Annotated in this window: 49 protein-coding genes and 1 pseudogene (1 of these 50 only partly in view); 23 read left to right on the top strand and 27 right to left on the bottom strand. The window is 66.2% G+C overall.

Annotated elements, in window-relative coordinates; genetic code table 11:
* Both EMQ25_RS15820 and lsrA read right to left on the bottom strand, forming a co-directional pair.
* Positions 1-124: the 5' portion of an ABC transporter permease subunit gene (locus EMQ25_RS15820; protein ID WP_127189579.1), read on the bottom strand. Its footprint begins 941 nt before the window's first position; the window shows 124 of its 1065 coding nt (coding positions 1-124); its start codon is at positions 122-124; its stop codon lies beyond the left edge, outside the window.
* Positions 117-1628: an autoinducer 2 ABC transporter ATP-binding protein LsrA gene (gene lsrA / locus EMQ25_RS15825; protein WP_127189580.1), complete on the bottom strand. Its 1512-nt coding sequence runs from the start codon at positions 1626-1628 to the stop codon at positions 117-119. The genes EMQ25_RS15820 and lsrA overlap by 8 nt, the downstream gene beginning before the upstream one ends.
* Before the next feature lie 199 nt (positions 1629-1827).
* Between lsrA and EMQ25_RS15830 the strand changes: the two genes are divergently transcribed.
* The 3 genes from EMQ25_RS15830 to EMQ25_RS15840 all read left to right on the top strand — a co-directional run bounded on the left by EMQ25_RS15830 (position 1828) and on the right by EMQ25_RS15840 (position 4725).
* Positions 1828-2778: a sugar-binding transcriptional regulator gene (locus EMQ25_RS15830; RefSeq protein ID WP_127189581.1), complete on the top strand. Its 951-nt coding sequence runs from the start codon at positions 1828-1830 to the stop codon at positions 2776-2778.
* Positions 2775-4337 carry an autoinducer-2 kinase gene (gene lsrK, locus EMQ25_RS15835; protein WP_127189582.1) on the top strand — a complete coding sequence of 521 codons (1563 nt, stop codon included), beginning with the start codon at positions 2775-2777 and terminating at the stop codon, positions 4335-4337. Before EMQ25_RS15830 ends, lsrK begins: the two co-directional genes overlap by 4 nt.
* An 85-nt stretch (positions 4338-4422) precedes the next feature.
* Complete coding sequence (locus EMQ25_RS15840) at positions 4423-4725, top strand: antibiotic biosynthesis monooxygenase (RefSeq protein ID WP_127189583.1); 303 nt, start codon at positions 4423-4425, stop codon at positions 4723-4725.
* An 18-nt stretch (positions 4726-4743) separates the two neighbouring features.
* Here EMQ25_RS15840 and dld read toward each other — a convergent pair whose 3' ends face one another.
* From dld to EMQ25_RS15870, 6 genes are all read right to left on the bottom strand, one after another.
* Entirely contained in the window at positions 4744-6429 is a 1686-nt protein-coding gene (dld, locus tag EMQ25_RS15845; RefSeq protein WP_127189584.1) for a D-lactate dehydrogenase, read from the bottom strand.
* A 63-nt stretch (positions 6430-6492) separates the two neighbouring features.
* Positions 6493-8001 carry a tripartite tricarboxylate transporter permease gene (locus EMQ25_RS15850; protein ID WP_127189585.1) on the bottom strand — a complete coding sequence of 503 codons (1509 nt, stop codon included), beginning with the start codon at positions 7999-8001 and terminating at the stop codon, positions 6493-6495.
* Positions 8001-8486, bottom strand: coding sequence for a tripartite tricarboxylate transporter TctB family protein (locus EMQ25_RS15855; RefSeq protein ID WP_127189586.1), 486 nt, complete (start codon positions 8484-8486; stop codon positions 8001-8003). The genes EMQ25_RS15850 and EMQ25_RS15855 overlap by 1 nt, the downstream gene beginning before the upstream one ends.
* A gap of 61 nt (positions 8487-8547) precedes the next feature.
* Positions 8548-9522, bottom strand: coding sequence for a tripartite tricarboxylate transporter substrate binding protein (locus EMQ25_RS15860; RefSeq protein ID WP_158626110.1), 975 nt, complete (start codon positions 9520-9522; stop codon positions 8548-8550).
* Between the two features lie 131 nt (positions 9523-9653).
* Positions 9654-10433, bottom strand: a complete 780-nt coding sequence (locus EMQ25_RS15865) for an enoyl-CoA hydratase (protein ID WP_127189588.1) — start codon at positions 10431-10433, stop codon at positions 9654-9656.
* Entirely contained in the window at positions 10430-11677 is a 1248-nt protein-coding gene (locus EMQ25_RS15870) for a CaiB/BaiF CoA transferase family protein (protein WP_425290247.1), read from the bottom strand. The genes EMQ25_RS15865 and EMQ25_RS15870 overlap by 4 nt, the downstream gene beginning before the upstream one ends.
* Positions 11678-11825: 148 nt before the next feature.
* Here EMQ25_RS15870 and EMQ25_RS15875 point away from each other — a divergent pair, with 148 nt between their 5' ends.
* Positions 11826-12530 (top strand): GntR family transcriptional regulator, encoded by a 705-nt coding sequence (locus tag EMQ25_RS15875; protein ID WP_127189589.1) that lies wholly within the window; start codon positions 11826-11828, stop codon positions 12528-12530.
* Here EMQ25_RS15875 and EMQ25_RS15880 read toward each other — a convergent pair whose 3' ends face one another.
* The 5 genes from EMQ25_RS15880 to EMQ25_RS15900 form a co-directional block, all read right to left on the bottom strand.
* Complete coding sequence (locus tag EMQ25_RS15880) at positions 12531-13343, bottom strand: aldo/keto reductase (RefSeq protein ID WP_244606618.1); 813 nt, start codon at positions 13341-13343, stop codon at positions 12531-12533.
* Between the two features lie 22 nt (positions 13344-13365).
* Positions 13366-14643: a TRAP transporter large permease gene (locus tag EMQ25_RS15885; protein WP_127189590.1), complete on the bottom strand. Its 1278-nt coding sequence runs from the start codon at positions 14641-14643 to the stop codon at positions 13366-13368.
* A 2-nt stretch (positions 14644-14645) separates the two neighbouring features.
* A complete protein-coding gene (locus EMQ25_RS15890) occupies positions 14646-15173 on the bottom strand; it encodes a TRAP transporter small permease (RefSeq protein ID WP_127189591.1) in 528 nt (175 codons plus the stop codon).
* A 54-nt stretch (positions 15174-15227) separates the two neighbouring features.
* Positions 15228-16259: a DctP family TRAP transporter solute-binding subunit gene (locus EMQ25_RS15895; RefSeq protein WP_158626111.1), complete on the bottom strand. Its 1032-nt coding sequence runs from the start codon at positions 16257-16259 to the stop codon at positions 15228-15230.
* Between the two features lie 88 nt (positions 16260-16347).
* Positions 16348-17502 carry a mandelate racemase/muconate lactonizing enzyme family protein gene (locus EMQ25_RS15900; RefSeq protein WP_127189593.1) on the bottom strand — a complete coding sequence of 385 codons (1155 nt, stop codon included), beginning with the start codon at positions 17500-17502 and terminating at the stop codon, positions 16348-16350.
* A 129-nt stretch (positions 17503-17631) separates the two neighbouring features.
* Between EMQ25_RS15900 and EMQ25_RS18120 the strand changes: the two genes are divergently transcribed.
* From EMQ25_RS18120 to EMQ25_RS15930, 6 genes are all read left to right on the top strand, one after another.
* Positions 17632-18309, top strand: a complete 678-nt coding sequence (locus tag EMQ25_RS18120) for a GntR family transcriptional regulator (protein ID WP_158626112.1) — start codon at positions 17632-17634, stop codon at positions 18307-18309.
* 258 nt (positions 18310-18567) lie between these two features.
* The gene (locus EMQ25_RS15910; RefSeq protein ID WP_127189595.1) at positions 18568-19680 is read left to right on the top strand and encodes an ABC transporter ATP-binding protein; all 1113 of its coding nucleotides are present in this window, start codon (positions 18568-18570) and stop codon (positions 19678-19680) included.
* Complete coding sequence (locus tag EMQ25_RS15915; protein ID WP_244606619.1) at positions 19673-20566, top strand: carbohydrate ABC transporter permease; 894 nt, start codon at positions 19673-19675, stop codon at positions 20564-20566. The genes EMQ25_RS15910 and EMQ25_RS15915 overlap by 8 nt, the downstream gene beginning before the upstream one ends.
* A gap of 1 nt (position 20567) precedes the next feature.
* Positions 20568-21407: a carbohydrate ABC transporter permease gene (locus EMQ25_RS15920; protein ID WP_127189596.1), complete on the top strand. Its 840-nt coding sequence runs from the start codon at positions 20568-20570 to the stop codon at positions 21405-21407.
* A 62-nt stretch (positions 21408-21469) separates the two neighbouring features.
* Positions 21470-22786, top strand: a complete 1317-nt coding sequence (locus EMQ25_RS15925; protein ID WP_127189597.1) for an ABC transporter substrate-binding protein — start codon at positions 21470-21472, stop codon at positions 22784-22786.
* Between the two features lie 163 nt (positions 22787-22949).
* The gene (locus tag EMQ25_RS15930; RefSeq protein ID WP_127189598.1) at positions 22950-24980 is read left to right on the top strand and encodes a glutaminase family protein; all 2031 of its coding nucleotides are present in this window, start codon (positions 22950-22952) and stop codon (positions 24978-24980) included.
* An 86-nt stretch (positions 24981-25066) separates the two neighbouring features.
* Here the strand turns inward: EMQ25_RS15930 and EMQ25_RS15935 are convergent, their stop codons facing one another.
* Positions 25067-26914 (bottom strand): glycoside hydrolase family 2 protein, encoded by a 1848-nt coding sequence (locus EMQ25_RS15935; protein WP_127189599.1) that lies wholly within the window; start codon positions 26912-26914, stop codon positions 25067-25069.
* A 158-nt stretch (positions 26915-27072) separates the two neighbouring features.
* Between EMQ25_RS15935 and EMQ25_RS15940 the strand changes: the two genes are divergently transcribed.
* Entirely contained in the window at positions 27073-28077 is a 1005-nt protein-coding gene (locus EMQ25_RS15940) for a LacI family DNA-binding transcriptional regulator (protein ID WP_127189600.1), read from the top strand.
* Positions 28078-28092: 15 nt separating this feature from the next.
* Here EMQ25_RS15940 and EMQ25_RS15945 read toward each other — a convergent pair whose 3' ends face one another.
* Positions 28093-28848 (bottom strand): IclR family transcriptional regulator domain-containing protein, encoded by a 756-nt coding sequence (locus tag EMQ25_RS15945; RefSeq protein WP_127189601.1) that lies wholly within the window; start codon positions 28846-28848, stop codon positions 28093-28095.
* A gap of 108 nt (positions 28849-28956) precedes the next feature.
* On the opposite strand from EMQ25_RS15945, the gene EMQ25_RS15950 reads away from it, so the two are divergent.
* The 3 genes from EMQ25_RS15950 to pcaF are packed head-to-tail and all read left to right on the top strand — an operon-like array spanning position 28957 to position 31553.
* Complete coding sequence (locus tag EMQ25_RS15950) at positions 28957-29676, top strand: 3-oxoacid CoA-transferase subunit A (RefSeq protein WP_127189602.1); 720 nt, start codon at positions 28957-28959, stop codon at positions 29674-29676.
* The gene (locus EMQ25_RS15955; RefSeq protein ID WP_127189603.1) at positions 29673-30347 is read left to right on the top strand and encodes a 3-oxoacid CoA-transferase subunit B; all 675 of its coding nucleotides are present in this window, start codon (positions 29673-29675) and stop codon (positions 30345-30347) included. The genes EMQ25_RS15950 and EMQ25_RS15955 overlap by 4 nt, the downstream gene beginning before the upstream one ends.
* Positions 30348-31553: a 3-oxoadipyl-CoA thiolase gene (gene pcaF / locus EMQ25_RS15960; protein ID WP_127189604.1), complete on the top strand. Its 1206-nt coding sequence runs from the start codon at positions 30348-30350 to the stop codon at positions 31551-31553.
* 64 nt (positions 31554-31617) lie between these two features.
* Here the strand turns inward: pcaF and EMQ25_RS15965 are convergent, their stop codons facing one another.
* The 7 genes from EMQ25_RS15965 to EMQ25_RS15995 all read right to left on the bottom strand — a co-directional run bounded on the left by EMQ25_RS15965 (position 31618) and on the right by EMQ25_RS15995 (position 40884).
* Positions 31618-33411, bottom strand: a complete 1794-nt coding sequence (locus EMQ25_RS15965) for a CocE/NonD family hydrolase (RefSeq protein ID WP_127189605.1) — start codon at positions 33409-33411, stop codon at positions 31618-31620.
* A gap of 17 nt (positions 33412-33428) precedes the next feature.
* Positions 33429-34247: an FAD binding domain-containing protein gene (locus EMQ25_RS15970; protein ID WP_127189606.1), complete on the bottom strand. Its 819-nt coding sequence runs from the start codon at positions 34245-34247 to the stop codon at positions 33429-33431.
* A complete protein-coding gene (locus tag EMQ25_RS15975; RefSeq protein ID WP_127189607.1) occupies positions 34240-34746 on the bottom strand; it encodes a (2Fe-2S)-binding protein in 507 nt (168 codons plus the stop codon). Before EMQ25_RS15975 ends, EMQ25_RS15970 begins: the two co-directional genes overlap by 8 nt.
* Before the next feature lie 27 nt (positions 34747-34773).
* The gene (locus EMQ25_RS15980) at positions 34774-36282 is read right to left on the bottom strand and encodes a malonate--CoA ligase (protein ID WP_244606622.1); all 1509 of its coding nucleotides are present in this window, start codon (positions 36280-36282) and stop codon (positions 34774-34776) included.
* A gap of 41 nt (positions 36283-36323) precedes the next feature.
* Positions 36324-37655 (bottom strand): malonyl-CoA decarboxylase, encoded by a 1332-nt coding sequence (locus EMQ25_RS15985; protein WP_127189608.1) that lies wholly within the window; start codon positions 37653-37655, stop codon positions 36324-36326.
* A gap of 104 nt (positions 37656-37759) precedes the next feature.
* A complete protein-coding gene (locus EMQ25_RS15990) occupies positions 37760-38536 on the bottom strand; it encodes a cyclase family protein (RefSeq protein ID WP_127189609.1) in 777 nt (258 codons plus the stop codon).
* 20 nt (positions 38537-38556) lie between these two features.
* Positions 38557-40884, bottom strand: a complete 2328-nt coding sequence (locus EMQ25_RS15995) for a xanthine dehydrogenase family protein molybdopterin-binding subunit (RefSeq protein WP_127189610.1) — start codon at positions 40882-40884, stop codon at positions 38557-38559.
* A 143-nt stretch (positions 40885-41027) separates the two neighbouring features.
* Here EMQ25_RS15995 and EMQ25_RS16000 point away from each other — a divergent pair, with 143 nt between their 5' ends.
* Positions 41028-41498, top strand: coding sequence for an SRPBCC family protein (locus tag EMQ25_RS16000; protein WP_127189611.1), 471 nt, complete (start codon positions 41028-41030; stop codon positions 41496-41498).
* Positions 41499-41566: 68 nt separating this feature from the next.
* Here the strand turns inward: EMQ25_RS16000 and EMQ25_RS16005 are convergent, their stop codons facing one another.
* From EMQ25_RS16005 to EMQ25_RS16025, 5 genes are all read right to left on the bottom strand, one after another.
* Positions 41567-42331: an ABC transporter ATP-binding protein gene (locus EMQ25_RS16005; RefSeq protein ID WP_127189612.1), complete on the bottom strand. Its 765-nt coding sequence runs from the start codon at positions 42329-42331 to the stop codon at positions 41567-41569.
* 8 nt (positions 42332-42339) lie between these two features.
* Positions 42340-43119 (bottom strand): ABC transporter permease, encoded by a 780-nt coding sequence (locus tag EMQ25_RS16010; RefSeq protein WP_127189613.1) that lies wholly within the window; start codon positions 43117-43119, stop codon positions 42340-42342.
* Positions 43116-43967 carry an ABC transporter permease gene (locus EMQ25_RS16015; protein WP_127189614.1) on the bottom strand — a complete coding sequence of 284 codons (852 nt, stop codon included), beginning with the start codon at positions 43965-43967 and terminating at the stop codon, positions 43116-43118. The genes EMQ25_RS16010 and EMQ25_RS16015 overlap by 4 nt, the downstream gene beginning before the upstream one ends.
* A gap of 75 nt (positions 43968-44042) precedes the next feature.
* The gene (locus EMQ25_RS16020) at positions 44043-45026 is read right to left on the bottom strand and encodes an ABC transporter substrate-binding protein (protein WP_244606620.1); all 984 of its coding nucleotides are present in this window, start codon (positions 45024-45026) and stop codon (positions 44043-44045) included.
* A gap of 146 nt (positions 45027-45172) precedes the next feature.
* Positions 45173-45847, bottom strand: coding sequence for a GntR family transcriptional regulator (locus EMQ25_RS16025; protein ID WP_127189615.1), 675 nt, complete (start codon positions 45845-45847; stop codon positions 45173-45175).
* 110 nt (positions 45848-45957) lie between these two features.
* Here EMQ25_RS16025 and EMQ25_RS16030 point away from each other — a divergent pair, with 110 nt between their 5' ends.
* The 8 genes and pseudogenes from EMQ25_RS16030 to EMQ25_RS16065 all read left to right on the top strand — a co-directional run.
* Positions 45958-47028 (top strand): maleylacetate reductase, encoded by a 1071-nt coding sequence (locus tag EMQ25_RS16030; protein ID WP_127189616.1) that lies wholly within the window; start codon positions 45958-45960, stop codon positions 47026-47028.
* Positions 47029-47115: 87 nt separating this feature from the next.
* Complete coding sequence (locus EMQ25_RS16035) at positions 47116-47907, top strand: dioxygenase family protein (RefSeq protein ID WP_127189632.1); 792 nt, start codon at positions 47116-47118, stop codon at positions 47905-47907.
* Between the two features lie 206 nt (positions 47908-48113).
* A complete protein-coding gene (locus EMQ25_RS16040) occupies positions 48114-49274 on the top strand; it encodes a CaiB/BaiF CoA transferase family protein (RefSeq protein WP_244606623.1) in 1161 nt (386 codons plus the stop codon).
* Positions 49271-50395 carry a type 2 periplasmic-binding domain-containing protein gene (locus tag EMQ25_RS16045; protein WP_127189618.1) on the top strand — a complete coding sequence of 375 codons (1125 nt, stop codon included), beginning with the start codon at positions 49271-49273 and terminating at the stop codon, positions 50393-50395. Before EMQ25_RS16040 ends, EMQ25_RS16045 begins: the two co-directional genes overlap by 4 nt.
* Positions 50395-50841 (top strand): MaoC/PaaZ C-terminal domain-containing protein, encoded by a 447-nt coding sequence (locus EMQ25_RS16050; protein WP_127189619.1) that lies wholly within the window; start codon positions 50395-50397, stop codon positions 50839-50841. The genes EMQ25_RS16045 and EMQ25_RS16050 overlap by 1 nt, the downstream gene beginning before the upstream one ends.
* A 95-nt stretch (positions 50842-50936) precedes the next feature.
* A complete protein-coding gene (gene gntA / locus EMQ25_RS16055) occupies positions 50937-51662 on the top strand; it encodes a guanitoxin biosynthesis heme-dependent pre-guanitoxin N-hydroxylase GntA (protein WP_127189620.1) in 726 nt (241 codons plus the stop codon).
* 2 nt (positions 51663-51664) lie between these two features.
* Positions 51665-52273 carry a DUF1989 domain-containing protein gene (locus tag EMQ25_RS16060; protein ID WP_192895683.1) on the top strand — a complete coding sequence of 203 codons (609 nt, stop codon included), beginning with the start codon at positions 51665-51667 and terminating at the stop codon, positions 52271-52273.
* 109 nt (positions 52274-52382) lie between these two features.
* Positions 52383-52650 (top strand): annotated as a pseudogene (locus EMQ25_RS16065) (HlyD family secretion protein); the annotation flags it as partial.

Consider the following 52650-nt stretch of genomic DNA (forward strand, 5'->3'; position numbering starts at 1 on the left):
CCATAACGGTTGCGAGCGTGCTCGCCGACAGGAAGCCGGGCGCAGCGAGGCCGATGGCCCCGAAGGTAAGGAGCGTGATCACAAAGAGCGTGGCGACGCGGTTGCGCGCGAAGAGCTCAAGCATCTGCCGCCTCCCGTGCACCGAAGGCGAGCCCGCCAATGGCATCGACCGAAGCGCCGCGCGGCAGTTCGCCCTCGAGCGCGCCGAAGGCCATGACGAGCACGCGGTCGCTCAGCTGCACGATCTCGTCGAAATCGGACGAGATGAGGAGAATTGCGACGCCCTGCGCGGCAAGGCTCCGGATCAGCGCGTAGATGTCGTTGCGCGCCGCGACATCGACGCCGCGGGTCGGCTCGTCGAGGATGAGCACCTGCGGGTCCGCCGCGAGGCATTTGGCGAGCAGCACCTTCTGCTGGTTGCCGCCCGAAAGGCGGCGGGCCGGCTGCAGATGGCTCTCGCATTTGATGCCCATGGCGCTGCGGAAGCGCTCGAAGCGGCGGGCTTCATCGCGCGGGCGCAGGAAGAAGGGCATCTTGTGCATGAGATAGGCCGAGGCGTTCCAGTCGAGCGGAGCATCGAGGAAGAGGCCGAATTGCTGGCGATCCTCGGGGAGATAGACGAGCCCGCGATCGATGCAGACGCTGGGGCTGCGGTTTTCGAGCGGCGCGCCCCCGAGCCTGACGGCGCCCGAAAGGGTGGGGCGGAGCCCGAAGATCGTTTCGGCAAGCTCGGTGCGGCCGGCCCCGACGACCCCGGCGAGCCCGACGATCTCCCCCGCCGCAAGGCTGAACGAGACTTCGGAAAAGCCTTCGCCCGAAAGCCGCTCGACCTCGAGGCGACGCTCGCTGCCAGGGGCGGGTGCGGCGGCGGGCGCGGTGGAGAGATCGACCGCGACGGGCGCGGCGACGCGCGTCATCGCCGTGACGATCTCGGCATCGGTATGGGCCGACATCGGGCCCGAAAGCACGATTGCGCCATCGCGCAGAACCGAGATGTCGTGGCAGATCTCGCGGATTTCCCGCAGCTTGTGGGAGATGAAGAAGATGCCGACGCCGGATGCGGCCAGCGCGCGCATGCGGGCAAAGAGCGCTTCGACCTCATGGGGGGTGAGGGCCGAGGTCGGCTCGTCGAGGATGAGGGCGCGCGCCTCGCGGATGAGGCCGCGCAGAATCTCGACGATCTGGCGGTCGGCGATCTCGAGGGTCGCGGCCTGCGCATCGAGGTCGAGCGAGACGGCGAGCTGGGCAACGAGCGCCTCGACGCGGCCACGAAGGCGCGCGGCAGGCTTGTCGAGCCCCATGCAGATGTTCTCGAGCACGCTCTGGCTGCCGAAGATATGGGCTTCCTGGGGCACGAGGTAGAGCCCGAGCCGCTGCGCGCGGGCCGCCGACGGGCGATCAAGGAGCGTGCCGGCAATGGCGATGGAGCCGCTATTGGGCACGACGAGGCCGGCAATGGCCTTCATCAGTGTGGACTTGCCCGCTCCATTGCCACCAAGCAGCGCATGGATCTGGCCCGGCGCGAGCGTTATGGAAACGCCCTTCAGCACGGCCACGGGGCCATACTGCTTCCAGACGTCCCTGACGTCGATCAGCGCTTGCGCGGCGGTGCCGTCCCTAAGAGCCATTCCGTCCTCCCTGCGCTGATCCGATCATAACAAATGAAACGGGTCAATACATTTGTTCACTTCGGTCAGCCATGGCGAGGTGGAATGGCAGAAGCACTGACCTATTTGGTAAGGATTTCCGGGTCTTTTGCGATGCACGGCATGCGCTTGACTTGAACATATGTAACGTTCAATATCCAAGTGTTCAGGAGGGGATCAGGTGAACGAACACGTCGCGGACGCGGTGGACAGTGAGGAAGAGCTTCTGGCTCGGGTCGCGTGGTACTATTACCATGACGGGCTGACGCAGAACGAGATCGGGGATCGGCTCAACCTCAACCGGATCAAGGTGTCGCGCCTGCTCGAAGCGGGCCGGCGCACCGGCGTCATCGACGTCAAGATCAACTCCCGCTACCAGGGTTGCCTGCTGCTCGAGGAAGGGCTGCGCGCCCGCTATGGGCTCGGCGAGGCCTATGTGATCCCCGCCCTGCCCGGTGGGCAGGAGAGCGAGCGCCTGGGACAGGCCGCCGCGCAGTTCCTGATGCAGCGGCTGCGTCCAGGGGATCTGCTCGCGGCCGGCTGGGGCGCGACGGTCAGCAGCACCATCCAGAAGCTCGGCCATGTCGCCAATGAGCGCGGCATCGGGCTCGTCAGCATGACGGGTGGGGTCAGCACCTATGTGGACGGCATGCGCGCGGCAAACTGGGGCAGCAACGTGCACCTGGTGCCCGCGCCGCTCGTGGTGCGCAACCCCGAAATCGCGAAATTCCTGCTCGCCGAGCCGGCAGTGACCAACCTTCTCGACATGGCGCTCGACGCCACCTACCAGCTCGTCGGTATCGGCGAGCTCGGCCAGTCCTCGACGGTGGTGCGTTCGGGCCATATCTCCCCCGACGAGGTGGAGCCGCTGCGCCGCAAGGGCGCGGTGGGCGACATGCTTTGCCGCTTCTTCAATCGCGACGGCACGGTGCTCGACCTGCCCTTCCACGAGCGGGTGATCGGGGTGCAGCTCGAAGCGCTCGCGCAATCGTCCAAGGTGATTGCGGTGGCGGGCGGGCTCGGCAAGCTCGCCGCCATTCGCGCGGCGCTGCTGGGGCGCTTCGCCTCGATCCTGATTACCGACGAAACGACGGCCGAAGCCCTGCTCGCGGCCGCGGAGGAGGACAAATGAGCCGCTATTATCTCGCCATCGATGCCGGTACCGGCAGCGGCCGGGCCGTGCTGTTCGACGATGACGGACGCCAGGTGGCGGCGAGCCAGGCCGAGTGGTGGCACAAGAGCGATCCGCGCTTTCCCGGCTCGATGGATTTCGACATCGCAGGGAATTGGGCGCTGATCGGAGCCTGCGTGAAGGCCGCGATCGCGGAGGCCGGGATCTCGCCCGACGCGATCGCGGCGGTGAGCGCCACGAGCATGCGCGAGGCGATCGTCGCCTATGACCGCGCTGGCAAGGCGATCTGGGCCTGCGCAAACGTCGACAGCCGCGCGGTCGACCAGGTGCGGCGCCTGCAAAAGGAACGTCCCGAGCTCGAACGCGCGCTCTATGGCGCGAGCGGGCAGACCTTTGCGCTCGGCGCCCTGCCCCGGCTGCTCTGGATCAAGGAGAACCTGCCCGAGCTTCACGCGCGGATCGCCCATGTCTCGATGATCTCGGACTGGGTGCTGGCCGAGCTTTCGGGGGTGATCGCAAGCGATCCCTCAAACGGCGGCACGACGGGGCTGCTCTCGCTCACGACCCGGGACTGGCTGCGGGGGGAACTCGAAAAGACCGGGCTGAGTTCGGCGATCCTCCCCCAAATCCACGAGCCGGGCACGGTGATCGGCGCGGTCACCGACGCGGCGGCCGAAGCGACCGGGCTGCGGGCCGGGACCCCGGTCGTGATGGGCGGGGGCGACTGCCAGATCGGGACGGCCGGGCTCGGGGTGGTGGCGGTCGGAGAATGCGCGGTCTTCGGCGGGACGTTCTGGCAGCAGATCGTCAATGTGGGCCAGGAGATCGTCGATCCGGGCATGAATTTGCGGCTCAACCCGCATGTGGTGCCAGGGATCAACCAGGCCGAGGCGATCAGCTTTTTCGTCGGGGCAGCGATGCGCTGGTTCCGCGACGCCTTCGGGCAGGAGGAGATGGCGCGGGCGGCCGAGACCGGGGCGGACGCCTATGCGCTGCTCGAGGAACAATCCAAAGCCGTGCCGCCGGGCGCCCATGGCATCATCCCGATCCTTTCGGACGTGATGCGCTATGGCCGCTGGTATCATGCGGCGCCTTCGCTGCTCAATCTCTCGATCGATGCGCAGAAGGCCGGCAAGCCGGCGATCTTCCGGGCCCTCCAGGAGAACGCGGCCATCGTCGCCGCGCGCAATCTCGATGCCATCTTCACCCTGAGCGGCAGGCGGCCCGAACGGATCGTCTTTGCGGCGGGCGCGGCCAAATCCCCGCATTGGGCGCAGATGCTGGCGACGGTGACGGGCCTGCCGGTCGTCACCCCGCGCGTCAAGGAGGCGACCGCCATGGGCTGCGCAGCGGCGGCGGCGATCGGGGCCGGACGGTTCGCCGATTTCAGCGAGGCCGCGAGCGCCTGGGTTCGTTGGGACGCGCGGTTCGAGCCCGAGCCACACCTCAAGGGCCTTTATGACGAGGCGGGCGAACGCTGGGCTGCGGCCTATCGCGCGCAGATCGAGCTCGTCGACAGAGGCATCACGACTTCGATGTGGAAGGCGCCGGGGCTCTGAGCGCCGGCCCCTCCCCGCTCATCCGGCCTCTGGCCAGCAAAACAAGCGCGTCCGCGCGAACAGAACAGTCTTGAAAGGAACGGCCATGCTCATCCAGATGGTGTCGATCACGGTCAAACCGGGTCACCTCGAGGAATTCCTCGACGCCTTCCGCGTCAATTACGAAGGCACGCGCAAGGAGCCCGGCAATCTGCGCTTCGACGTGCTGCGCGACCCCGAGGACGACCACAAATTCGTCGTCTATGAGGTGTTCCGCTCCCCCGAGGCGCTCGAGGCGCATCGGGGGACCCCGCATTATTCCGAATGCGTGTCGCGCATCGACCCCATCATCGAGGGGCCGCGCACCAAGCAATACTACCGGCCGGTAATGGCCGAATTCATGAGCTGAAGGCGCCCACCGGCGCCCTCACGCCCAGCCGCGCTTCTTGCTCGTCTTGCCGATGCCGGGATTGAAGGAATTTGTGGGGTCGAGCGTGCGGTAGAAATCGACGAGGGCAGGCTTGGCTTCGTAGAGGTGCCCCACATTGTGCTCGGCGGGATATTCGACCCCGCGCGAGGCGAGAAGGGCGAGGAGGCGCGTCTTGATGGCCGGAACATCCGCGCCCTTACGCACCAGATATTCCTGATGCATGACGTGGCAGAAGAAGTGCCCGCAGACCGATTTGTGGACGAGCTCCCGATCGAGATCCTCGGGCAAAGCGGGGAGCCAGTCTGCCTCGTTTCTGGGGAGCGCGACGTCGAGGGCGAGGAGATCCTCGACCTCGCTGCGATGGGTGGCCTTGTAGCGGGGCGCCGCGCTGCCGAAGGCGAAGCGGTGCAGGAAAGCCGCACTCCCCTCCTCGGGCGTGCATTCGAAGACATCGCCGGTCGCGGAGGGAAAGAGCGTCGCGAAATAGGCGCGCGCCTCGGCAACGCCGGGCCCGCCCATGCGCAGCATCAGATGATGCTCGAAGCGGTCGCGATAGGCGTTCATCCGGGCCGGCAGATGCTCGGGCAACAGCCCCATGGCGAACTGCACCACATGATCCGAAATGGCGCCGCCGAGCCCGAGCTTTTCGGTCAGGCCATCGACCCAGCTTTTCATGGCAAAGGCTTGCGGCACGCGATCGGTCCCGAAGGTCTTGATCAGGAGGAAGATGTCCTTGCCATATTTCCGGGTCAGGTCGTAGCCGTCGCGATGGAGGTATTCCCCCGCAATGGGCAGGGTTTCAAAGCGCGAGAGGATATGCCGGCGAATGGCGGCGAGCTCGGTCGGATCATTCGAGCCAATATAGAAGACCTGCGAGTCGCTATCGGCGGGGAAGGTGTCGAGCCTCAGCGCGAAGACCGCGAGCCGGCCTGCGCTTCCCGAAGCCTCGAAGAGCTTGCGCGGATCGGCATTGTAGCGCGCCGGGGTATCGGCATCGATGTCCCGGACATGACGATGATAGTCATGGTCCGACGCGCGTCGGTTGCCCTCGGGCGCGATGTCGGCGGGGCCGTATTCGCCCCGGTCAAGCCGGCCCAGTATAGTTTCGGGATCCTCCCCGAGCGCGACGCCCAGATGATTGACGAGCCGCAGCCGCCCATCGGCGCCGAGCTGGGCATAGAGCGCAAGCTCGGTATAGGCGGGGCCGCGCTGGATGAGCGCGCCGCCCGAATTGTTGCAGACCCCGCCGACGACCGACGCGCCGATGCAGCTCGAACCAATGACCGAATGGGGTTCGCGCCCGATGGGGCGGAGGGTCTTTTCGAGACGGTCGAGCGTGGCGCCGGGAAGCGCAATCACCTGCTGGCCGTCCCGGATCAGATCGATGCGCGCGATGCGCATGACGTTGATGATGACGATGGGACGGTCATAGCCCTCCCCGAACGGGGTCGAGCCGCCGGTGATGCCGGTGTTGGCCGCCTGCACGATGACGATGACGCCGGCTTCGACGGCAGCCTCGAGCACGCGCCATTGTTCGAGCAGGTTGCCGGGGCGCACGACCGCGAGGACCTTGCCCCCGCCATAGCGGAAACCCTTGCTGTAGCGGCGGGTTTCGCGATCCCCGACGAGGACGTGGCGGGCGCCGACAAGGGCGCGAAAGGTTGAAACGAGAGACTCGGACATGGACTCTGGAACCGCAGGAGGATGGGTATGGCCCGCCCCGGAGACCGGGACGGGCGGCATAGCTTATAGCGGATTTTCGGCCGGTTTGCGTTTGCTCAGAAGCGGCCAGACGAGCGCGAGGAGGATGAGGACCAGCACGCCCAGAAGCGCGATGGCGATGGGGCTCGAGACGAAGATTCCCAGGCTGCCATTGGAGATGTCGAAGGCCTGCCGGATGCTGGTTTCGAGCCGCGGGGTGAGGACGAAGGCGAGCAGGAGCGGCGCGGCGGGATAGCCGGCCCGGCCCATGAGATAGGCGACGACGCCCACCCCGATCATCATCCAGACCTCGAACATGCTGCCGCTGACGCTGTAGGCGGCGACGATGCAGACGACCCCGACGATCGGCACGAGGATGCCGGTGGGCACCCAGAGGATGCGCATGAGGAAGGGGATGATGAGGAAGGCCGCAATGACCGCCATGACGTTGCCGATATACATCGACGAGATCAGCCCCCAGACGAAGTCGGGCTGGTTCTGGAAGAGCAGCGGGCCGGGCTGGAGCCCCCACATCATGAGCCCGCCGAGCAGGATCGCCGAAGTGCCCGAGCCCGGAATGCCGAGCGAGAGCAGCGGGGCGAACGAGCCGACGGCGGCCGAATTGTTGCCCGATTCCGCGGCGGCAACACCCTCGGCCGCGCCTTTGCCCATCTGCTCGCGATTGCGGCCAACGCGACGCTCGAGAATGTAGGCAAAAAAGCTGCCCGTGGTTGCGCCGGCGCCAGGTACGACGCCGGTGAGCGTGCCGAGGAAACCCGAGCGGACGCTGACGGGAAGGAGCGCGCGCAGATCCCCGGCGCCGGGGAGGGAATCCCTCAGCCCCAGCTGCGGGCGGGCAACGGGCTGGGTGGTGCGGGCGGCCATCATTTCGAGCAGCTGGGCAAAGCCGAACATGCCGATGACGAGCGGAATGAAGTTGATGCCGTTGAGGAGGTAAATGGAATCGAGGGTGAAGCGCGGCTGCCCGAACGTGGTGCCGATGCCGATGGTGGCGAGCATGATGCCGACGGCGGTCGCGGCGAGGCCTTTGAGCACGTTGGTGCCCAGGAGCCAGCCGATGGAGGTGAGCGCGACGAGGATGAGGAGCCCGGTTTCGGCCGGGCCGAAGCGCAGGCCGAAATCGGCGAGCAGGGGCCCGGTGAAGGTGAGGATGACGATGCCGATCGTGCCGCCGATGAAGGAGGCGTAATTGGCGGCAAAGAGCGCCTTGCCGCCGCGACCGTCGCGCGACATGGGGTAGCCGTCCATCGCCGTCATCACTGCAGGCGCATCGCCCGGGATGTTGAGAAGGATGGCGCTGTAGGCGCCGCCGAACATGCAGCCGAAATAGACCGCGGCGAGCATGATGATGGCGGTGGTGGGATCAAGCCCGAAGGTCAGGGGCAGGAGGAGCGCGATGGCGGTGACCGAGCCGAGGCCCGGGATTGCCCCGATGACGATGCCGAGGACCGAGCCGATGAGCGCGGCGAGCAGATTGTTGGGCAGAAGCGCAGTGCCGAAGCCCGATATGAGGGCCTGCAGGGTTTCGAGCATCACCAGCCTCCGAGCATTGCAAAGAGGGACGGCACGAGGGTGTCGGGGAAGCGGATGCCGAGCCAGACCCCGAAGAGCAGATAGACGATGGCCAGTGCGATGGCGGCCGAGAGCAGCGCCTGGATCCAGGAGCGCTTCTCGACGAAGCGGATCCAGATGAGCACGAAGAGCGTCATCGCCTCGGTCATGCCGATGACCGGCACCATGAGGACCGCGATGACGGCGGCCACGAAGGGCGAGAAATCGCGCCAGCGCACCGTGCCCAGTTCAGCCCCGCTGCGGCGGACGAGCTCGATGCCCGCGCCACCCGCGGCGAGGAGCCCCGCAATGGTCGGGAAAAAGCCGGCGCCCGGCCCGTTGTTCTGCCAGAAGCCGTAGCGGAAGAGGCCGAAGCCGGCAAAGACGAGGCCGGCGATGACGATGGCGAGCGATATGGCGGCCTCGAGGCTCAGCCAGCCCCGCGTCGGGCGATCGATGTTGCTCATGACCTTCTCCGCGAACAAGAGGATCGCCGCGCCCCGAGGGTTCGGAGCGCGGCGGGATCGATCAGTTGATGAAGCCGAGATCGGTCAGAAGGACGATGTAGCGTTCTTCTTCCTGCTCCCAGAACGCCTTGGAATCGGCGGCGTTCATGTAGGTGGGGATGAGGCTGTTGGCCTCCACATCCGCCTGCCATTCGGCGGTTTCGGCGACCTGGCCGAGCACGTTGTCCCAATAGGCGATCATTTCATCGGTCATGCCCGGAGGGCCGGCATAGCCGCGGAACATCTCGAAGACCGCATCGGGATAGCCCTGCTCGGTGAAGGTCGGGATATCGGCGAAGATGCCGCCGAGCCGCTCGGTCGAGAAGGTGCCGAGGATGCGCACCGAACCGGCCTCGAGCTGGGCCGAGATCTCGCCCGGATTGAAGATGCCGGCGGTGACGTGGCCACCGAGCAGCGCCGAGACGATGTCGCCCGCCCCGTCGAAGGGCACGTATTGAAGCGCATTGCCGGTCGGGGTGTCGAGGATGGCAAAGACGAGATTGTCCTCGCCGCCGCGCGCCGCGCCGCCGATGGTGATGCTCTGGGGATTGGCCGTGCCGGCCTCGAGGAAGGCGTCGAAATCCTCATAGGGGGCATCGGCCTGGACCGCGAGCATCAGCGTGTCGAGCGCGAGAGTGCCGAGGGGGGTGATGTTCTCGAGCTTGACGGCCGCATCGTTGGAGAGCGTGCTCATCATCTGGCCGGAGTTGAAGGTCATCATCGCGGTGCCGTCGCCGACGCGGCTGGCGACATAGGTGTTGCCGACCGCGCCCGAGCCGCCGGGGCGGTTGAGAACGACGATGTTGCGCGAGACCAGATTGTTCTGGCGGATGGCCTCGGCGAGGGCGCGGGCATTGAGATCGCTGCCGCCGCCGGCGCTATAGGGCACGACGAGCTCGACATTGCGATTGGGGGTCCAGCCGCCATCCTGGGCGAGGGCTGGCCCGCCGACGATTGCTGCGGCAAAGGCCGCGAGGGCGAGGGTCTTGAGGTTCACGAAAATCTCCTCCTTGAAGTGTCGTGACGGGTGAACTGCCGGCGAGGGGGGCACGGCAGGGTTCGTCCCGGCCCTGCGGCCGGTGACGGATTGGGAATGGCAGTGCGGGGAAACGGCATGGCGCCCCTCCCCTAGCGGCCGGTCCAGGCCGGGCGCGCCTTGGCCTTGAAAGCGGCGATGCCGGTGCGGAAATCGGCGCTGCCATAGGCCTCGGCAATGAGATCATCGGCATCGGGAAGCACGCCCGCATCGAGGACGCGGCCGATCGCCTGCTTGCTGACGCGAAGCGTGATCGGGGCGTTCCCCGCGATGCGGGCGGCGAGCGCCGCGATCCGGTCCTCCAGCGTGTCGCGCGCGACGATCTCGAAGATGAAGCCGCAGGCGAGCGCTTCCTCTGCGCCGAGGAAATCCCCCACCATCAGCAGGCGTTTGGCGCGGGAGGCGCCGAAACCGGCGACCAGCCGCGCATAATTCTCGATCGAGAGGCAATTGCCGACGGTCTTGGCGATCGGCACGCCCATGCGCGCATCGGGGGTCGCGATCCGCAGATCGCAGACCGAGGCAAGGTTGAGCCCGCCGCCCACCGCCCAGCCCTCGATGACGGCGAGGGTCGGAAACGGCAGGTCCGCCAGTGCGCGGGTGTAGATCTCCATCTCGGCTTCGTAGGCGACGCCGTCCGCGCCCGTCTCAAAGCTCTCGAAGATGCCGATGTCGGAGCCGGCGACGAACGCTTCCCCGCCCGCCCCGCGCAGGATGGCAAGGCGGATGTCGTCGCGGCCGGCAAGCGTGCGGCAGATCTCGTGGAGATCGGCATACATCGGCTTGGTCATCGCGTTGCGCGCTTCGGGGCGGTCGAAGACGATGCGGGCGATGCCCTGATCGAGCGTTAGGGTGACGCGGCCAGGGTTCATCCGAAGGCACCCTCTGCGCGGAAATCGGCGAGGCGATCCGAATGGCCCAGTTCGGCGAGGATCTCCTCGGTGTGTTCGCCCAGGAGCGGCGGATGCCGGCGAAGCGCCTGCGGCGTGCGCGAGAGCCTCACCGGAAAGCCGAGCGTCCTGATCGTGCCCTCGACGGGATGGACGAGCTCCTGCACCATGTTGCGCGCGATGACGTGCTCGCTCGAAAGCGACTGGGCGAAATCGTTGATCGGCCCGGCCGGAATGCCGGCGCCGAGCAGGCGCTCGATCCAGTTGGCGACCGTGTCGGTGAGGAAGACTTCGTTGAGCGCTTCGACCAGCGCCTCGCGGTTCTGCAGCCGATCGCGGTTTTCGGCAAAGCGCGGATCCTCGAGGAGGTCGGGGCGGGCAATGGTCTGGCAGAGCAGCGTCCAGAGCTTCTGGTTGGCCGCGCCGAGCACGAACATGCCGTCGCTGGCGGCGAAGGCCTGATAGGGCGCGCTCATGCGGTTGGCCGAGCCCATGGGTTCGGGGGACCGGCCGGTGGCCCAGAATTCGGTCGCTTCCCAGATCGAGAGCCCGAGCGCGGCCTCAAAGAGCGAGGCATCGACGAACTGTCCGCGCCCGGTGGCCTGGCGGCCGATCACGGCGCTCAGAATGCCGTAGAGCGCGAAGAGCCCCGCGCCCAGATCGCCGACCGAAACGCCCGACTTTACCGGCTGCTGGCCCTTGATGCCCATCGCGCTCATGACCCCCGACATGGCCTGGGCGATGAGATCGAAGCCGGGGCGCTGCGACCAGGGGCCGCTCTGGCCGAAGCCCGAGATGCTTGCATACACGATTGCCGGGTTGATCTTCTCGAGCGTCTCGTAATCGACGCCGAGCTTGCGCGAGACGCCGGGCCGGCTGTTCTCGACGACGATGTCGGCGGTGCGCACCAAGTCATAGAAGACAGCCCGGCCGGCTTCGGATTTGAGGTTGAGCTCGATGCTGCGCTTGTTACGGTTGAGGGCGAGGAAGCCGGGGCTGTCCGATCCCTTCATGCGAAAGCCCATGGCTTTGCGCGTCTGATCCCCCGATTTCGGCGGCTCGACCTTGATAACGTCCGCGCCCATGTCGCCCAGGAGCATGCAGCAGAAGGGCCCGGCCATGACCTGGCTCAGATCGAGCACCCGCAGGCCGGCAAGCGGCAGCGGGTCGGCACCGGCAGGTGCGGCAGCGGGAGCCTGGGCGGCGGGCATTGGGGCAGACGACATGAAACCTCCTCGAACGCGGCGGGGCCCTCATTCCTCCGCCCGGTCTTGATCTCAATCTTGTATACAAAAATGGCGCGGTCAACCCGGTTTCTGCTCGCGCCGATTTGGCTTGGCTCTAAGACGGCTTGTGCATAAGGTTCACCATATCATGAGCGTCATAACCCCCGAACGTACCGAAACCCCGAGCGCAGCGCCCCGGGGGCAATTGCACATCCAGACCGTCGGCCGGCTGCGCGAGATGATCATGAACGGCGTGCTGCCGCCGGGCGCACGGCTGCGGGAAGTGCAGCTTTGCGGGGCGTTAGGAGTGTCCCGTACGCCGGTGCGCGAAGCGTTGCGCACGCTCGCCGCCGAGGGACTGGTGGATCTTCTGCCCAACAAGAGCGTCGTGGTCGCGCGGCTGCGGGCGCCCGACATCGTCCATCTCTATCGCGTCTTCGGCGCGCTCGAGGGTCTCGCCGGCGAGCTTGCCTGCGCGCGCGTCACCGCCGACGAGATCGCCGAGATCGGCCGGCTGCTGAGCGAAATGGTCGACTTGCATGCAAAAGCGGACCGGACGGGCTATATGGCGATCAACCACGCCATCCACCGGCGCGTGGTGGAGATTTCAGCCAATCCGATCCTCGAGGCGCAGTGGCGTACGCTGCTGCCGCGCGTCGAGCGCGCCCGGGCGCTCGCCAATCTCGATCGCGACCGCTGGAGCGCGGCGCTTTTCGAGCACTCCAAGATGTTCGCCGCCCTCGCCGGCCGCGACGGCCCGCTGCTCAACCGCCTGACGCGCGAGCACTTCCTCAACGGCCTGCCTTCCACCACGGCACAGGCCGAACGCGCCGCAGAAGGCCCGACGGGATAGTCAGTCGAAGACCGGCCCCCAGTCCCGCACGATGAGGCGTTCGCCACGATCGAGCGCGGCCATGGCCCGCATGTCGTCATCGTCGAGCGTTAAGCCGGTGGCGCCGAAATTGGCCCGCAGCCGTCCGGCATCGGCAGACGAGGGTATGACGATGAGATCGAGCGCCATCAGATAGGCGAGTGAAACCTGCTCTGGGGTCGCCCCGTGCTTTTCGGCGATCCGGCAGATTTCCGGCTCCGATGCAACGCGGCCGCCGGCAATGGGCATGTAGCAGGTGACCGCGATGCCCCTCGAGCGGCAATGGGCGACGAGCGCCCGGTTCTGCAGGAACGGGTGCACCTCGACCTGATTGTTGGCGATGAGATTTTCCCCGATGATCGCCTCGGAACGCTCCAGATAGGCGATCGGGAAGTTCGAGACGCCGATTTGCCGGACGAGGCCGAGCGAAAGCGCCTCGGCCATCTGAGGCATGTAGGTTTCGAGCGGATATTCCCCGTTCTTGGCCGGCCAGTGGACCAGCGCCAGGTCGATGACGTCGATCCCGAGTTCCTCGGCGCTGCGCCGGAGGCTCGGCACCACGTCACCGGGCCCAAGATTGCTGGTGCTGACCTTGGTCGTGACAAAGAAATCTTCCCGGGGCAGGCCCGAATGCCGCATGGCCTCGCCGCATTCGGCCTCGCTGCGGTAGTCCTGGGCGGTATCAAGATGGCGGTAGCCGATCTCGATTGCCGCCTCGATCGCGGCGACGCCCTCGGGGCCGTTTCTCTTGGCCGTGCCGAGGCCCAGCTGCGGAATAGCGTTGATGGTTTTCAAGAGCGGCGATCCTTAGCGGCGGTTAGCGGAGCACGGTGGGCAGATAGGTCGAGAGCGGCGGCACCAGCGCGATCAGGGCGATGACGAAAAGATGGGCAATGAGGAAGGGGTAGAGCGCCTTCATCAACGCGCCCATCCGTATGTCGCCGATGCGCATGGCGATGAACAGGTTGATGCCGACCGGGGGCGTGATCATCCCCATGGTGAGGCTCAGGATCACCGTCATGGCGAAGTGGATGTCGTCGATGCCCAGGCTGCGCGAGACAGGCGTCAGCAGTGGCACGAAGACGATGATGATCACGGTTGGCTCGAGGAACATCCCCAGCAGAAGGAGGATGGCGATGGTCGCAAAGAGGAAGGGAACCGGCTGGTCCACGAAACTCGTGCGCAGAAAATCGCTCAACGTGCCGAAACCGTTGATGATGAGCACGTAGGAGGCCAGCGAGACCATGGCGACGAGGAAGAAGACCGTGGCGCTGGCGCGGGCGGAGTTCTTCAAGGCCTCCCAGAAGGCGCGACGGCTGAGCGAGCGGAAGACGACGCTGCCGAGGAATATGGCGTAGATGCAGGCGACCCCGCCCGCTTCGGTGGGCGTGAAGACGCCACCCACGGTGCCCCAGACGATGAGTACCGGGAGCGAGACGACGGCGATGCCGTCGAGCGCCAGCCGCCAGGTGGGCTCGTCTGCGTGCAGCAGCGTCTGGCGGGAGTCCGGAAGCTGGCCGGCGACACCCTTGAGATAGATGACGACAAAACAGGCGAGGCCGAGCAGCAGGCCGGGAATGATGCCGGCGACGAACAGCGATACGACCGATACGCCGGTTACCGCAGAGTAAATGACGGCGGTCACCGAGGGCGGAATGATCGGCCCGATGACGGCACTCGCAACGGTGACGGCGGCGGCGAATTCCTTGGTGTAGCCTTCCTTGGGCATGCCGCGGATGAACACCTGGCCAAGCGCTGCGGTATCGGCGACCGAACTGCCCGAAATGCCCGAAAAGAAGACCGAGGCCAGAACGTTGGCATAGGCCGTGGCGCCGCGAATCTTTCCCATGATGCGCTGGCTGAGGGTGATCAGCCGATCGGTGATGCCGGCGCTGCCCATGATCTCGCCGGCGAAGATGTAGAAGGGGGCGGCCAGCAGCGCCATGCTGTCGATCGACGTGATGAGGCGCGTGGGAATGACGACGGGATTGAGCCCGCCGGTCTGGATGCCGAGAATGCCCGCAAGACCAAAGGCAAAAGCCAGCGGCAGCCCGATGATCATGAGGATGGCGAAGGCGCCGATGACGACCAGCACGGCTAGATCTCCCGGGGGGCGGAATCGGCGATCTGACGCTCCGCCCTGCGCAGATTGCTCAGCAGGAAGAAGAGCGAGACGACGATGATGAGAAGGCCGGCAACGGGGACCGCAGCATAAGGGACGGCCATGCTGATGCCGGCCGAGGGTGACATCTGCCCCAGATTGGCGGTCGCGCCGCGAACGCCGTAGATCACCATGTAGCCGGCGACGACCATGATGATGAGGAGGCCGAGGACACCGAGGACGCGCGCAATGATGCCGTTACCGCTCGTCAGGCCCAGCTCCACCGTCATGTGCTCGCGCCGCACGAATGCGGAAACGGCGCCGAGGAAGGAGAGCCAGATATTGCAGTAGCGCATGACCTCCTCGCTCCAGGAGAATGGCGCTGAAAAGACGTAGCGGAACAGAACGGACAGTCCATCGATGATCACGATGCCCAGGAGCAGGAGCGCCGCGATTGTGAGCGTTCCGGTGTCGATCCAGTGGACGAGACGAGCCAGACCGGCTTGGAGCCGTTGGAGGGACATAGTCGACCTCTGATTGGGGAAGAAGGGCCGGCCAGCGGCCGGCCCGGTGGGCGATCAGTGGCTGTAGACGGACGCGTTGGCCTCTTCGACCGCGCCGAGGAAGCGCTCGACGAGTTCGGTGCCGACCTGCTCCTCGATGAAGGCCCGAACCGCAGGCTGGGCGGCCTCCCGGAACATTTCCTTTTCGGCATTGGTGTTGAGGTAGACGTCCACCCCCCGGTCGCGCAGCTTCTGGATGCTGAGCTCGAGCTTGTCCATCTTGAGCGCCTGAGAGTAGTTGGCGAGCAGATGAGCGCCCTCCTGCAGGATCTCGCGGGTGGTCTGGTCGAGCGTCTGCCACCAGTCGTCATTGGTGACGAGGAACTGGACACCCAGAGTGTGATCGTCCGCCGAGACGAAGCTCTGGACCTCGCCGATGCCGGAATCGGCGATGGCGGGGATCGGGTTTTCCTGCCCGTCCACGATGCCCTGCCTGAGCGACATCACGAGCTCGGTTGCCGGCAGGGGCGTGGGCGTAGCGCCGAGCGCACGCATCATCTCCATGTATACGGGGCTCTGCATGGTCCGCATCTTGAGCCCCTCCATGTCGGCAGGCTCGCGGATCTGGCGAACATTGTTACTCATCGAGCGGAACCCGCTCTCTGCAGTCACAAGCGTGCGCACGCCGGTCTGTTCGAGCATGTCGGCGGTCAGTTCGCGCATGAAATCGCTCTCGAGAAACTTCCAGGCGACCGGCGAAGTCGTGACGGCATAGGGGATGGAAAGCACCTGAACCGGGGCATAGAACCCTGCGATCGCGCCATCGGCGGGAAAAGCCAGTTCGAGCGAACCCTGCTGGACCTGCTCGAAGATCTCGCGATCCCCGCCCAGCGATTCAGCGAAGACCCGCAGCTCGATCTCACCATTGCTGCGGAATTCGACGTAGCGCTTGAAGGCCTGGACGGCCTGATACTCGACCTGATCGGGCGAGGCGAAATTGGTGCCGAGCTTGATAAGGGTCGCCCCCTGAGCCGTGCCTGCCATGCCCAGCGCAAGCAGTGCTACGGCGGCGGCGAGCGACTTGCCCGAAACGGTGTTGAAACTCATGTCATGTCCTCCTCTGAATGATCGGTGTGCGGTGTCCCGGAGCGTCTGACGCAGCCGGGCGCCGCATGCATGCGCCACGTGGCGCGCGTCAGCCCCTCCAGGCCGACATGCTTCCATTGTCCGCCCACATGTCCTGGACGGCCTCCTCCCTGAACGGATGCTCCCGGATGGCATCCTCGTTCAGCTCGATGCCCAGCCCCGGCGCATCGGACACGCGATACGCGCCCTGCCGAGGCATGGGACAGTTGGTGACCAGATCGGACCGCCAGGGGACGTCGAATGCCGAAAAGGATTCCTGCGAGACGATGTTCGTGGTCGCCATATCCAGATGCAGCGCGGCCGCCGTTGCCACCGGCCCGAAGGGGCAGTGGAAGGATACCGGGATGCCGTGCGCATCGGCGATGGCGGCGATCTTCTTGGCCTCGAGTATGCCGCCGACCTGAATGATATCGGGCTGCAGCACGTGCGGACGTCCCTGCGCAATGAGCTGAGGGACCTGATGACGCGACCAGCAGCGCTCTCCCGCGGCAATCCGCAGGCCCTTGGGGCGATCGACCTCGCCCAGCATCGCGAAATTCTCCGGCGCGACCGGCTCCTCGAACCAGTAGACGCCCAGCTCGCCGAGCACGTGCGCGATCTGGTTTGCAGTGCCTACGCTGAAACGCCCGTGCCCATCGATCATGATGCGCGCATCGGGGCCGACTGCGTCACGGACGGCAGCAATGGTGTCGAAGCCCAGTCTCAGGACTTCGGGCTGCGGGTCGGCTCCGGCAAGCCAGAACGGATCGAACTTCATGCCGCTATAGCCTTCGGCGACGACCTTGCGCGCTGCCGCGGCAGCCACTTCCGGCGTGCATCCGTTTTCGTACCATCCATTGGCATAGGCCGGGATCGTGTCGTGCACCCGTCCGCCGAGCAGATTGTAGAGCGGCTGGCCCACATGCTTGGCGCAGATGTCCCAAAGCGCCATTTCGATGGCTGCGATGGCGCTGTTGAGGACCGGGCCGCCGCGTGCGTACTCATTGCGGTACATGGCCTGCACGAGCCGCTCGATGTCGAAGGGGCTCGCACCCACGACATATCGCTTGAACATGAGCTCGGTGACCGCAGCGACCGTCTGGGCCTGCCATTGCATGGTGCCTTCGCCGACCCCGGTGATGCCGGTGTCGGTCTCGAGCCGCACGAACAGCAGATTGTTCCACGGTCGTCCAATCAGAAAAGTCTCGAGGCGGGCGAGCTTCACGGTTCCTCCGGTCCAAAATCATCGCTTGAGACTCGATTATATAGAATCCTAGGCGTTGTCTATAGAATATTGCCACCGATCCGCTTGTCCTGTATTGAACCAGCCTCGACAGCAAACAGAGATGATCGCGTGAAGCCCAACCTCTCCCACCGTCTGACCGAGGAGTTGCGCCGGGACATCGTGAACGGCGTGTTCTCGCCCGGCGAGCGGCTCAAGACGGAGGCGCTTGCGGAGCGCTACAAGGTCAGCGCCAACCCGGTGCGCGAAGCGCTCTGGCGGCTGCAGGGCGAAGGCTTCGTGGTGGTGACGCCCAATCTGGGCGCGCGCGTCCGGGTGGTGGACGACGATTTCATACGGAACATCTTCGAGCTGCGTGAGATCATCGAGCCGGTCTTCGTCAGGCGGTTCTGCAACCGAGCATCCTCAGACGATCTGCGACGGCTCGAGCAAGCTCGGCTCGCGTTCGAGCGCGCGGCAGAAACCGATGCCTCCGACTTCTACCTGCTCGATCGCTGCAACCGCGAATTCCACAGGATCATGGTCGAGGAAGAGACCAATACCGAGGCCCTGCAGGTGGTGGAGCGCCATGGCGACATCGTCAACGCCGTGCGCTCGAAACTCGGGATGACGCGCGGCCGGATGCTGACCCGCGCTCGGGAGCATGCCCAGATCGTCAAGGCCCTGGTGGACGCGGACCCCGATGCTGCCGCCGACGCCGCCGCACGACATGTGCGCAACGCCAAGGACGATTTCCTTGCGCAGCTGCGCCATGGACGCACCAACCGCCCCGTCGAAAGCGCCAGCTAGCCGACGCTTTGCTCAGGGGTTCGCCAGCGGCGCAGTCCGTTCCGCGAGCGTCGAAAACGGCGTGGCATCAGGCGTTGCCAGACCCGTCCCAGTTCCATGCCCCCCTCCATCCCGGCGCGACTTTTGGGTCCGCGCGGGGGCGTTCGGCTTTGGCTTGACAGCCGGAACCACCCGACCTAGCGTGCTAAAAAATATTAGCGTTTGAGCGCGGAGGGTCCTTCGGATCCGAACCGGGCCGCGGGAGAGGGAGGTCGGCACGTGGCGTCGGTACGATTGCGCGCGGTTGCGAAGAACTATGGCGCGGTGCGCGCTATCCATGAGGTGAACCTCGACGTCGAGCATCGCGAATTCGTGGTGCTGGTGGGGCCCTCGGGCTGCGGGAAGTCGACCCTGTTGCGCATGATCGCCGGGCTCGAGACCATAAGCGGGGGCGAGATCACGCTCGATGACCAGGTGATCAACGACGTGCCGGCAGGCGGGCGCGGCGTCGCCATGGTGTTCCAGAACTACGCGCTCTACCCGCACATGACGGCGGCCCAGAACATGGCGTTCGGGCTCGAGAACATCGGCATGGCGCGCGAGGAGATCAATCGGCGTATCGCCCATGCCGCCTCGACGCTCAAGATCGAGGAATTGCTGCAGCGGCGGCCAAAAGCGATGTCGGGCGGCCAGCGCCAGCGCATCGCGATCGGCCGGGCGATCGTGCGCGACCCCAAGGTCTTCCTCTTCGACGAACCGCTCTCGAACCTCGACGCGGCGCTCCGGGTGCAGATGCGGATCGAAATCGCGAAGCTCCACCAGCGGCTTGACGCGACGATGATCTACGTGACCCACGACCAGGTCGAGGCGATGACGCTGGCCGACAAGATCGTGGTCTTGAGCGCAGGACGCATCGAGCAGGTGGGGACGCCGCTCGAGCTTTATCACACCCCGCGCAACACGTTCGTTGCGGGCTTCATCGGCTCGCCCAAGATGAACATCATCGATGGCAAGGTGGCCGCGATCACGCCCGAGGGCGTGGACGTCGAGACCCCGAGCGGACGGCTCGCCATCGCGGCCGAGCCCGCCGGCCTTGCGATCGGTGACAGCGTTCGCGTGGGCATCCGTCCCGAGCACATGGGCGTCGGCAAGCCGGGCGACGGGCTCGCAGTCGTGGTCGAAGTGGTCGAGCGGCTCGGCGACGAAACCATGGTTTACGGAACCATCGGGGATGGCACGAGCGTCGTCGTCAAGCTCGACGGCACGGCGCGGGTGCGCACCGGCGAGACGATCCCGATCTCCGTCGCGGCGACGGATGGGCACCTCTTCACCATGGATGGCGAGGCGCTCAGGCGCACGCCGGCCGCGCTCGAGGGGCTCTTCGATGTCTAGCGCCGTCTCTCGGGCGCGCATGGTGCGGCTCCGGGACGGGCTGTCGGCCCTCGCCTTCCTCGCGCCCTTCCTCGTCTTCTATCTCCTCTTCCTCGTCTATCCCTTCGGGCTCGGGATCTGGATCAGCTTTCATGACTGGGAGCTGGTCGGCTCGTTCCGGGAGTGGATCGGGCTCTGGAACTATGAGGACATGTTCGCCGACCCCCAGTTCTGGCGGGCGGTGCGCAACACGCTGACCTTTGCGGCGATGACCGTGCCCGTGATGGTAGGGCTCGCGCTGCTGCTGGCGCTCGGGCTCAACCGGCAGACGCGGATCCACGGGGCGCTGCGGGCGATCTTCTTTACCTCCAACGTGCTTTCGGTCACCGTCGTCACGCTGATCTGGATCATGGTGCTGAGCCCCGATCGCGGGCTGATCGCGCAGCTCTTCCGCTCGCTCGGGCTCGAACCCATCGCGTTCCTCGCCTCGACCACCTGGGCCATGCCCGCGATCGTCGCGACCACGGTCTGGTGGGGGATCGGGTTTCCGATGATCCTCTTTCTCGCGGGCCTGCAGCAGATCCCCGGCGAACTCTACGAGGCGGCGCGGCTCGACAATGCCTCGCCCTGGCGGCGGTTCACGCGCATCACCCTGCCGGCGTTGCGGCGGACCTTCGTGCTCGTTGCGATCCTCCAGGTCATCGGGCAGTTGCAGATTTTCGGGCAGGTGCTGATCATGACCGGGGGCGGCCCCTCGCAATCGACGCGCTCGCTCGTCCAGACCATCTACGAGACCGGCTTTGCGGACTGGCAGCTGGGCTACGCCTCGGCGATGTCGCTCTTTCTCTTCGTCGTGATGTTCGTCGCCTCGATGGCGCAGCTCTATATCGCCCGGCAGGAGGACTGAGATGGAAAAGCGCGCCATCCGCCCCTTCTCCGGCGATACCGTCACCCTCGTCCTGATGATCGCGCTCGCGGCGATGTGGATCCTGCCCACGATCTGGGTGATAAGCCTGTCGCTGCGGCCCAATATGGATCTGATGCGCTCGACGGCGGGGCTGCTGCCCATCCCGTTCACGCTGCAGAACTATATCGACATCGTCTCGGTCTCGATGACGCCGCGCTGGCTCCTCAACAGCGCGATCGTCGCCATCGGCACGACGGTGATCACGCTGATCGTCGCTTCGCTCGCCGGCTATGCGTTCGCGCGGATCGCGTTTCCCTTCAAGCGCACGCTCTTCGTCTTCATCCTTTGCGGGCTGATGATCCCCGAGCAGACCATCATCATCCCGCTGCATGCGATGATCACCGACTGGGGGATGCACAACACCCATGCCGCGCTGATCGCGCCTCGGGTGGCGATGCCGGTCGGGGTGTTCCTGATGACGCAGTTCTTCCGCGCGATCCCGCTGGAACTCGAGGAGGCCGCGCGGCTCGACAATGCCAGCCGGCTGACGGTGTTCCGCCGGATCATGCTGCCGCTCTCGATACCGGCGCTGACGACGCTCGGGATCTACACCTTCCTGCAGGCCTGGAACGACTTCTTCTGGCCCCTGGTCTCGGCGACCAACAGCAACATGTACACGGTGACGGTGGGGCTTTCCTCGCTGCAGGGCAATTTCGCGCAGACCGAGGGGCTCGGCTTCATCATGGCCTCGGCGGTGTTCGCGAGCCTGCCGGTCGTGATCGTCTACGTCATCTTCCAGAAATACATCGTCCGGGGCATTGCGATGACCACCGGCAAGTGACGGCGCGCCCGGGACCGCGCGCCGGCCCTCAGATCGATCAGGTACCCTTAGGAGGAGGAAACATGAAAACCAGTCTTCTTGCCATCTCGGCCCTTGCGGTGATGGTCTCGCCGATCGCGGTGAGCCATGCCGCCGAGGAACTCACCTTCCTGCGGTTCTTCGGCGGGTGCTCGGATCAGTATGCGAACGTCACCGACATGGACCAGGCCGTCGGGGAGTGCGGCGTGATCCAGGTGCTGACCAACAAGTTCAACGCCGAGAACGACCAGGACATCACCATCAACACCCAGAACGTCGAGTGGGGCGTCTATTACGATCTGCTCTCGACCCAGATCGCCAGCGGCCAGCAGCCGGCGATTGCCGTGATGCACCGCAGCGTGCTGCCCAATTTCGTCGCCCGCGACCTGATCGAGCCGCTCGACGATATCTTCGTCGAGGCCGGTATCGACACCTCGGACTTTCTGCCCGCGGCGCTCGAATCGGTCAGCTATGACGGGCAGATCTGGGGCCTGCCCTGGGACATCCATGCGCTGCTCTACCACGTCAATGGCGCGATCATGGAAGAGGCCGGACTCACCGACGCGGAAGGCAACTACATCCTGCCCACGAGCACCGAAGAGCTCTTCGAACATGCGCGGATCGTGCAGGAGCGGACCGGCAAGCGCTATCTCTCGATCGGTTCGCGCAATGACGCGATGACCGCGCGGGTGTTCAACCTTCTGATGTGGCAGCAGGGCTCGGGCATCTTCAACGAGGATCTGTCGGGCGTTCAGATCGACAGCGAAGAGGGGCGCGTGGCGCTCGAATTCATGAAGCGCCTCTATGACGAGGGCGTGGCGCTGCCGATCCATGACGGCAGCGAAGCAACGCAGGCCTTCATCAATGGCGAGGCGGCCGTGTTCGTCAGCGGCACCTGGCAGGTCGATACCATGGCCGCGCATTCGGCAAGCGAGAGCTCGCCGCTCGCCAATTACCAGGTGTTCGATTTCCCGCAGGTGGTGGGCGACACGCGCGCGACCTGGTCGGATTCGCACATGTGGGTGCTGCCGGCCAAGGAGCGGAGCCCCGAAGAGATGGCGGCGACCGTCGCTTTCCTCAGCTTCCTCAACGACAATAGCGGCCAGTGGGCGCGCACCGGGCATCTGCCGGTCCGCCAGTCCGTGCTCGAGAGCGAGGCGTTTGCCGCCCTGCCCTACCGCACGAGCTATGCCGAGACGACCGGCATCGCCCAGGCCGTGCCGATGGTGCAGAACCAGCGCCCGATCCAGGACATCATCCGCGACGGGCTGAGCGCAGTCTGGCTCGGTGACACCGCGGTCGATGCCGCCCTGTCGGACGTGCAGTCGCAGGTGGAGCGCAATTTCCGCCGCGTCCGGTAACGATGACGACGCACCCGGGCCTTGAGGGTCCGGGTGCTTTTCCCTCCGGCTCGGCCAAGGCGCGATCGAGGCGACAGCGGCGACCGGGTTTCCCTCATTTTCAGGCGACAGGCGGACCCGGACGGGCCCGGACGCGTCACCCTTTTTCGGAAATTTCGACGCCATGCGCTCAGCCCAGCATCCCTTCCCGGCCATCCCGCTCGTCACGATCGATCCCTACACCAGCATCTGGTCGATGGCCGACCGGCTGACCGATGACTGGCCGCGGCACTGGACGGGCACCAAGATGGCGCTTTACGGGGTGGTGCGGGTCGACGGCACGCCTCATCGCTTCATGGGCGGAGACGAGTGGCTGGCGCGCGCAGCCGAGCAGCTTTCCTGCACGGTCGAGGCGACGGTCACCCGCTATGTTTTCGCGTGCGGCGGGATTGAGCTGGATGTCGATTTCCTGACGCCACTGCTCGCCGACGATCTCGACCTCATGTCGCGGCCGGTCACCTATATCCGGCTGCGCGCGCGCTCTGTCGACGGCAAGGCACACGCGGTTTCGGCCTATATCGATATGAGCGGCGAGATCGCGGTCAACCTGCCCCATGAGCGGGTCTACTGGGACGATCGGACGGCGCAGGGGCTCCATATGCTGAGCTTCCGGGCGGAAGACCAGCGGCCGCTGGCCGAGGCGGGCGATCATCGCCGCATCGACTGGGGCACGGGCTATCTCGCGGGCCGGGCCGACGAGGTGGAGGCGCTGGTCGGGGACATCAATGTCTGCCGCGACAGCTTTGCCGAGCACGGCCGGCTCAGCGCGGAGGGGCTCGAGCAGCCCCCGCGCAAGGTCGACTACAACAGCGACGCCATTCTCGCGATCACGACCGATCTCAGCATTGCCGCAGGAGGCGAGGCGGCGCGGACCATCTTCGTCGGCTATGACGACGAGGTCTCGATCGAATATTTCGGCAAGGCGCTGCCGGCCTGGTGGCGGCGCGACGGGACGCTTGACGGACCCGCGATCCTTGCGCGCGCGGCGGAGGAAGAAGAGACGATCGTCGCCCGCTGTGCCGAATTCGATCGCGCACTCCATGCGGAAGCGCGCGAGGCCGGCGGGGAGGACTATGCGACCCTTATCGACCTCACCTGGCGCCAGACCATCGCTGCGCACAAGCTCGTCGCCGGGCCCGATGGCCAGCCGCTCTTCATGTCCAAGGAGAATTTTTCGAACGGCTGTATCGCGACGGTCGACGTGACTTATCCGTCGGCGCCTATGTTCCTCGCCTTCAACCCGCTGCTCGTGCGGGCAATGATCGACCCCATCTTCGAATACTGCGCCGGCGGGGTCTGGCCCCACCCCTTCCCTGCCCATGACCTTGGCACCTATCCCAAAGCGAACGGGCAGGTCTATCGCGGGTTCGATCCCAATGTGCCCGACGACATCATCAAGACGCAGATGCCGGTCGAGGAATCGGGGAACATGCTGATCCTCACCGCTTCACTCGCGCTCGTCGAAGGCAATGCCGCTTATGCGGAGCGCCATTGGGGGCTCCTGCGGCAATGGGCGGATTATCTCGTCGAGGTGGGGTTCGACCCCGGCGAGCAATTGTGCACGGACGATTTTTCCGGCGTCCTCGGGCACAACGTCAATCTCTCGGCCAAGGCGATCATGGGGATTGCGGGCTTTGCGATGCTGGCCCGGATGTGCGGGAAGGACGACGAGGCCAGCCATTATCGCGGGGTCGCGGAGCGCTTTGCGGCCGACTGGGTGCGGCTTGCGCGCGATGGCGAGGGCACCCGCCTCGCCTTCAACCAGGAGGGCAGCTGGAGCCTCAAATACAATTTGGTCTGGGACCGGCTTTTCGGGTTCGACCTCTTGCCCGAGGCCGAAAGGCGGCGCGAGCACGCCTTCTACCGAACGCAGATGAACGCCTATGGCATTCCGCTCGACAACCGCTCCTCGCTCACCAAGCCCGAATGGATGCTGTGGGGGGTGTCGCTCGCCGATGACCGGCCGCTCTTCGAGGAGGCCTGCGGGACGATCCTGCGCTATCTCGCCAATACGCCGAACCGGGTGCCGTTCTCGGACCTCTATTTCACCGCCAATGCCCGCAAGCGCGGGTTTCAGGCGCGCTCGGTGCTGGGGGGGCTCCACATCCGCCTGCTCGAAAAGCGCCTTGCGGCCCGGGGCGCCGGGGAGAGCTGATCAAGCCGAAAAAGAGGGACGGCCGGGTACCCCGGCCGTGATCTTGAAGTAAGCGAGACGGCCGGGTGCCCCGGCCGTCAGGGCTCTCATTCGGTGCCGGCGGCCTTGCGGGCGATCGTGCGGGCGCGGTCGATCCGCTCGTAGGGCACGGATGCGGCGGGCAGCGTCATGATTTCGTTGATCGTTTCGAGGGGGAGCTTGGGTTCGCGAGCCGCGGTCAGGAGCCCATTGGTTTCCTGCTCGGTGTCGGTCAGCTGGGTGTAGCAATAGCCGGCAATGAGCGGGCTTTCGGCGACCGTGCCGAAGATGTCGCGGAGCCGCTCCTCGAAGGCGTCCGCATCGGCGACGGTTGAATAGCCGTGCCAGGCTTCGCCATGCCTGGGGGTGAAGCTCAACCCGCCGAACTCGGTCAGCATCATCGGCTTGTCGCCGAGGTCGCGCCCGCCGAGCACGACGCGCCGGCGCGCCGGCCCCATGCCGTGCAGCATCGCCTCCACATCCTCGCTCGTGTGGAAGCGGGAGCGGAGTCCCTCCCCGTCCGGGGCATAATCGTGGACCGACCAGATGTCGCTCTCGACCAGTTCCCAGCCATCATTGGAGATCGCGGGGCGGCTGGGATCGAGCGCCTTGGTCAGATGATAGAGCGCGCTCGCCAGATGCTCCTGGTCCTTACGCTGGGCGATCTGGGTCACCCCCCAGCTCTCGTTGAGCGGCACCCAGGCAACGATGGAGGGATGGCTCTTGTCGCGCCGGATCGCCTCCATCCATTCGCGCGAGAGCCGCTCGATCGAGGAATTGGAGAAGGCATAGGCGCTCGGCATCTCCTCCCAGACGATGAGCCCCAAGACGTCGCACCAGTAGAGGAAACGCGGATCCTCGATCTTCTGGTGGATCCTGAGGCCGTTGAAGCCCATCGCCTTGACCAGTTCGGCCTCGCGCCGCAGCGCATCCGGGCTCGGGGCGGCAAGGTGGGATTCGGGCCAGTAATTCTGTCCCAGCACGAGGCGGAGGTAATAGGGCAGGCCATTGAGCAGGAAGTGCCCGCTGCCGACACCGACGCTGCGGAGCCCGAAATAGCTCTCCACCCGATCGGGGCGCGCGCCTTCAAGCACGATGTCCGCATCGACCAGATTGGGACGCTCGGGCGTCCAGAGCAGATGATCGCGATAGGTGCCGTGCTCGAGGGCCGGAATGGCGATATCGAAGGCGATCTCGCTATCGGCGATGCGGATCGACTGCTCGGCAAGGACCTCGCCCTTGAGGCGCGCGGTGATCGAAAGACGCGTCGGCTCGGCGGGCGGCCGGTTCAGCCGGACCTCGCAGCGCACGCGCGCATTAGCGATATCGGGCACGAAATGGATGTCGGTGATAAAAAGCTCGGGCACGACGCTGAGCCAGACCGGCTGCCAGATGCCGGTCGTGCGATAATACCAGATGGCATGCGGGTTCTCGAGCCAGTCCTGCTTGCCGCGGGGAATGCGGACGTCCTCGGGCTGGTCCTCGGCGCGGAGGACAATCGTCTGCGCGCCCGAGCCGGTCAACGCATGGGTGATGTCGGCGGAGAACGGGGTATGGCCCCCCTCATGGGTCGCAACGCACTGCCCGTTGACCCAGACGGTTGCGGCGTAGTCGACCGCGCCGAAATTGAGGAGCAGGCGCTCGCCAGTTTCGAGTTTCGGCGCCTCGAAGCTGCGCCGGTACCAGACGATGGGGTGAAAGCCCGTGGCCGCGATCCCCGAAGCGCGGGATTCGGGCGGGAAAGGCACGGTGATCTCCTGGCCGAAGCCGCCCTCGCCACGGGCCCAATTCTCGGCGAGCCCCTCGTCCTCATCATCATGGGCAAAGCCCCAGACCCCGCAGAGGTCGACCCAGCCCTCCCGCCGGAACTGCGGATTGGGCGCGAGCGAAGCGGTCGTGGATGCGTGCACGTTCATGAATGTCCTCCTCCGCCCGTGAGGGTCGGTGGCCTTTTGCCATCGCTCCAGAGGCTTGATTGCATTGGAAAGAGCGGGCGCGGCCAATCTGATAAATTTATTTAGCAGCTTGATTGCCCCCCCTGGCTTTGTCAAGCAGGTTGGGCTTGGAGGGGGCGATGAAGAAACGCGTCAAGATGGTCGATATCGCGCGGGCGGCAAAGGTCTCCCAGACGACGGTGTCGCTCGTGCTCAACCACGTCCCCAACATCCGGATCGCCGACGAGACGCGCCAGCGCGTGCTGAGCGTGGCGCGCGAGCTGGGCTATACGCCGGGGCCCTCGCTCTATGATCTCGACCCGGCGCGCAAGCGGCTCTTCGGGGTGATGATCAACGAGATCTCCTCGGCCTATCCGATCAATCTGATCGACGGGCTCAACACCTGGGCGGACACGCAGGGCGCGCAATTGCTGGTGCAGATCACCGGCGGACTGCCCGACCATGACGAGGCCGCGCTCGAAAACTTCGCCCGGTTCGGCATCGATACCATCGTCTATGCCCGCACCTTCACTGCCATCGTCGACGTGCCGCCGCGGCTCGACGCGTTCCGCCACGTGCTTTTGAACTGCCGGCGCCCCGACAGCCGCGGGCTCGCCGTGCTGCCGGCCGAGCGCTATGGCGGCGCGCTGGCAACCGATCATCTGGTGGCTGCGGGCTGCCGCCGGATCGCGACGATCACCGGCGACCCCTGGCAGCTGGCGACGGCCGAGCGGCTCGCCGGGTATCATCGGGCGCTCGGGCGGGCGGGGCTCGCACGAGATGCCGGGCTCGAGCGCCGAGGTGACTGGAGCCATGCGAGCGGCTTTGCCCAGACGCTGGCGCTGATGGCGCTGCCCGAGCCGCCCGACGGCATTTTCTGCCAGAACGACATCATGGCGCGAGGGGCGCTCGCGGCGCTCGCTTCGCTTGGAATGGACGTGCCCGGAGCCGTCCGCGTCATCGGCTATGACGATCGGGATTTCGCGCGCGATCTCGACCCGGCGCTTTCCACGGTCACCCTGCCCCATGTGGAAATGGCCGAGCGGGCCATGGACCAGCTTGCCGGCGAGGCGCAGCCGGGAGATCGGACCACCACGATCCAGGGCAAGCTCGTGGTGCGCAAAAGCACGATGCCGGACGCCTGAGACCGATCGCGGGGCTCAGCGGAGGACGCGGCGGAGATCGGCCTGCACTGCAAGGAGCGGCGCGAGATAAAGGTCCTTGAGCGCAAGGACGCTCTCCTGGCTTGCCGCGACCCCGACATTGATCGCGCCGACTGTACGCCCATGCGCATCGTGAAGCGGCACGGCGATGGACCGCAGGCCAATCTCGACCTCCTGGTCGATAAGGGCATGGCCGGCGCGCCGCGTTGCGGCAATCTCCCCGGCGATCGCTTCGGGATCGGTGAGGGTGAAGCGCGTGCGGGCGGGGAGCGGGCCCGGCCCGAGGCGCTCGCGCATCTCCTCCTCGGGCAGGGCAGCGAGCAGCACGCGGCCCATCGACGTGCAATAGGCCGGCAGGCGCGAGCCCGGCATGAGCGCGATCGACATCACCTTGCGCTGCGCCGCGCGGGCCACATAGACGATCTCCGCCCCGTCGAGGATCGAAACCGACGAACTTTCCCCGAGCGTCTCGGAGAGCCGGTCGAGCACGGGCTGCACGAGCTGCGGCAGCGGCATGGTGGCAAGACAGGCCGTGCCGAGCCGCAACACGCGCGGGGTGAGGGTGAAATATTTCCCGTCGTAATCGGCATAGCCGAGATGGGCGAGGGTCAGCAGGCAGCGGCGCGCCGTCGCCCGATCGAGCCCGGAGAGACCGGCGACTTCGGCAATCGACTGGCGGGGACGGGCCGCCGTGAACGTCTCGATGACCGCGAGCCCCTTGGCGAGCCCGCCCATGATGTCGCGCTCCAGCATCGGCGGGCCTTTCGTGCGATATCTCAACAAATAAGCGATATCGCACAAATCCGTTGAAGGCCAAAGCTCGTTTGCCGATACTCCCTGAAAATTCGGATGGGGTGACGGATGGACAAGAGGGTGGCCGATCTCGAAGCGGCGCTGGAGGGCGTTGAGGACGGGATGAGCGTGATGGTCGGAGGCTTTGGCGGCTCGGGAGCGCCCATCGAACTCCTGCATGCCCTCATCGACCGGTTCCGTGCGACCGGCAGCCCCGGGCGCCTGACGCTCATCAACAACAATGCAGGCAATGGACGGGTCGGCATCGCCGCGATGATCGATGCGGGCATGGTCGAGCGCATCATCTGCTCGTTTCCGCGTTCGGCCGATCCGCGCGCCTTCACCGAGCGCTATCTGGCAGGCGAGATCGGCCTCGAACTCGTGCCGCAGGGCACGCTGGCCGAACGGATCCGGGCCGGCGGCGCGGGCATCCCCGCGTTCTACACGCCGGCGGGCCTCGGCACGGCGCTCGCCGAGGGCAAGCCGACCGCGCGCTTCGAGGAGAAGTCCTACGTGCTCGAACGCTGGCTCAAGGCCGATGTCGCGCTGATCAAGGCCGAGAGTGCGGACCGGCTCGGCAATCTCACCTATCGACGGGCGGCGCGGAATTTCTCGCCGCTGATGGCGATGGCTGCAGCGCTCACCATCGTGCAGGCGACCCGCATCGTCGCGCCCGGGCAGATCGACCCCGAAGCCGTCGTCACGCCGGGCATCTTCGTTGACCGGGTGGTCGAGGTGCCCGACCCGCAGCAGGAGGAGGCGCTGATGCGCGCCGGGGTGAGCCATTGAAGGACAACAAGCTTTCCAATGCGCAGATCGCCTGGCGCGCCGCGCAGGACATTGCGGACGGCGCCTATGTGAACCTCGGGATCGGCTTTCCCGAAATGGTGGCGCGCTTTGCGCCCGAAGGGCGCGAGGCGATCTTCCACACCGAAAACGGCGTGCTCAATTTCGGCGAAGCTCCAGCGGAGGGCGAGGAGGACTGGGACCTCATAAATGCCGGCAAGAAGGCCATCACGCTGAAGCCCGGCGCGGCCTTCTTCCACCATGCCGACAGCTTTGCGATGGTGCGCGGCGGCCATCTCGATGTGGCGATCCTCGGTGCCTATGAGGTGGCCGAGACCGGGGATCTCGCCAATTGGAGCACCGGGCGTGGCGGCGTGCCTGCGGTGGGCGGCGCGATGGACCTCGTGCATGGCGCGCGCCGGATCGCCGTCGTCACCGAGCACGTGACCAAGGATGGCCGGCCCAAGCTCGTCGAGCGCTGCAGCCTGCCCCTCACGGGCGTCGGCTGCGTGACGCGCGTCTATACGAGCCTTGCCGTCATCGACATCGATGCCAACCGGTTCGTGCTGCGCGAGAAGCTGGCCCATATCAGCCTCGAGGCGCTGCAGGCGCTGACGGGCGCAAAGCTCGTCATCGAGGGCGGTGTCTCCGACCTCGTGGTTCCGGAGATCTGAATGCAGGACGCTTTCATCTGCACCTATCTGCGCACCCCCATCGGCCGCTTCGGTGGCACGCTTTCGGGTGTCCGGCCCGACGATCTGGGCGCCGTGCCCCTGCGGGCGCTGATGGCGGCCCATGCGGGCGTCGACTGGGAGGCGGTCGACGACGTGATCTTCGGCAATGCCAACCAGGCCGGCGAGGACAATCGCAACGTCGCGCGGATGAGCCTGCTGCTCGCCGGGCTGCCGGCGTCGGTGCCGGGCACGACGATCAACAGGCTCTGCGGATCGGGCATGGACGCGGTCGCGATCGCGGCACGGGCGATCCGCTCGGGCGAAGCCGAGCTCGTCATTGCAGGGGGCACCGAATCCATGTCGCGGGCCCCCTTCGTGATGCCCAAGGCCGAGACGGCGTTTTCCCGCCATGCGGAAATCCACGACACCACCATTGGCTGGCGGCTCGTCAACCCGGCAATGGAGGCGGCCTATGGCACCGATTCCATGCCGCAGACAGGAGAGAACGTCGCGCGTGAATTCGGCGTCGACCGGGACGCTCAGGACCGGTTTGCGCTGCAGAGCCAGGAGCGCGCGCAACGGGCAGTCGCCAGCGGCCGGCTGGCAAAGGAGATCGTGCCCGTCGAGATCGCGCAGAAAAAGGGCGAGCCCCTCCGTGTCGAAGCCGACGAGCATCCGCGACCGGGCAGTTCGCTCGAGGCGCTGGGACGGCTGCGCCCGCTCTTTGCGGGCGGCACGGTGACGGCGGGCAATGCCTCGGGCGTCAATGACGGCGCAGCGGCACTGATCCTTGCGAGTGCGGCCGGGGCGGCACGGCACGGACTGACCCCAATCGCCCGTTTGCTGGGCTCAGCGACGGCCGGCGTTCCGCCGCGGATCATGGGCATGGGCCCGGCGCCTGCGACCGAAAAGCTCTGCGCGCGTCTCGGGCTCAGACCATCGGATTTCGACGTCATCGAACTCAACGAAGCGTTCGCAAGCCAGGGTATAGCGGTGTTGCGCGCGCTCGGGCTTCCCGAAGACGGGGCGCACATCAACCCCAATGGCGGGGCGATCGCGCTCGGCCATCCGCTCGGCATGTCGGGGGCGCGGATCACGGGAACGGCAGCCCTGGAGCTCGCCCTCGGCACCGGGCGGCGGGCGCTCGCGACCATGTGCATCGGGGTCGGCCAGGGCATCGCGATCGCGCTCGAAAAAGCCGGCTGAGCCGAGCCCGACTTACGCCCTCAAAGCAGAACGCCCGCCGGTCGTGCAACCGGCGGGCGATTTCTCACGCGCCGGTCGGCACCAGCGGCAGCAGCAGATGGCTGGGGTGAGCGGGATCGTGATAGATCTTGTGGAGCACCGTCCGGCTCGAGCAGACGTGGTAGGGGATGTATTCGGCATTGGTCGAGCCGGCGACGCCGGTCGGCAGATCCGCGCTCGTGATCTCGATGCAAATGCGATGGCCCTTGCGGAACATGTTGGCCGCCGCGAGGATCTCGATGGCATAGGCGTTGATCTCGCCGGGCACGATCTTTTCCTGAGCCTCGCGCGTCATCGGGTGCCAGGGCTTCCAGGGCCGCGAGCGTTCGGTATCGACCGCCTTGTGGGAGGCCTTGAGCCAGCCCCGCGTGATCTCGCGTTCCTTGAGGTCCGAAGGGAGGCTGCGTTCGCCCTCGCGTACGGTCTGCACCGAAACGTCGGGCCCGACATCCTTGAGGATGACGATCCAGTTGGTGTCCTCGGCGTCGATCTCGGCAAAGATGTTGAGAACCGCGGGCCCGGCCATCAGCGTGTCCTCGGGCATCGGGTCCGAGAGGTAGCGCAGCTTGGCGATCTGGTTGGTCTGGGTGGGCGGCATCTGCACGAAGGCGTCGGGCCGGATGAAGTCGTCGGCGCTCTTTTCGGTGAATTCGCGCGTCGAGAGGCGTTCCCAGGAATTGAGATGGAACTTGGTCCACTGCGTTTCAGGGAGCGGCCAGGCTTCCCCGGTGCGCCAGGCATTCTCGCCCATCACCCAATAGCGGACCGGCGGCTCGTCCATGATGCCGGTGTCCATGCCCTTGAGCCAGTGATCGTACCAGCGCAGGATCTCCTCGTGGAGCGTATGGAAGGGCCGCTCGAGGTGGCCCGGGCCGGTAAAGAGCAGCTTCTTGGGGGCGTCGACCTTCTCGAAATAGGTCTGCGCCCCCTGCAGATGGGTCTTGTAGGTGTAGGCGTACCAGCCCGAGCCCGTGTAGAACGGAATGCGGATCTGCCCGAACTCCCGCTCGCTTTCGGCGACGATCTCCTCGGTGTCGTAGGGATTGATGAGGATGTCGAAATAGGCCGGCAGGTGCTGCCCGCGTTGCACGAGCACGTTGTAGAGGTGGGGGTACATGCGGAGATCGGGATCGGCCATGGCCGCTTCCCACCACGCCTTGCGCTGGCCCTCGAGTTCGCCCGGCTGTCCCTTGACCTGGTGGAAGGCCGAGAAATGGCCGATGAGATAGCGGAAGAGATGCACCATCCCTCCCGGATATTCCTCGCGAAAACCGCCGAGCCGCCCATAGGCGCTGCGCGGATCGAAGGGAAAGATGGCCTTGAGCGAAGGCGGATTCTGGCGGGCGACGTTGACCTGCTCGGCCCCGAAGCCGGAAATGCCCACCATGCCCACCTGCCCGTCGCACCAGGGCTGCCGGGCGATCCACTCGATCAGATCGTAACTGTCGAATTCGCGGCTACCGCCGCCCTCGGACTTGCCGATGCCGCGGGGCGAGCCGATGACGTGCACATAGCCGCGCGAGACGAGGAAATGGGTGTCGCCGGCCTCGAGCGGGCCGCACCAGAGGGTGGACCAGGAGGGCTGGGGCTGGATCGCCTCGGCGGTCTCGGGTCCCTGCATATCCTTGTTGTAGATCGCAAAGGCGAGGAGGACCGGGAGCTTTTCGTCCGTCTCCGGCCGGTAGACGTCGATGCACAGATGCTTGCCGTCGCGCATCGGCACGCGGACGTCCCGCTCCACGATCATGCCCTCATGGGACGGCGCACGCGTGTACCTGACCGGCGACTGGTCCGAAGGGGTGGGAAGCGCGATGGTCATTGGGGATCCTTCAGGGGCTATTTATAGATGCTGGCGGTGCCGGGCGCACGGAGCGCGCGGCGCGCCATGACGGGGACAAGCGCGGCGCGATAGTCCGCCGAGCCGTGGATGTCCGACATGAAAAGGTCCGGATCGAGCGCGAGGCCCTCGAGTGCGTCGGCGGAGAAATCGGCTTCGAGCGCCGCTTCGATCTCGGTGCAGCGAAAGACACCATCCGAGCCTGAGCCGGTAACGGCCACGCGGATCTCGCCATCCTCGTGCCGCGCAACAAAGACACCGACCATCGGATAGCGCGATGCGGGATGGAGGAATTTCGCGTAGGCGGCAAAGGGCACGACGGGGAAATCGATCCTCGTGACGATCTCGCCTTCTTCGAGCGCGGTCTCGTAGAGGCCCTGGAGATAATCGTCGGCCGGGATCGCGCGGCGGTCGGTCCGGACCGTGCCGGCAAGCGCGAGCAGCGCGCTTGGATAGTCTGCCGCCGGATCATTGTTAGCGAGCGAGCCGCCGATCGTGCCGCGATGGCGGACCTGGGGATCCCCGATGCTGCCGGCGAGGGCGGCGAGGGCCGGCAGCGCGGCATGGAGCTCGCTATTACGGCTCACGTCGAAATGGGTTTCGGCCGCGCCGATCGAGATCGTCCCGCCGGTTCTGCCGATCCCCTTGAGCTCTGGAATGCCGGCAAGATCGATCAGGGCCTCGGGCGCAGCGAGCCGGGCCTTCATGGCCGGCAGCAGCGTATGGCCACCCAGCATGTAGCGGGCGCCCTCATGGGCTTCGAAGGCGGACCGCGCCGCCTCCAGCGTTTCGGGCTTCAGATAGCTGAACTCATACACGGGCAGGCTCCGCCTTGAGCGGCGCGGCGCTTTCGGGATAGTCTTCAGCTGCCGCTAGGATCGCCTTGACGATGTTGTAATAGCCCGTGCAGCGGCAGATATTGCCCTCGAGTTCCTCGCGCACGATGTGCTCGTCGAGCACGCCCTCATGGCGGCGGATGATGTCGACGCCCGACATGATCATGCCCGGCGTGCAATACCCGCATTGCAGGCCGTGATGCTCGCGGAAGGCGGCCTGCAGGGGATGGAGCCGCTCGCCGTCGGCGAGCCCCTCGATCGTCGTCACCGCCGAGCCCGACGCCTGGGCCGCAAGCATGGTGCAGGACTTCACTGCCCGGCCATCGACATGGACGACGCAGGCCCCGCACTGGCTGGTGTCGCAGCCGATATGGGTGCCGGTGAGCCCGAGCGCGTCGCGCAGCAGGGTGACGAGCAGTGTCCGGTCCTCGCAGGCGAGCCGATGCGCGCGCCCGTTGACGGTCAGTTCGACATGCGCCATGCCGCCTCCTCCCTTCGCACCGAACCCTCAGGCACCGGCGGTTCCCTCGACGAACAGCCCCTGATAGCGGTTCCGGAGCTCGTTCTTTTGCACCTTGCCCATGGTGTTGTAGGGCAGTTCGGGCACGACGATGACGCGCTTGGGCACCTTGAAATTGGCGAGGACACCCGAAAGCGCCCGACGGGTCGCGGCCTCGTCGACCTCGGCCCCCGGCCGGGCGGAGACGACCGCCACCACGGCCTCGCCGAAATCGGGATGCGGCACCCCGATGATCGCGGAGGACTGGATGCCGGGGAGAGTATCGAGCACCATCTCCACTTCGGCCGGATAGACGTTGAGTCCGCCGCTGATCACCAGATCCTTGCCGCGTCCGACGATGGAAATGTAGCCGTCCTCGTCCTGCACGCCGAGATCGCCGGTTATGAAATAGCCGTCCTCGCGGAACTCGCTGCGGGTCTTCTCGGGAGCGCGCCAATAGCCGCTGAAGACGTTCGGGCCCTTGACCTCGATCGAGCCCACTTCGCCCCGGGGCAGTTCCGCGCCCGTCTCCCGATCGGCGATGCGCACCTGAACGCCTTCAAGCGGGAAGCCCACCGTGCCGGGCCGGCGCTCGCCCTCATAGGGGTTGGAGACGTTCATGTTGGTTTCGGTCATGCCATAGCGCTCGAGGATGGCGTGGCCGGTGCGCTCGCGCCAGTCGCGGTGGGTCTGGGCCGAGAGCGGCGCAGAACCCGAAACGAAGAGCCGCATGTGGGAAACCGCCTCGCCGGTGAGGCCAGGATGGGCCAGGAGGCGCGTATAATAGGTCGGCACGCCCATCATCACGGTTGCTCCGGGAAGGGCCGCAAGCACCTCACCGGGTTCGAAGCGCGCGAGCATGATCATGCTGGCGCCGGCCAGCAGGGTGATGTTGGTCGCAACGAAAAGCCCGTGGGTATGAAAGAGCGGCAGGGCATGCAGGAGCACGTCGTCCCTGGTGAAACGCCAGGCGCGGTGCAGGGTCTCCGCATTGGAATAGAGATTGTGCCGGCTCAGCATGACGCCCTTGGAGCGGCCCGTGGTGCCGGAGGTGTAGAGGATTGCCGCGAGGTCATCCGGTGCGGCCCGATGATCGATGCCCTCGGCGGGCTCGGCATCGGCCCCAGCGGCAAGGCTGCCCTCCCCCGCCGCACCGAGGGTCAGGAGATGACCGACGCCCTTTTCGGCGGCAAGCGCAGCGAAGGCGTCGCGGCGGGCGGGATCGCACACGAAGACGACCGGCTCGGCATCGCCGAGGAAATAACCGATCTCGGCCGGGGTATAGGCGGAATTGAGCGGCAGATAGGCGACGCCCGCGCGCAGGCAGCCAAGATAGAGCGCGAGCACTTCGAGCGATTTTTCGACCTGCACCGCACAGCGATCGCCCGGCCGGGCGCCCGCGCGCCGCAGCAGGTTCGCATACTGGCCGGCACGCGCCCAGAGCCCGGCATAGCTCAGCCGGCGGCCCTCCGGAGTGGTCGCAAAAAGTACGTCACCGCTATGGGCAATCCGCTCCACATGGGCGGCGATATCGTCCTGGGGTCGGTCGGTCACGGCAGTCACCTCGTCGGGCTCGCGGGAACGGCTTGCTGGGCGAGGTCCGCCACCGCGGCGGACGCCGCCACGGCGCCGGTTTCGAGAAAGGTCTCGCTATTGGTTTCGATCTCGCCCAGCTCATAATGGTAGTTGACCATCACCCCGTGCGCGCCCTTGAGGCCGGCGGCCGAGAGATTGCCAGGCCAGTTGACCCGTGTAAGCCGCGCGCCATTGCCGAGGTGAAAGCGCGCCACCGGATCGACCGGCTCTCCGCCCGAGCGCTTGGCGGCAACGAGGTAATGGGCGGCAAGCCGGGTGAGGGCGAGGCCTGTCTCCTGAGCGTCCGGGGCGAGCCACCATTCGGGCGCGGCGGTGCGTTCGAGGGCGGCCTTGGCCGGCGCGTGGACGATCGACGCGGCGTTCTGCGCCTCTCCCGCGAGCCACCGGGCAAAGCCGGGCACGGGCGAGAGGGTGACGAAGGTTTCAAGCCGCGGGAACTCGGCCCGCAGGCTCGAGACGACCTGCTTGATCAGCAGATTGCCGAAGGATACGCCGCGCAGGCCGTCCTGGCAGTTGGAGATCGAATAAAAGACCGCCGTGCGCGCCGCCTCCGCAGCGATGACCGGGCGTTCGCGATCAAGAATCGCGCCGATGCCAGAGGGAATGTCGGGGCAGAGCGCGACCTCCACGAAGACCAGTGGCTCACGCGGCAGGCGTGGATGGAAAAAGGCGTAGAGCCTGCGATCGGGCGGATCGATGCGGGAGCGCAGATCGCTCCAGTCGCGGATTTCGTGAACCGCCTCATATTCGATGATCTTGGCAAGGATGGAGGCCGAAGTGTTCCAGTCCACGCGGCGCAGTTCGAGAAAACCGCCATTGAACCAGGAATGGAAGAGATGGCGGAAATCATAGTCGACCTCGCGCAGATCCGGGTCGGCGTCGAGCATGCGCAGCAGGTCGGCGCGCAGCTCGACCAGCATGGCCGTGCCGTCCGGCACCTGGTTGATGCGCCGCAGCAGATGCTGCCGGGTGGGCTCGGCCAGCGTATAGAGCCGCTCGAGCGCCGCATAATCGCCCGAGGTTTGCGCCAGATGCGCGGCTTCGGCGACCGATGCGCGGTCGATGCCGAACTCGCGCCGCAACATGGAGAAGAAGTCGCGCCGCTCCTCGAAGGTCAGCGCGGCATAGCGATCGAGCAGGCGCTGGGCGAGCGCCATGGACGAGGACAGCGCCCGCGTGCCGATAACGGCACGGCAGAGCGCATCAAGCGGCATGGCCGGCGGCTCGAGCCGCGGCATGGCGGGCGCCTGCCGCCGAAAGCGACCAGTCAGCGATGCCAGCATCTCCTGCAACATGACCGAACCTCCCCTGTCCGCCGCCTCGTCATCTGTGTTGAGTGAACCATGTGCACTACACAGCGTCAACCATTTCGTATGACGATCTTTGTTAGATCGTATTCTTATTCTTCAATGATCGCGACGGCGCGGCACCAACCCGCCGAGGCCTTGTGGAGCTTCACGGGGAAGCAGCTGACGGTGAAGCCGAAATCGGGCAGCTGATCGAGATTGGCGAGCTTTTCGATGTGGCAATAGCCGATCGTGGCTCCGGCCTTGTGCCCCTCCCAGATGAGGCCGGCATTGCCGGTCTCCGTGAACCGCCGGCGGGTGTAGGAGAAGGGCGCGTCCCAGCTCCAGCCATCGGTGCCGGCAATGCGCACGCCCCGCTCGGTGAGGTAGAGCGTCGCCTCGCGCCCCATGCCGCAGCCGCTGTCGAGGAAATGGCTCTGCCCGTAGGCGGCGCCGGCGGCGGTGTTGACGAGCACAATGTCGAAGGGTTTCAGCGTATAGCCGATCCGGTAGAGCTCGCGCTCTACATCCTCAGCGGTACAGACATAGCCGTCCGGCTTGTCGCGGAAATCGAGCTTCACCCCGTCCCCGAGGCACCATTCGAGCGGCACCTGGTCGATGGTGATCGCACGCTCTCCGCCATTCATCGTGGGGTGGAAATGGTAGGGCGCGTCGAGATGCGTGCCGTTATGTGTAGAAAAATCCACCCGCTCGATGGCCGGGCCCTTGCGATCGAGGATCTGCTCGGGCTGGAGGCCAGGAAACAGCGTCATGAATTCATGCACGCCATTGTCATGGTCCGAATAGTCGATCCTGGGCAGGGCGTGCGGGGGATCGGAGGGAACGCCATTGGCGATGGACACGGAGAGGTCGATGATTCTGCGGCTCACTGGGGGTTCTCCCTGAAGGATCAGGCCGCGGCGCGACGCGCGGCGGCAATGGCGGCCCACACGCGCGAGGGCGTGGCGGGCATGTCGAGATGGGCGACCCCGAGCGGCCGGAGCGCATCGAGGATGGCGTTCATGATGGCCGGCGGCGCGCCAATGGCCCCGGATTCCCCACAGCCCTTGACCCCGATCGGATTGGTGAGGCAGGGCACGTTGTGATGAGCCATGGCCAGAGGGCCCAGATTGTCGGCCCGCGGCATGCAGTAATCGTTGAAGGTGCCGGTGACGAGCTGGCCGGAGTCCGGATCGTAGACGATGTGTTCGAGCAGCGCCTGACCGATGCCTTGGGCGAGGCCGCCATGGACCTGCCCTTCGACGATCATGGGGTTGATGACCACCCCGACATCATCGACCACGGCATAGGCGGCAAGCTCGACCGCCCCGGTTTCGGGATCGATCTCGACCTCGCAGACGTGGCAGCCATTGGGGTAGTTGGGCACGTCGCCCGAATAGGTGGCGGCGGCCGAAAGGCCGAGTGCGAATTCCTCGGGCACGCCGCGGGCCTGGAAGGAGGCGATCGCGACCTCGGTCATGTGCATTGAGCGGTTGGTGCTGCGCGCCACGAACATTCCGGCATCGAAGGTGATCTCGTCGGGCTCAACCCCGAGCTTCCAGGCGGCGATCCGCCGGCCCTTCTCGATGATCTTGTCGCCCGCCAGCTTCAGCGCCGAACCGCCGATCAGCGAAGAGCGCGCCGCATAGGTGCCGCGCCCGATCATCACCTTGTCGGTATCGCCCTGAATGTAGCCGATGGCCTCGAAGGGAATGCCGAGCTGTTCCGAGACCAGCTGCGCGAAGGCCGTGGCGTGCCCCTGCCCGTGCGAATGGGTGCCGGCAAGGATGGTCGCGCTGCCGGTAGGATCGAAACGGATCTCCATGCGGTCGTTATAGATGCCGGCATGCTCGATGTAATAGGCGACCGAGCGCCCGCGGAGCCTGCCGCGCGCCTCGCTCTCTGACCGGCGCGCATCGAAGCCATCCCAATCCGCCAAGGCGAGGGCCTTGTCGAACAGTGCCTCGAATTCCCCCGTGTCGTAGACCGCGCCGGTCTGGGTCTTGTAGGGCATGCGCGCGGGCGGAACGAAATTGCGACGCCGCACGTCGACGGGGCTGATGCCGAGCCGCGTCGCGAGCTCGTCCATCAGCCGCTCGATCACATAGATTGCCTCGGGGCGACCTGCCCCGCGATAAACGCCGAGCGGGCTCGTATGGGTGAAGACGGCTCGCGTTTCGAGATCGACCGTATCGATGGCGTAGACGCCGGGGATGTAGCGCAGCGAATAGAGCAGCGGCGCGACCCCGGCCGAAAAATGGTAGGCGCCGATCGCGTGCAGCGCACGGGCGCGCACGGCGAGCACGCGGCCCTCGGCATCGGCGGCAAGCTCGGCATGGACCAGCTGGTCGCGGCCGTGATTGTCCCCCATCAGCCCTTCGGAGCGGGTGCCGACCCATTTGACCGGACGCCCGACGCGCCGCGCCGCCCAGAGCACGAGCGCATCCTCGGGATAGCAGTCAGCCTTGGCGCCGAACCCGCCCCCGACATCGGGCGCGATGACGCGCAGCCGTGTGGCGGGTATGCCGAGCACGTCGCGGGCAATCATCTCCTTGAACCCGTGGGGGTTCTGCGAGGTGGCATAGAGGGTGTAGGTTTCGTCGGCCGCATCGTAGAGACCGAGCGCCGCGCGCGGCTCCATGGCGTTGGCGATGATGCGATTGTTCTCAAGCCGCAGCGCGACGGTGACCGCCGCCTTTGCGAACGCCGCATCGGTTGCCGCCGGATCGCCATGGGTGAGCGAAAACGAGACGTTGCCCGGGCAGTCCGGCCAGACCGCAGGGGCGCCCTCGGCGACCGCCGCTTCGAGGGTGACGACGGCGTCCAGAGGCTCGTAATCGACCTCGATCAGGTCCGCGGCGTCGCGCGCCTGGGCGGGTGTTTCGGCGATGACCATGGCAACGCGCTCGCCGACGGCGCGGACGATATCGGGGATGAGGATTGGCCGCAGCGTACGGTATCCGAAGGGCCCTTGCGCATTCTGCGGCATGAAGAGCGGCGGAATGCCGCCGAGCCCGTCGGCGAGAACGTCGGCCCCGGTGAGGACCGCGAGCACGCCCGGCGCAGCCGCCGCTGCGCTAACGTCGAGCCCGAGGATGCGGGCATGGGCATGGGGCGAGGAGACGATCGCGGCATGCGCCTGACCGGGCACGGCATGGTCGGCGACATAGCGCCCGCGGCCGGTGATGAACCGCTTGTCCTCGACACGCCGCACGGGCTGACCGACACCGAACTTCATGCGCCCTCCCCTTTCATCGCCTGGCGCGTGGCGGCGCGGCTCCGCGCGCCTTCCCACCGTGCCGACACATAGGCTTGCACAGATTGTGGACAAAGGAAACGATATTGTATATTTCTGTCCCGGCAAATTCGAGGAGAGACGTCGTGAACATTGCCGGTGAACATGTCATTCCTGCCGCGCCCGAAGCGGTGTGGGCGGCACTCAACGACCCGGAGGTTCTCGCGGCCTGCATTCCGGGCTGCCAGTCGCTCGAGATGCAGTCGCCGACCGCGATGTCGGCTGTCGTCGTGACCAAGATCGGGCCGATCAAGGCGACCTTCAAAGGCGCCGTGACGCTCAGCGACCTCGACCCGCCGCGCTCCTACCGGATCGCGGGCGAGGGCCAGGGCGGCATTGCCGGGTTCGCCAAGGGCGGCGCCAATGTCGCACTCACGCCCGAAGGCGGCGCCACGCGCCTTTCCTACACCGTCGATGCGGTGGTGGGCGGCAAGCTTGCGCAACTCGGTGGACGGCTGATCGAATCGACCGCCAAGAAGCTCTCGGGGCAGTTCTTCGAGGCGCTGGTCGCCCATTTCGATCCCGAGACCGCCGTCCGCGCCTCGGCCCATCAATAGGGCCACGGGCGCGCCTCGCGCCCGCACCCCGGTCATGTCCGATCCCGCCATTCGCGCCATGCCCGCTCTCAGAGTGCGGCCGGCGCCCGGTCGCGCATGATCTGGGTGTAGACATAGCTCCGCAGCCTGAGGAATTCCGGCTCGCCCTTGGTCGCGAGCTGGTCGCGCGGGTTGGGCAGCGCCACGTCGAGCGTTTCCTTGACGCGGGTCGGCACCGAGCCGAGCACGACGATGCGATCGCCAAGATAGACGGACTCGTCGATGTCGTGGGTCACGAAGATGATGGTCATGCCGAGCTCGCTCTTGAGCTTGAGCATCAGGTCCTCGAGATCGGCCCGGGTCTGCGCGTCGACCGAAGCGAAGGGCTCGTCCATCAGCAGGATCTCGGGCTGGTAGGCGATGGCCCGCGCGATGGCGGTGCGCTGCTGCATGCCGCCCGAGAGCTGCCAGGGATGCCGGTCCATGGCATGGCCGAGCCCGACCGAAGTCAGGGACTGGTCGACCCGCCTGTCGATTTCCTTCGGATCGAGGCGCTTGTTGCGCAGCGGAAAGGCGACGTTCTGCCGGACGGTCATCCAGGGATAAAGCGAACGCGAATAGTCCTGGAAGACCAGCGCCATCTGCTCGGGCGGGCGGGTGACCCGCGTATTGCCGAGCATGACCGACCCGGCGCTCGCCGGCATCAGCCCGGAGAGGCATTTGAGCAGGGTGGTCTTACCGCATCCCGAAGGGCCGACCACGCTCGTGAACGTGCCGGTGGGGAACTCGGCGGTGATGTCGGCGAGAGCGGTGACGCTCCCATAGTTCTTTTTCAGGCCTTCGACCCTCAGCATGGCTCTTCCTATTCGGACTTTTGCCTGGCGGCGTGATGCCAGGCGAGGACGCGCCGCTCGAGCGCTTCAAAAAGCAGGTTCAGGCCATAGCCGAGGCATCCGAGCACGAGGATGCCCGCCCACATGGCCGAGATGTCGAAGGAACGCCGGGCGGTCCAGATGGCAAAGCCGATGCCGTTGGTCGCCGCGACGAATTCGCTGATCACCATCATGATGATGGCGAGCGACATGGCGGTACGCGCGCCCGCAAAGATCGCCGGCAGCGCGCCGGGCAGCACCATGTGCAGCAGCTGGTTGCGCCGGGTGATGCCGAAGACGTCCGCGGTTTCGCGCAGCGTGGGATCGATGCTGGAGACCCCCGCAATGGTGTTGAGCAGGATCGGGAAGAGACAGACCATCGCAATCAGCGTGACCTTTGCGGAATCATCGACCCCGAGCACGATCATGGTCAGCGGCAGAAGCGTCGATGGCGGCAGGGCGCGGAAAAAGTCGACGATGGGCAGGACGGCGAGCCGCGTGCGCCGCGACAGCCCCAGAAGCACACCTGCCGAAACCCCGATGACGAGCGCGATGGCGTAGCCCGTGCCCATGCGGCGCAGGCTGGGCACGATATCGCTGAAAAAGCGCGGACCGAACCAGTCCGCGACGAAACGGGTGAGGATCACATCGAGCGGTGGGAAATAGAGATCGTTGCGCGGCGCAGCCCAGAGCGCATAGGCCGCGATCAGCAGCAGCGGAACGCCGATCTCGAGGCTGAGCAGGACGAGGCGGGATGGCTTGCGGTTCATTGGGCAGCTCCGCGGAAGGCGGTGTGCCAGTGCAGCACGCGCCGCTCGATGCGGCTGAAGAGCGTGTTCTGCGCGAGCCCAAGGACGCCGGTCCAGAAGATGATGGCGTAGACCGCCTCGACATTGGCGCCCTGCCGGGCGAGCACGATCCGCCGGCCGAGCCCTTCCATGCCGACCACGATTTCCATGGTGACGACAACGACGAGCGCGAGCGCCGAAGAGATGCGCAGGCCGGTCGCGATATAGGGCAGCGCCGCAGGCAGGACGATCTTGCGCAGGCGCGCGGAGGCCGAAAAGCCGAAGGACCGGGCCGTCTCGACGGCAAGCGGCTCGACGTCGCGCACCCCGTAGAGGGTCTGGATAAGAATCGGCCAGAAGGCAGAGAAGGCGGAGAGGAAGATCTTGCTCTGGTCGTTCGCACCCATGAGGAGGATGAGCGCGGGAATGAGCGCGACCGAGGGGATCGGCCGCAGGAATTCGACCAGCGTGCGCAGGGCGGCGTGCACATAGACCGAGGCCCCCATCAGGATGCCGATGGGAATGGCGAGCACCGCGGCGATGGCGAGGCTCGCAGCCCACGTCCAGAGCGTCGTCCATGTGTCGAGCCAGAAGCTCATCTGTCCGAACTGCTGGACGAGGCCGAGCGCCATGACCGAGGGGGGCGGCACGAAACGCTGCGGCACGATGTCGAGCCGCGTGATGATTTCGAAGACGAGCAGGAAGAGCGCGATGCCGAGATAGGGCAGCGCCGCATCGGGGACCAGCGGCCCCCGCGATGTCGCGCCCGGCCCCGCAATCTCCCCGGGCCGGACGACGGGCGCGCCGGCGCCCAGGCTGCTCTCACGCATGCAGAGGTTCCGTTCTGTCTTGAAGTGATGCGCGCGACCCGCCGGGCCGCGCGCCAAGTCTATCGATCGGCCGGCTTATTCGCCGGGCTCGTGCACCAGCGCCTCGAGATCGGGCATGGAGGGCATGAAACCGTAGCGGATGGCGAGGTCGGCCCCGAGCTGGAAATCTTCCGGCGTCAGGCTTGGGCGCCATTCGGGCAGGTAGAAGCTGTCGGCAATGGCCTGGCTGACATTGGAATTGAACTTGGGGAAGGCCGCCCGCACTTCGTCGGGATTGTCGATGGCGTATTGCTGGCCGCGATAGATGGCGCGCACAAAGCCGTCGACCAGCTCGGGGTTTTCCTCGAGGAAGTTGCGGTTGGTGAAATAGGCCGAGAACATGATGCCGTTCGGATCGACCTCGTAGACCGGATAGGAAATGACGCGCAGGTCATTGGCGAGAGCGGCGGCGACGAAGGGTTCGACGACCCAGCCGGCATCCACCTGGCCCTGGGCCACGAGGCTGACCACGTCCGGGAACGGCACTTCGATGATCTCCACCGCTTCGGCAGGATTCTCGATGCCGTTGTTCTCGAGCGCGGCGAGGATCGAGAGATGCACGAAGTTCTGCAGCGTGTTGCTCGAGACGCGGCGGCCTTCGAGATCGGCGAGCGACTGGATGTCGGAATCGGCGCGCACGACGATGGCATTGTTGCCCGTCTCGTTCTGCGTTTCGCCCACGAAGCCGTTGGCCACGGCCACCACGGGCAGGCCGCGGGAGGCAGCGATCAGAAGGCTCGTCTGGTTGGAATAGCCGAAATCGAAATCACCGGCGACGACCGAGGTGACGATGTCGACGCCGCCCACTTCGGGCTTGAACTCGACCTTGAGGCCCTCCTCGGCAAACCAGCCGAACTCTTGGGCGAAATAGGCGGGGATCAGGGTGGAGATCGGCTGCATGCCGACGACCACATGGCGCAATTCGGCGTCCTGCGCCTGCGCGACGCCGGTCGCGGCCAGGGCCATTGCCATGGCCGAAGTGGCCACGCTCAGTTTCAAGGCTTGGTGCAGAGTTCTCACGACTTCCTCCTCATGACGACCGCGCTATCCTCCACGCGTCCTGAGGATACACAAACACATTTTTTGTATGACAGCAATCCGTCAAATGTATTCACACCCCAAGGGCGAGGCCGTGCCCGCGGAAGAGCGGTGGGGCGCCGCGCCGGTCAGGAGGCGACGGCGCCGAGTTCGGCCTGGCGCAGCTGCGCGAAAAAGTCGGAAAAACGTTCCCCCTGTACCAGCACATGGGTGCGCAGCGCATCGGCAGCGGCATCGGGATCGCCATTGACGATGGCCTCGACGATGATCCGGTGCTCGGCGAGCGAGTTGCGCACGCGGTTGCGCGCACGCAGCTGCAGTCGGCGGTAGGGCTTGAGCCGTGTAGCGAGCGAAAGCGCCTCCTCTTCGAGGAATTCGCTCGCGCTCATCGCATAGATCATGTGGTGAAAGGCTTCGTTGGCATAGTAATAGGCGTCTGGGTCGCCATCCTGCTCGGCCTGCTCGCAGGCCCGGTTGGCCTCGACAAGCCCAGCGGCGCCCTCACTGGTCACGCGCCGCGCGGCCATGCGCCCGCAAAGCGCCTCGAGCTCGGCCATGACCTCGAACATCTCGATCAGCCGACGCGGGCTCAGCTGGCGGACGAAGGCCCCGCGATTGGTCTGGATCTCGACGAGCCCGGTTGCCGAAAGCTGCATCAGCGCTTCGCGGACGGGCGTGCGCGAGACCCCGAAGCGCTCGCGCAGGCTCGCCTCGTCCAGCCGTTCACCGGGCTTGTAGCCTCCGGTGACGATTTCCTGCTCGATCTGATCACGGAGTTGCGCCGTCAGGCTGAGCTTGGGCATGATCCCTCGTATGCATAGATTGCCAATCTTATACGCCAGATTGACAGAATTGTCGAACAAAGTGTAGTCGTCCTACACAATCCCCGTCCATCTCTCCGGCAGGACGCAGCATGTCACATTTCACGCCCGACTTCGTCATTCAATATGCGGGCCTGCGGGTGCGGTTTGGGGCCGGGATGCGCAATCGCATCGCCGAGGAGGTCGAACGGCTCGGGCACGCGCGCGCGCTCGTGCTCTCGACGCCCGAACAGGCGGATGCGGCCCGGCACGTCGCCGAGACCCTCGGGCCCCGCTCGGCCGGCGTCTTTGCTGGCGCGGTGATGCACACGCCCGTCGCTGTCACCCAGACCGCCCTCGCCCATGCGGAGACGGTCGGCGCGGACTGTCTCGTTGCGATCGGCGGCGGCTCGACCATCGGGCTTGGCAAGGCGATCGCCTTGCGCAGCGGGCTCGACCAGATCGTCGTGCCGACCACTTATGCGGGTTCGGAAGCGACCCCGATCCTCGGCCAGACCGAGAACGGGATCAAGACGACGCTGATCGATCCGGCCACGCAGCCCGAAATTGTCCTCTATGACCCCGAACTGGTGGCTACGCTGCCCGTGCCGCTCACGGTCTCGAGCGCGCTTAACGCCATGGCCCATGCCGCCGAAGGGCTCTACGCGCAGAACCGCAATCCGCTTTCGAGCCTGATGGCCGAAGAAGGCCTGCGCGCCTTCGCCGATGCGCTCGAGCGTGTCGTCGCCAATCCGGGCGATCTCGATGCGCGGAGCGAGACGCTCTATGGCGCCTGGCTCTGCGGCACCGTGCTGGGCCAGGTCGGCATGGCCCTCCACCACAAGCTCTGCCACACGCTGGGGGGATCGTTCGACCTGCCACACGCTCAGACCCATGCGGTGATCCTGCCCCACGCGATCGGGTTCAATGCCGGTGCGGCCGCCGACGAACTTGCCGTGGTGGGCGCGATCTTCGGGGACGACCATCCGGGGCGGGCCCTCTACAGGTTTGCCGAGCGGATCGGCGCGCCGCTCTCGCTGCGGGCGCTCGGCCTTGCGGAAGCCGATCTCGACCGCGCCGCCGAAATCGCCACCGCAAAACCCTATTGGAACCCGCGGCCGGTAACGCGGGCCGACATCCGGGCGCTCCTGCAGGCGGCCTGGGAGGGCCGCGCGCCCGCCTGAGACAATGGAGGACAAAGCCCCGTGAACGATCGTACCGACACCGCCTATTTCACCGAAGCCCGCTCCGTCGAGGCGGTCAATGCCCGGATGGCGCCTGGCGCCGATCCGCGGCTTACCCAGATCATGTCCGCGCTCGTCGGGCATCTGCACAGCCTGGTCAAGGAGGTCGGGCTGACCCAGGAGGAATGGGCGCTCGCGATCGACTTTTTGACCCGCACCGGCCAGATCTCGGACGGCAACCGGCAGGAATACATACTTTTGAGCGACGTGCTCGGGGTCTCGATGCTCGTCGATGCCATCGGGAGCCGGCGACCCGAAGGAGCCACGGAAAATACCGTGCTCGGCCCCTTCTACGTGCCGGGCGCCCCCGCCTACCCCATGGGCGCCAACATCTCGCTCGACGGCAAGGGGGAGAGTTGCCTCTTTTCGGGCCGCGTCATCGACCTCGAGGGCCGGCCCATCAAGGGCGCGCGCATCGATGTGTGGTCGGACAATGCCGAGGGGTTTTACGACGTCCAGCAGCCCGATCTGCAGCCGCGCTGGAACAATCGTGGGGTCTTCGAAACCGGCGAGGACGGGCGTTATGCGTTTCGCGGCATCCGCCCGGTGTCCTATCCGATCCCCGATGACGGACCGGTGGGGCAGCTGCTGGGCGCACTCGGGCGCCACCCCAATCGCCCTGCGCACCTGCACTTCATCGTCAGCGCGCCGGGCCATGAAACCATCGTCACCCACACCTTCGTCGATGGCGACCCCTGGCTCGCCTCGGACGCGGTCTTCGGGGTCAAGTCCTCGCTCATCGCGCAGATGACGCCGGGCGAACCCGGCGACACCCTATGGGCCTCGCGCTTCGACTTCGTCATGTGCCCGCTCGGCTGAAGCTGAGCCTTTCTTGCCGGGCCACCCCACAGCTGCGCCGGCCTCATATTCGCCAGAGAAAATCTGTTTTCATATGTGAAAGAGGTTTGACGGCCTCGGCGCGGGCTTGCTAGCTCTTGGCAACAGGCGGGCGCGGAGGCGCTCGCGCGAGGATGGAAACAGGACATGGACGATATGCGTCACCCCCGGAGGCGCCCGTGAGCATCTTGCCGGACGCTGCGACGCTGCCGCTTGCTGGCGTGCTGGTCGTGGATCTCTGCCAGTTCCTTTCGGGTCCCTATGCTTCGCTGAGGCTGCAGGATCTGGGCGCGCGGGTCATCAAGATCGAGCGGCCCGACGGGGGCGATTTGTCGCGCCGGCTCTACCTCTCGGACACCGAGATCGGCGGGGATTCGACGCTTTTCCACGCCATCAACCGCTCCAAGGAGAGCCTCGCGCTCGATCTCAAGAACCCCGAGGACATCGCGGCGCTGAAGACGCTCGTCGGCAAGGCCGACGTGGTGCTGCAGAATTTCCGCCCCGGTGTCATCGGCCGGCTCGGGCTCGGCTACGAGACGCTGCGGGCGGTCAACCCCGCGCTCGTCTATGGCTCGATCACCGGCTATGGCGAGGCGGGCCCATGGGTTGGGCGCCCGGGGCAGGATCTGCTCGCCCAGGCCCGGTCGGGCCTCATGTGGCTCACCGGTGATGCCGAGCAGGGCCCGGTGCCGATGGGCCTGGCGGTCGCCGACATGCTCGCCGGCGCGGCGATGGCGCAGGGCATCCTCGCTGCTCTCGTCAAGCGCTGGCGCACCGGGGCTGGCAGCCATGTCGAGACGAGCCTTCTCGAGGCCTTGGTCGACTTCCAGTTCGAGGTCTTGACCACGCACCTCAATGATGGCGGGCGTCTGCCGCAGCGCGCCGCCTATCGGAACGCCCATGCCTACCTGTCGGCGCCCTACGGGGTCTATCCGACCGCCGACGGACATCTGGCGATCGCCATGACCCCGATCGGGCGGCTCGGCGAACTGCTCGGGCTCGAGGCGCTGCTGCCCTTCTCGAACGACCCCAAGAGCTGGTTCACCGAGCGCGACCGCATCAAGCGCATCATTGCGGACGCCATCGTGACCGAGCCGACCGCGCACTGGCTCTCCATCCTCGAGCCCGCGGACATCTGGTGCGCGAAGGTTCTGAGCTGGCCCGAACTGCTCGAATCCGAAGGGTTCCGGGCGCTCGACATGCTGCAGACGGTGACGCGCGGCGACGGCCTTTCCATCACCACCACCCGCTCGCCCATCCGGGTCGACGGCCAGCGCGCCCGCACCCGGAGGGCGGCGCCGCTGATCGGGGAGCAGAGCGCCGCCATCAGGAAGGAATTCGGACTATGACCATCACCCTCAAGGGCATGACCTGGCGCCATCCGCGCGGCTTCGACCCCATGGTCGCGACCGCCGCGATCTGGCAGGACAGGACCGGAGTCGCGATCGCCTGGGAGCAGCGCTCGCTGCAGGATTTCGAATCCTTCCCCGTTGAGACGCTGGCGCGCGAATACGATCTCATCGTCATTGATCACCCCCATGTGGGTCAGATCACGGCTGAAAACTGTCTCGTGCCGCTCGACGTGCCGGGCCGCGAGGCCGAACGGGCGGCGCTCTTGGCCGGCAGCGTCGGTGGCTCCTACGAGAGCTATGGCTATGACGGGCGCCAATGGGCCTTCCCGATCGATGCGGCGGCCCAGGTCCAGGCCTATCGCCCCGACATCATCGCGCCGGTGACGCGCTGGAGCGAGGTGGTCGAGCATGCCCGCGCCGGGCGCGTGGTGCTGCCGCTTCTCGCCCCGCACTCGCTCATGTGCTTTTTCACTCTTGCGGCCAATATGGGCCATCCCTGCGCCTCGGGCAGGGGGACGTTCGTGCATCGCGAGACCGGGCTCGAAATCATCGCCATGCTCGAGGAAATGGCCGCCCTCTCCCACCCGATGAGCGAGACCGCCGACCCCATCGGCGCCTCCGAAGCGATGGCCGAGACCGATAGCGGGCTCGCGCTGATGCCGCTCGGCTATGGCTATGCAAGCTATGCGCTGTCGGGCTTCCGTCCGCACCGGCTCGGCTTTGCCGATATTCCGGCAGCGGGCCAGCTGGGGCCGGTTGGCTCGGCGCTCGGGGGGACGGGCATCGCCGTATCCGCTTTCGGCGCCCATCGGGATGCCGCGATCGACTATGCCTATTGGGTGGCAAGCGGCTCGGTGCAGGCAGGCCCCTATGCCGGAGCCGGCGGACAGCCCGGCCATGCCGAAGGCTGGGAGGACGACGCGGTCAACGCCGCGAGCGGAGATTTCTACCGGGCGAGCCGCCGGACGCTCGACGGCGCCTATATGCGCCCGCGCCACAATGGCTATATGGAATTTCAGGACAGAGCGGCGCGCCGGTTGACCGAGGGGCTCTACGCCCGCCATGCTGGTAGCGCGATCCTCGATGATCTCGAACGGCTTTACCAAGAAAGCTTCTGATGGAACGGCCGCGGCATTTCGAGGACTACCGGATCGGGGAGACGCGCCGGAGTTCGGGCCGCACCATCACCGAAGCCGACTTCGTGATCCATGCGGGCCATACCGGGGATTTCTTCCCCCATCACATGGATGCCGAGGCGATGAAGGCCTCGCCCTTCGGGCAGCGCATCGCCCATGGCACCATGACCTTTGCGATCGGCATCGGGCTGACGGCGGGGGAGATCAACCCCCTCGCCTTCACCTATGGCTATGAGCGGCTGCGCTTCCCCAAGCCGCTTTTCATCGGGGACACGATCCACACGGTATTGACCATCGCCGCGCTCGAGGACGACCCAAAGCGCCCCGATCACGGGCGCATCGTCGAGACGGTCCGCGTCATCAAGCAGAACGACGAGGTCGTTCTGGCCTGCGACCACATCTACCTCGCCCGGCGTCGCAGCCTCTGATCTGAGGCGGAGCCCCGGATTATCTTGAAAGGTGCGGGGGAACCTCGAGGCCACTCATGGCTTCTACTGCCTCGTCACCATCAGGGACATGGCAGATGCCGCAGACCAGAGAGCCGCAACTCAACGCCCGCGAAGAGGCGCTTACCCGGTTCATCAAGGCGCCGGACTTCCCCTGCGTGGGCGCCAAATCGGCGCTCGGCCGGGGTCGGCTCAACCTCTATTCAGCCCGTAGCCTCACGAGCGCCTGGGACGATCTGGCGGTGCAGGACCGGCTGATGCGCCTCGCCTGGGACTATCACGAGGACCCGGCGCTCTTTACGAGCTTCGCCGTGGTCTTTGAAGGCCCGGACGACCTTTCGGAGGCCGCGTTCGAGCGCCATATGTGGGAGCGGCTGCAATCGCTCACCGACAAGGATGCCTGGCGCGGCCAGAAGGCCGACAGCCGGGTCAGCACCGATCCCGACGATCCGCATTTTTCGCTGAGCTTCGGAGGCGAGGCTTTCTTTGTCGTCGGCCTCCATCCTCGGGCCAGCCGCCCGGCGCGGCGGTTCGCCTATCCGGCACTGGTCTTTAATCTTCACGACCAGTTCGAAATCCTCCGGGCCGAGAACCGCTACGAAAAGCTGCGGGAATCGATCCTCGAGCGCGACCTGGCGCTTGCAGGCAGTCTCAACCCGATGCTTGCCCGGCACGGCAGCATTTCCGAAGCGCGGCAGTATAGCGGCCGGGCCGTCGACGAGAGCTGGCGCTGCCCCTATCACCGCCCGGAGCCCGACGCCGATACCGCACGGCTCCTCACCGAACTCGACGAGGCGAAGTGACCTTGAAAGGCCAGACTCAGACCATCCCCCCGCGCTCAGGCACGGCGTTCACGCTGAGCGCCGGCGAGACGCTGACGGTCATCGACCCGGAGGGCGGCCAGGTCGCGGATCTCCTCGCCATCTCCGCAGCGGATACGCGCGAGATGATCTCGTCGGGGCGCACGCTCGACTATGCCGAAACGCTCTATCTCTCGACGGGTAACCTTCTTTATTCGAACCGCTCCAACGTCATGCTGGAGATCGTCGAGGACAAAGTGGGGCGGCACGACTTTCTCCTCACCCCCTGCAGCGAGGCGACCTTCCGGCTCTGCTACGACAACGAGCCGCCCCATCCGGGATGTCACGGAAACCTCCACGCCGCGCTTAGCCCCTACGGGATCGCCGAAGACGCCATTCCCGTCGCCTTCAACTGCTTCATGAACGTGCCGGTCGACGGCGAAACCGGGCGCTTAAAGGTCCTGCCGCCCCTCAGCCGGGCGGGGGACTTCATCCGCTTCCATGCGCGGATGGACCTCATCATCGGGCTGACCGCCTGCTCGGCCCCGGCCAGCAATGGCGGTAGCTTCAAGCCCATCCAGTACCGGATCGGGCAGGACGAATTCGCACGATAGCCTTCTGTTAACCATGACGGGGTCTCGCACCCCCGCGGCCTTTTCATCCCTGCATCCGAATGCTTGCCTTGGCGGGTAGTCGAATCATACGGGCTGGAAGGAGAACCGCGTGAAATACGTCCTCAGGATCCTCGGGGTCGTCGCGATCCTCTTTTCGCTCTACGTGATCGTGGGTGAGCAACTCGTTGGCTCGAGCGGCGACGCCTATGTCAACGCCCCCCTCGCGACGATCCGGGCGCCGATCAACGGCACGCTGCAACTGAGCACGGCGCCGCTCGGCGGGCGGGTCCGCGCCGGGGATGCGATGGGCAGCGTTTCGGCGCGCGCGGTCGCCGATGCCACGCTTTCCGGGCTCGAAGAGGGGCGGCTGCTGGCCG

Origin of the sequence: Arsenicitalea aurantiaca, from assembly GCF_003994485.1 — a bacterium.
Classification (GTDB): Bacteria; Pseudomonadota; Alphaproteobacteria; order Rhizobiales; family Devosiaceae; genus Arsenicitalea; species Arsenicitalea aurantiaca.

What these genes read in the sequence shown, in the direction of transcription:
- lsrA (WP_127189580.1), bottom strand. Translation starts at nt 1,628, where the DNA reads ATGGCTCTTAGGGACGGCACCGCCGCGCAAGCGCTGATCGACGTCAGG.
- lsrK (WP_127189582.1), top strand. Translation starts at nt 2,775, where the DNA reads ATGAGCCGCTATTATCTCGCCATCGATGCCGGTACCGGCAGCGGCCGG.
- EMQ25_RS15840 (WP_127189583.1), top strand. Translation starts at nt 4,423, where the DNA reads ATGCTCATCCAGATGGTGTCGATCACGGTCAAACCGGGTCACCTCGAG.
- dld (WP_127189584.1), bottom strand. Translation starts at nt 6,429, where the DNA reads ATGTCCGAGTCTCTCGTTTCAACCTTTCGCGCCCTTGTCGGCGCCCGC.
- EMQ25_RS15850 (WP_127189585.1), bottom strand. Translation starts at nt 8,001, where the DNA reads ATGCTCGAAACCCTGCAGGCCCTCATATCGGGCTTCGGCACTGCGCTT.
- EMQ25_RS15855 (WP_127189586.1), bottom strand. Translation starts at nt 8,486, where the DNA reads ATGAGCAACATCGATCGCCCGACGCGGGGCTGGCTGAGCCTCGAGGCC.
- EMQ25_RS15865 (WP_127189588.1), bottom strand. Translation starts at nt 10,433, where the DNA reads ATGAACCCTGGCCGCGTCACCCTAACGCTCGATCAGGGCATCGCCCGC.
- EMQ25_RS15870 (WP_425290247.1), bottom strand. Translation starts at nt 11,677, where the DNA reads ATGTCGTCTGCCCCAATGCCCGCCGCCCAGGCTCCCGCTGCCGCACCT.
- EMQ25_RS15875 (WP_127189589.1), top strand. Translation starts at nt 11,826, where the DNA reads ATGAGCGTCATAACCCCCGAACGTACCGAAACCCCGAGCGCAGCGCCC.
- EMQ25_RS15890 (WP_127189591.1), bottom strand. Translation starts at nt 15,173, where the DNA reads ATGTCCCTCCAACGGCTCCAAGCCGGTCTGGCTCGTCTCGTCCACTGG.
- EMQ25_RS15895 (WP_158626111.1), bottom strand. Translation starts at nt 16,259, where the DNA reads ATGAGTTTCAACACCGTTTCGGGCAAGTCGCTCGCCGCCGCCGTAGCA.
- EMQ25_RS15915 (WP_244606619.1), top strand. Translation starts at nt 19,673, where the DNA reads ATGTCTAGCGCCGTCTCTCGGGCGCGCATGGTGCGGCTCCGGGACGGG.
- EMQ25_RS15920 (WP_127189596.1), top strand. Translation starts at nt 20,568, where the DNA reads ATGGAAAAGCGCGCCATCCGCCCCTTCTCCGGCGATACCGTCACCCTC.
- EMQ25_RS15925 (WP_127189597.1), top strand. Translation starts at nt 21,470, where the DNA reads ATGAAAACCAGTCTTCTTGCCATCTCGGCCCTTGCGGTGATGGTCTCG.
- EMQ25_RS15930 (WP_127189598.1), top strand. Translation starts at nt 22,950, where the DNA reads ATGCGCTCAGCCCAGCATCCCTTCCCGGCCATCCCGCTCGTCACGATC.
- EMQ25_RS15935 (WP_127189599.1), bottom strand. Translation starts at nt 26,914, where the DNA reads ATGAACGTGCACGCATCCACGACCGCTTCGCTCGCGCCCAATCCGCAG.
- EMQ25_RS15940 (WP_127189600.1), top strand. Translation starts at nt 27,073, where the DNA reads ATGAAGAAACGCGTCAAGATGGTCGATATCGCGCGGGCGGCAAAGGTC.
- EMQ25_RS15945 (WP_127189601.1), bottom strand. Translation starts at nt 28,848, where the DNA reads ATGCTGGAGCGCGACATCATGGGCGGGCTCGCCAAGGGGCTCGCGGTC.
- EMQ25_RS15950 (WP_127189602.1), top strand. Translation starts at nt 28,957, where the DNA reads ATGGACAAGAGGGTGGCCGATCTCGAAGCGGCGCTGGAGGGCGTTGAG.
- pcaF (WP_127189604.1), top strand. Translation starts at nt 30,348, where the DNA reads ATGCAGGACGCTTTCATCTGCACCTATCTGCGCACCCCCATCGGCCGC.
- EMQ25_RS15965 (WP_127189605.1), bottom strand. Translation starts at nt 33,411, where the DNA reads ATGACCATCGCGCTTCCCACCCCTTCGGACCAGTCGCCGGTCAGGTAC.
- EMQ25_RS15975 (WP_127189607.1), bottom strand. Translation starts at nt 34,746, where the DNA reads ATGGCGCATGTCGAACTGACCGTCAACGGGCGCGCGCATCGGCTCGCC.
- EMQ25_RS15985 (WP_127189608.1), bottom strand. Translation starts at nt 37,655, where the DNA reads ATGTTGCAGGAGATGCTGGCATCGCTGACTGGTCGCTTTCGGCGGCAG.
- EMQ25_RS15995 (WP_127189610.1), bottom strand. Translation starts at nt 40,884, where the DNA reads ATGAAGTTCGGTGTCGGTCAGCCCGTGCGGCGTGTCGAGGACAAGCGG.
- EMQ25_RS16005 (WP_127189612.1), bottom strand. Translation starts at nt 42,331, where the DNA reads ATGCTGAGGGTCGAAGGCCTGAAAAAGAACTATGGGAGCGTCACCGCT.
- EMQ25_RS16010 (WP_127189613.1), bottom strand. Translation starts at nt 43,119, where the DNA reads ATGAACCGCAAGCCATCCCGCCTCGTCCTGCTCAGCCTCGAGATCGGC.
- EMQ25_RS16015 (WP_127189614.1), bottom strand. Translation starts at nt 43,967, where the DNA reads ATGCGTGAGAGCAGCCTGGGCGCCGGCGCGCCCGTCGTCCGGCCCGGG.
- EMQ25_RS16025 (WP_127189615.1), bottom strand. Translation starts at nt 45,847, where the DNA reads ATGCCCAAGCTCAGCCTGACGGCGCAACTCCGTGATCAGATCGAGCAG.
- EMQ25_RS16030 (WP_127189616.1), top strand. Translation starts at nt 45,958, where the DNA reads ATGTCACATTTCACGCCCGACTTCGTCATTCAATATGCGGGCCTGCGG.
- EMQ25_RS16035 (WP_127189632.1), top strand. Translation starts at nt 47,116, where the DNA reads ATGGCGCCTGGCGCCGATCCGCGGCTTACCCAGATCATGTCCGCGCTC.
- EMQ25_RS16045 (WP_127189618.1), top strand. Translation starts at nt 49,271, where the DNA reads ATGACCATCACCCTCAAGGGCATGACCTGGCGCCATCCGCGCGGCTTC.
- EMQ25_RS16050 (WP_127189619.1), top strand. Translation starts at nt 50,395, where the DNA reads ATGGAACGGCCGCGGCATTTCGAGGACTACCGGATCGGGGAGACGCGC.
- gntA (WP_127189620.1), top strand. Translation starts at nt 50,937, where the DNA reads ATGCCGCAGACCAGAGAGCCGCAACTCAACGCCCGCGAAGAGGCGCTT.